General features: G+C 71.0%; 55 protein-coding genes (1 of these 55 only partly in view). 35 read left to right on the top strand and 20 right to left on the bottom strand.

What is annotated here, in order from left to right; genetic code table 11:
- Both FB157_RS40420 and FB157_RS40415 read left to right on the top strand, forming a co-directional pair.
- A protein-coding gene (locus FB157_RS40420) for an SRPBCC domain-containing protein (protein ID WP_145885826.1) crosses the window boundary here: on the top strand, nt 1-415 show its 3' portion. 56 nt of this gene lie to the left of the window's left edge; only the last 415 of its 471 coding nucleotides appear in the window; its start codon lies beyond the left edge, outside the window; its stop codon occupies nt 413-415.
- A 197-nt stretch (nt 416-612) separates the two neighbouring features.
- Nucleotides 613-846, top strand: a complete 234-nt coding sequence (locus tag FB157_RS40415; RefSeq protein WP_145885903.1) for a DUF397 domain-containing protein — start codon at nt 613-615, stop codon at nt 844-846.
- A 110-nt stretch (nt 847-956) separates the two neighbouring features.
- Here the strand turns inward: FB157_RS40415 and FB157_RS40410 are convergent, their stop codons facing one another.
- A complete protein-coding gene (locus tag FB157_RS40410; RefSeq protein ID WP_186581899.1) occupies nt 957-1,502 on the bottom strand; it encodes an ATP-binding protein in 546 nt (181 codons plus the stop codon).
- A 333-nt stretch (nt 1,503-1,835) separates the two neighbouring features.
- On the opposite strand from FB157_RS40410, the gene FB157_RS40405 reads away from it, so the two are divergent.
- The 6 genes from FB157_RS40405 to FB157_RS40380 all read left to right on the top strand — a co-directional run bounded on the left by FB157_RS40405 (nt 1,836) and on the right by FB157_RS40380 (nt 7,341).
- Nucleotides 1,836-2,660 (top strand): helix-turn-helix transcriptional regulator, encoded by an 825-nt coding sequence (locus FB157_RS40405; RefSeq protein WP_145885899.1) that lies wholly within the window; start codon nt 1,836-1,838, stop codon nt 2,658-2,660.
- A gap of 92 nt (nt 2,661-2,752) precedes the next feature.
- Nucleotides 2,753-4,213: an aldehyde dehydrogenase family protein gene (locus tag FB157_RS40400; RefSeq protein ID WP_145885825.1), complete on the top strand. Its 1,461-nt coding sequence runs from the start codon at nt 2,753-2,755 to the stop codon at nt 4,211-4,213.
- A 130-nt stretch (nt 4,214-4,343) separates the two neighbouring features.
- Entirely contained in the window at nt 4,344-4,883 is a 540-nt protein-coding gene (locus FB157_RS40395; RefSeq protein WP_145885824.1) for a DinB family protein, read from the top strand.
- A 23-nt stretch (nt 4,884-4,906) separates the two neighbouring features.
- The gene (locus FB157_RS40390) at nt 4,907-5,548 is read left to right on the top strand and encodes a PadR family transcriptional regulator (RefSeq protein WP_145885823.1); all 642 of its coding nucleotides are present in this window, start codon (nt 4,907-4,909) and stop codon (nt 5,546-5,548) included.
- Nucleotides 5,549-5,623: 75 nt separating this feature from the next.
- Nucleotides 5,624-6,574 (top strand): ATP-binding cassette domain-containing protein, encoded by a 951-nt coding sequence (locus tag FB157_RS40385; RefSeq protein WP_145885822.1) that lies wholly within the window; start codon nt 5,624-5,626, stop codon nt 6,572-6,574.
- Between the two features lie 5 nt (nt 6,575-6,579).
- Complete coding sequence (locus tag FB157_RS40380) at nt 6,580-7,341, top strand: ABC transporter permease (RefSeq protein WP_186581906.1); 762 nt, start codon at nt 6,580-6,582, stop codon at nt 7,339-7,341.
- A 59-nt stretch (nt 7,342-7,400) separates the two neighbouring features.
- Here the strand turns inward: FB157_RS40380 and FB157_RS40375 are convergent, their stop codons facing one another.
- A complete protein-coding gene (locus FB157_RS40375; RefSeq protein WP_145885819.1) occupies nt 7,401-8,807 on the bottom strand; it encodes a glutamate decarboxylase in 1,407 nt (468 codons plus the stop codon).
- Nucleotides 8,808-8,834: 27 nt separating this feature from the next.
- Complete coding sequence (locus FB157_RS40370) at nt 8,835-10,121, bottom strand: ion channel protein (protein WP_145885818.1); 1,287 nt, start codon at nt 10,119-10,121, stop codon at nt 8,835-8,837.
- 113 nt (nt 10,122-10,234) lie between these two features.
- Here FB157_RS40370 and FB157_RS40365 point away from each other — a divergent pair, with 113 nt between their 5' ends.
- Entirely contained in the window at nt 10,235-10,996 is a 762-nt protein-coding gene (locus FB157_RS40365) for a MerR family transcriptional regulator (protein ID WP_145885816.1), read from the top strand.
- Between the two features lie 16 nt (nt 10,997-11,012).
- Here FB157_RS40365 and FB157_RS40360 read toward each other — a convergent pair whose 3' ends face one another.
- A complete protein-coding gene (locus FB157_RS40360) occupies nt 11,013-11,378 on the bottom strand; it encodes a YbjQ family protein (RefSeq protein WP_145885814.1) in 366 nt (121 codons plus the stop codon).
- A 153-nt stretch (nt 11,379-11,531) separates the two neighbouring features.
- Here FB157_RS40360 and FB157_RS40355 point away from each other — a divergent pair, with 153 nt between their 5' ends.
- Nucleotides 11,532-12,515: a DedA family protein gene (locus FB157_RS40355; RefSeq protein ID WP_398948047.1), complete on the top strand. Its 984-nt coding sequence runs from the start codon at nt 11,532-11,534 to the stop codon at nt 12,513-12,515.
- Between the two features lie 5 nt (nt 12,516-12,520).
- On the opposite strand, the gene FB157_RS40350 is transcribed toward FB157_RS40355, so the two are convergent.
- Together FB157_RS40350 and FB157_RS40345 are read right to left on the bottom strand one after the other, a co-directional pair.
- The gene (locus FB157_RS40350) at nt 12,521-14,176 is read right to left on the bottom strand and encodes a threonine/serine exporter ThrE family protein (protein ID WP_145885810.1); all 1,656 of its coding nucleotides are present in this window, start codon (nt 14,174-14,176) and stop codon (nt 12,521-12,523) included.
- A 106-nt stretch (nt 14,177-14,282) separates the two neighbouring features.
- Nucleotides 14,283-14,774, bottom strand: a complete 492-nt coding sequence (locus FB157_RS40345) for an inorganic diphosphatase (RefSeq protein ID WP_046730908.1) — start codon at nt 14,772-14,774, stop codon at nt 14,283-14,285.
- Nucleotides 14,775-14,898: 124 nt separating this feature from the next.
- Between FB157_RS40345 and dacB the strand changes: the two genes are divergently transcribed.
- The 6 genes from dacB (at nt 14,899) to folE (ending at nt 22,570) form a co-directional block, all read left to right on the top strand.
- Nucleotides 14,899-16,455, top strand: a complete 1,557-nt coding sequence (dacB, locus tag FB157_RS40340; RefSeq protein WP_145885897.1) for a D-alanyl-D-alanine carboxypeptidase/D-alanyl-D-alanine-endopeptidase — start codon at nt 14,899-14,901, stop codon at nt 16,453-16,455.
- Between the two features lie 88 nt (nt 16,456-16,543).
- Nucleotides 16,544-17,692: a zinc-dependent metalloprotease gene (locus FB157_RS40335; RefSeq protein ID WP_145885808.1), complete on the top strand. Its 1,149-nt coding sequence runs from the start codon at nt 16,544-16,546 to the stop codon at nt 17,690-17,692.
- A 192-nt stretch (nt 17,693-17,884) separates the two neighbouring features.
- On the top strand, nt 17,885-18,955 hold the full coding sequence (gene tilS, locus FB157_RS40330) for a tRNA lysidine(34) synthetase TilS (protein WP_145885806.1): 1,071 nt from the start codon (nt 17,885-17,887) through the stop codon (nt 18,953-18,955).
- An 84-nt stretch (nt 18,956-19,039) separates the two neighbouring features.
- A complete protein-coding gene (gene hpt, locus FB157_RS40325; RefSeq protein ID WP_145885803.1) occupies nt 19,040-19,600 on the top strand; it encodes a hypoxanthine phosphoribosyltransferase in 561 nt (186 codons plus the stop codon).
- Nucleotides 19,601-19,795: 195 nt separating this feature from the next.
- Complete coding sequence (gene ftsH, locus FB157_RS40320; protein WP_145885801.1) at nt 19,796-21,835, top strand: ATP-dependent zinc metalloprotease FtsH; 2,040 nt, start codon at nt 19,796-19,798, stop codon at nt 21,833-21,835.
- A gap of 129 nt (nt 21,836-21,964) precedes the next feature.
- On the top strand, nt 21,965-22,570 hold the full coding sequence (gene folE / locus FB157_RS40315) for a GTP cyclohydrolase I FolE (protein ID WP_145885799.1): 606 nt from the start codon (nt 21,965-21,967) through the stop codon (nt 22,568-22,570).
- 31 nt (nt 22,571-22,601) lie between these two features.
- Here the strand turns inward: folE and FB157_RS40310 are convergent, their stop codons facing one another.
- The 6 genes from FB157_RS40310 to FB157_RS40285 form a co-directional block, all read right to left on the bottom strand.
- Nucleotides 22,602-23,090 carry a DUF3180 domain-containing protein gene (locus tag FB157_RS40310; RefSeq protein WP_145885797.1) on the bottom strand — a complete coding sequence of 163 codons (489 nt, stop codon included), beginning with the start codon at nt 23,088-23,090 and terminating at the stop codon, nt 22,602-22,604.
- A 58-nt stretch (nt 23,091-23,148) separates the two neighbouring features.
- Nucleotides 23,149-23,760, bottom strand: coding sequence for a 2-amino-4-hydroxy-6-hydroxymethyldihydropteridine diphosphokinase (gene folK / locus FB157_RS40305; protein WP_145885795.1), 612 nt, complete (start codon nt 23,758-23,760; stop codon nt 23,149-23,151).
- Entirely contained in the window at nt 23,757-24,116 is a 360-nt protein-coding gene (folB, locus tag FB157_RS40300) for a dihydroneopterin aldolase (protein ID WP_094218326.1), read from the bottom strand. The genes folK and folB overlap by 4 nt, the downstream gene beginning before the upstream one ends.
- A 249-nt stretch (nt 24,117-24,365) precedes the next feature.
- Nucleotides 24,366-24,905, bottom strand: coding sequence for a nuclear transport factor 2 family protein (locus FB157_RS40295; RefSeq protein WP_145885793.1), 540 nt, complete (start codon nt 24,903-24,905; stop codon nt 24,366-24,368).
- Nucleotides 24,902-25,762, bottom strand: coding sequence for a dihydropteroate synthase (gene folP, locus FB157_RS40290; RefSeq protein WP_145885791.1), 861 nt, complete (start codon nt 25,760-25,762; stop codon nt 24,902-24,904). Before folP ends, FB157_RS40295 begins: the two co-directional genes overlap by 4 nt.
- 133 nt (nt 25,763-25,895) lie before the next feature.
- The gene (locus FB157_RS40285; protein ID WP_145885789.1) at nt 25,896-27,710 is read right to left on the bottom strand and encodes a phosphatidylglycerol lysyltransferase domain-containing protein; all 1,815 of its coding nucleotides are present in this window, start codon (nt 27,708-27,710) and stop codon (nt 25,896-25,898) included.
- A 226-nt stretch (nt 27,711-27,936) separates the two neighbouring features.
- Here FB157_RS40285 and FB157_RS40280 point away from each other — a divergent pair, with 226 nt between their 5' ends.
- Together FB157_RS40280 and FB157_RS40275 are read left to right on the top strand one after the other, a co-directional pair.
- Nucleotides 27,937-29,064: an esterase family protein gene (locus FB157_RS40280; protein ID WP_145885788.1), complete on the top strand. Its 1,128-nt coding sequence runs from the start codon at nt 27,937-27,939 to the stop codon at nt 29,062-29,064.
- A gap of 97 nt (nt 29,065-29,161) precedes the next feature.
- Nucleotides 29,162-30,472: a hypothetical protein gene (locus FB157_RS40275; protein WP_145885786.1), complete on the top strand. Its 1,311-nt coding sequence runs from the start codon at nt 29,162-29,164 to the stop codon at nt 30,470-30,472.
- 60 nt (nt 30,473-30,532) lie between these two features.
- Here FB157_RS40275 and FB157_RS40270 read toward each other — a convergent pair whose 3' ends face one another.
- Nucleotides 30,533-31,858 carry a PH domain-containing protein gene (locus tag FB157_RS40270; protein WP_145885784.1) on the bottom strand — a complete coding sequence of 442 codons (1,326 nt, stop codon included), beginning with the start codon at nt 31,856-31,858 and terminating at the stop codon, nt 30,533-30,535.
- The gene (locus tag FB157_RS40265; protein WP_145885782.1) at nt 31,855-32,358 is read right to left on the bottom strand and encodes a PH domain-containing protein; all 504 of its coding nucleotides are present in this window, start codon (nt 32,356-32,358) and stop codon (nt 31,855-31,857) included. The genes FB157_RS40270 and FB157_RS40265 overlap by 4 nt, the downstream gene beginning before the upstream one ends.
- Nucleotides 32,359-32,389: 31 nt before the next feature.
- Between FB157_RS40265 and FB157_RS40260 the strand changes: the two genes are divergently transcribed.
- Nucleotides 32,390-33,538 carry an NADH-quinone oxidoreductase subunit D gene (locus FB157_RS40260; protein WP_145885780.1) on the top strand — a complete coding sequence of 383 codons (1,149 nt, stop codon included), beginning with the start codon at nt 32,390-32,392 and terminating at the stop codon, nt 33,536-33,538.
- 15 nt (nt 33,539-33,553) lie between these two features.
- Here FB157_RS40260 and FB157_RS40255 read toward each other — a convergent pair whose 3' ends face one another.
- Nucleotides 33,554-34,651 (bottom strand): SAM-dependent methyltransferase, encoded by a 1,098-nt coding sequence (locus FB157_RS40255; RefSeq protein ID WP_186581898.1) that lies wholly within the window; start codon nt 34,649-34,651, stop codon nt 33,554-33,556.
- A gap of 118 nt (nt 34,652-34,769) precedes the next feature.
- On the opposite strand from FB157_RS40255, the gene FB157_RS40250 reads away from it, so the two are divergent.
- Together FB157_RS40250 and FB157_RS40245 are read left to right on the top strand one after the other, a co-directional pair.
- On the top strand, nt 34,770-35,975 hold the full coding sequence (locus tag FB157_RS40250; protein WP_145885778.1) for a sensor histidine kinase: 1,206 nt from the start codon (nt 34,770-34,772) through the stop codon (nt 35,973-35,975).
- 84 nt (nt 35,976-36,059) lie between these two features.
- Nucleotides 36,060-36,731 carry a response regulator transcription factor gene (locus FB157_RS40245; protein WP_145885776.1) on the top strand — a complete coding sequence of 224 codons (672 nt, stop codon included), beginning with the start codon at nt 36,060-36,062 and terminating at the stop codon, nt 36,729-36,731.
- 71 nt (nt 36,732-36,802) lie between these two features.
- Here the strand turns inward: FB157_RS40245 and FB157_RS40240 are convergent, their stop codons facing one another.
- Nucleotides 36,803-37,906, bottom strand: a complete 1,104-nt coding sequence (locus FB157_RS40240) for a DUF5937 family protein (RefSeq protein WP_145885774.1) — start codon at nt 37,904-37,906, stop codon at nt 36,803-36,805.
- Nucleotides 37,907-38,067: 161 nt separating this feature from the next.
- Here FB157_RS40240 and FB157_RS40235 point away from each other — a divergent pair, with 161 nt between their 5' ends.
- Nucleotides 38,068-38,274 carry a hypothetical protein gene (locus FB157_RS40235; RefSeq protein WP_145885772.1) on the top strand — a complete coding sequence of 69 codons (207 nt, stop codon included), beginning with the start codon at nt 38,068-38,070 and terminating at the stop codon, nt 38,272-38,274.
- A 71-nt stretch (nt 38,275-38,345) separates the two neighbouring features.
- Here FB157_RS40235 and FB157_RS40230 read toward each other — a convergent pair whose 3' ends face one another.
- On the bottom strand, nt 38,346-39,518 hold the full coding sequence (locus tag FB157_RS40230; RefSeq protein WP_145885771.1) for a low specificity L-threonine aldolase: 1,173 nt from the start codon (nt 39,516-39,518) through the stop codon (nt 38,346-38,348).
- Nucleotides 39,519-39,690: 172 nt separating this feature from the next.
- On the opposite strand from FB157_RS40230, the gene FB157_RS40225 reads away from it, so the two are divergent.
- The 10 genes from FB157_RS40225 (at nt 39,691) to FB157_RS40180 (ending at nt 47,884) form a co-directional block, all read left to right on the top strand.
- Nucleotides 39,691-40,635 (top strand): Rossmann-like and DUF2520 domain-containing protein, encoded by a 945-nt coding sequence (locus tag FB157_RS40225; RefSeq protein WP_145885769.1) that lies wholly within the window; start codon nt 39,691-39,693, stop codon nt 40,633-40,635.
- Nucleotides 40,635-41,633 carry a pantoate--beta-alanine ligase gene (gene panC, locus FB157_RS40220; protein WP_145885767.1) on the top strand — a complete coding sequence of 333 codons (999 nt, stop codon included), beginning with the start codon at nt 40,635-40,637 and terminating at the stop codon, nt 41,631-41,633. Before FB157_RS40225 ends, panC begins: the two co-directional genes overlap by 1 nt.
- Nucleotides 41,630-43,357 carry an L-aspartate oxidase gene (locus tag FB157_RS40215; protein ID WP_145885765.1) on the top strand — a complete coding sequence of 576 codons (1,728 nt, stop codon included), beginning with the start codon at nt 41,630-41,632 and terminating at the stop codon, nt 43,355-43,357. Before panC ends, FB157_RS40215 begins: the two co-directional genes overlap by 4 nt.
- Nucleotides 43,354-44,331 carry a carboxylating nicotinate-nucleotide diphosphorylase gene (gene nadC, locus FB157_RS40210; RefSeq protein WP_145885763.1) on the top strand — a complete coding sequence of 326 codons (978 nt, stop codon included), beginning with the start codon at nt 43,354-43,356 and terminating at the stop codon, nt 44,329-44,331. The genes FB157_RS40215 and nadC overlap by 4 nt, the downstream gene beginning before the upstream one ends.
- A gap of 5 nt (nt 44,332-44,336) precedes the next feature.
- Nucleotides 44,337-45,134 (top strand): type III pantothenate kinase, encoded by a 798-nt coding sequence (locus FB157_RS40205; RefSeq protein WP_145885761.1) that lies wholly within the window; start codon nt 44,337-44,339, stop codon nt 45,132-45,134.
- A gap of 194 nt (nt 45,135-45,328) precedes the next feature.
- Nucleotides 45,329-46,000 (top strand): hypothetical protein, encoded by a 672-nt coding sequence (locus FB157_RS40200; protein WP_145885893.1) that lies wholly within the window; start codon nt 45,329-45,331, stop codon nt 45,998-46,000.
- A 57-nt stretch (nt 46,001-46,057) separates the two neighbouring features.
- Entirely contained in the window at nt 46,058-46,237 is a 180-nt protein-coding gene (locus tag FB157_RS40195) for a hypothetical protein (protein WP_145885759.1), read from the top strand.
- Between the two features lie 169 nt (nt 46,238-46,406).
- Nucleotides 46,407-46,802 carry a BlaI/MecI/CopY family transcriptional regulator gene (locus FB157_RS40190; protein ID WP_385169868.1) on the top strand — a complete coding sequence of 132 codons (396 nt, stop codon included), beginning with the start codon at nt 46,407-46,409 and terminating at the stop codon, nt 46,800-46,802.
- Between the two features lie 9 nt (nt 46,803-46,811).
- Entirely contained in the window at nt 46,812-47,345 is a 534-nt protein-coding gene (locus FB157_RS40185; protein WP_145885755.1) for an amino-acid N-acetyltransferase, read from the top strand.
- Nucleotides 47,346-47,548: 203 nt separating this feature from the next.
- Entirely contained in the window at nt 47,549-47,884 is a 336-nt protein-coding gene (locus FB157_RS40180) for an Lsr2 family protein (RefSeq protein WP_145885753.1), read from the top strand.
- On the opposite strand, the gene FB157_RS40175 is transcribed toward FB157_RS40180, so the two are convergent.
- Nucleotides 47,863-48,513: an SCO3374 family protein gene (locus tag FB157_RS40175; protein WP_186581897.1), complete on the bottom strand. Its 651-nt coding sequence runs from the start codon at nt 48,511-48,513 to the stop codon at nt 47,863-47,865. The genes FB157_RS40180 and FB157_RS40175 overlap by 22 nt on opposite strands.
- Before the next feature lie 448 nt (nt 48,514-48,961).
- Here FB157_RS40175 and FB157_RS40165 point away from each other — a divergent pair, with 448 nt between their 5' ends.
- The gene (locus FB157_RS40165) at nt 48,962-51,487 is read left to right on the top strand and encodes an ATP-dependent Clp protease ATP-binding subunit (protein WP_145885749.1); all 2,526 of its coding nucleotides are present in this window, start codon (nt 48,962-48,964) and stop codon (nt 51,485-51,487) included.
- A gap of 110 nt (nt 51,488-51,597) precedes the next feature.
- Here FB157_RS40165 and FB157_RS40160 read toward each other — a convergent pair whose 3' ends face one another.
- On the bottom strand, nt 51,598-52,218 hold the full coding sequence (locus tag FB157_RS40160) for an HAD family acid phosphatase (RefSeq protein WP_145885747.1): 621 nt from the start codon (nt 52,216-52,218) through the stop codon (nt 51,598-51,600).
- 454 nt (nt 52,219-52,672) lie between these two features.
- Between FB157_RS40160 and FB157_RS40155 the strand changes: the two genes are divergently transcribed.
- The gene (locus tag FB157_RS40155) at nt 52,673-53,224 is read left to right on the top strand and encodes a M23 family metallopeptidase (protein ID WP_145885745.1); all 552 of its coding nucleotides are present in this window, start codon (nt 52,673-52,675) and stop codon (nt 53,222-53,224) included.
- Between the two features lie 185 nt (nt 53,225-53,409).
- On the opposite strand, the gene FB157_RS40150 is transcribed toward FB157_RS40155, so the two are convergent.
- Complete coding sequence (locus FB157_RS40150; protein ID WP_145885743.1) at nt 53,410-54,009, bottom strand: TetR/AcrR family transcriptional regulator; 600 nt, start codon at nt 54,007-54,009, stop codon at nt 53,410-53,412.
- Nucleotides 54,010-54,131: 122 nt separating this feature from the next.
- On the opposite strand from FB157_RS40150, the gene FB157_RS40145 reads away from it, so the two are divergent.
- Nucleotides 54,132-55,730 carry an MDR family MFS transporter gene (locus FB157_RS40145; RefSeq protein ID WP_186581896.1) on the top strand — a complete coding sequence of 533 codons (1,599 nt, stop codon included), beginning with the start codon at nt 54,132-54,134 and terminating at the stop codon, nt 55,728-55,730.
- Nucleotides 55,731-55,890 lie beyond the last annotated feature (160 nt).

Below are 55,890 nucleotides of genomic sequence, written 5' to 3'. Positions count from 1 at the left end.
CTTCCCGCACCCGCCCGCCAAGGTCTGGCGCGCCCTGACCGAGCCCGGTCTGCTGGCCCGCTGGCAGATGCCCGGCGCCGAGGGCTTCCGGCTCGAGGTCGGTCACCGGTACCGGATGACCTCGGTCCCGCGTCCCGGCACCCGCTTCTCCGGTGTCGTGGAAGTGCAGGTGCTGGCCTACGACACCGGGCGGATGCTGTCCCTCCGGTGGGCGGACGCCGATCCGGCCAATCCCGCGGACTGGACCATTACCTGGACCCTGGAACAGGAAGGGCGCGGAACGCGTCTGTTCCTAGTGCACGAGGGATTCGATCCGGACGACCCGGCGCAGATGATGGCTCGGAAGATCATGGACGGGGGCTGGCGGGGACATGTGCTGCCGTCTCTGGGGCAGACGCTGGAACGACTTGGGTAAAGCGGACGTCAAAGCTGTAATCACGGGAGCACCCCACGTGCACGTGCATCTGCTCATGCATCTGCACATGAACAGGGTTATGATCCGGGTCAGTTGACTACAGCATCCATGGCCACACCAGCCAGTGCACCACCGGGGAGCGACCTGTGGACCGCGACGTTGACGGCGTGTACGGGGGGTACGACGTGTACAACGGCATGGCTTACAACGGCATGGCTGCCACGCAGCTGGACGGCGTGGCCTGGCAGAAGAGCAGGCACAGCAACTCGCAGGGCTCCTGCGTGGAGTTCGCGAGGCTGCCCGGCGGCGAGGTGGCCGTGCGCAACTCGCGCTTCCCGGACGGGCCCGCGCTCGTCTACACGCGCGCGGAGATCGAGGCCATGCTCCTCGGTATCAAGGACGGCGAGTTCGACCATCTGATCGCCGGCTGAAACGACTCACCGGCCCGGTCGGCCGGAGTGGTCGGGACAGCCGGGCGGCGGCCGGGCGAAGTCCGGGTGTACGCGCGTAGAAACGTGGCGTCGGTCGACGCCACGTCGCGTCACTCGGCCGTTCGGAGCCGGAACAGCGCCCAGACGACCTTGCCGTCGAGGCTGCCCGCGAGCGGGTGCCAGCCCCAGCTGTCGGTGAATGAGTCGACCAGGAACAGTCCGCGCCCCGACTCGGCCGAGAAGTCGTCCGAGTCGCGCGGGACGGGCGTCTCGTGACTGGGGTCGCGCACCGCGCACACGAGCCGCTCGGTCCAGCGCATCAGATGCAGTCGTACCGACGGCGCGCGCTCGGAGCACGCCGCGTCGGCCGGCTCGGAGGATGCGGCCCGCAAGGCCTCGCCGGAAGGGTGGTGGGAAAGCGGCAGTCCGTGACGCAGGGCGTTGGTGACGAGTTCGGAGACGACGAGACATATGTCGTCGAAGCGGTCGCCCACGTCCCACTGGTCCAGAGTGGCCCGGGTGAAGCGGCGGGCCTCGCGCACCGCTTCGTAGCGGGCGGGCAGTGCGCAGGAAGCGGCATCGGACACGGCCGCGGGATCCAGCGGCGGAAGGCCCTGCCGTAACGGCTTGAGCATGGTCGATCCATTCGTTCCCATGCGAGGCACTCCCGGGAATTCGCGGTCGTTGCGATGCAGCGGTGGCGCTGCACCATGGTTTCGGATGGGAAGGGCAGATGCAAGGGCAGATGCACGTGCACGCGACCGAATTGAACCTGCCCGTACCGCTTCTTGGCCATTTTTTCCGCCAACTCGGATCGCAAGTCTGTCAGAGGTCCTGACCTCTTCCTGCTGAAAACGGCTGACCTCTTTCCGTTTCCGTAACCGGACGAGTACTGCTCGAAGTGTTTTAGTGGCAGACTTCGGCCCCAAAGACGGTTGGGGAGGCTGGCGAACGTGAGCGCGGGAGAGCCCGGATCGGTGGTGCGGCGCATGCTGCTCGGCTCGCAACTCAGGCGACTGCGTGAAGCACGGGGGATCACGCGCGAGGCGGCGGGGTACTCGATCCGTGCGTCCGAGTCGAAGATCAGCCGGATGGAGCTGGGCCGGGTGAGCTTCAAGACCAGGGACGTGGAAGACCTGTTGACGCTGTACGGCATCACCGACGAGGCGGAGCGCGAGTCCCTGCTCTCCCTCGCCCGGGAGGCCAACGTCGCGGGCTGGTGGCACAGTTACACCGACGTGCTGCCCAGCTGGTTCCCCACCTATGTGGGTCTGGAGGGCGCCGCCTCCCTGGTCCGGGTGTACGAGGTGCAGTTCGTGCACGGCCTGCTGCAGACCGAGGAGTACGCCCGCGCGGTGGTCCGGCGCGGGATGAAGGGCGCCAGCGCGGCCGACGTGGAGCGGCGGGTGGCGCTGCGCCTGGAGCGGCAGAAGCACCTGCTCGACGACAACGCCCCCGAGTTCCACATCGTCCTGGACGAAGCCGCCCTGCGCCGTCCCTACGGTGACCGCGACGTGATGCGCGGCCAGCTCCAGCACCTGATCGAGATCTCCCAGCGGCCCAATGTGCGGCTCCAGGTCATGCCGTTCGGCTTCGGCGGCCACTCCGGCGAGAGTGGCGCCTTCACCATCCTCAGCTTCCCCGAGTCGGACCTGTCCGACGTGGTGTACGTGGAGCAGCTGACCAGTGCCCTCTACCTGGACAAGCGCGAGGACGTCGCCCAGTACGAGCAGGCGCTGAAGGAGCTGCAGCAGGACAGCCCGGGCCCGGACGAGAGCCGGGACCTGTTGCGGGGTCTGCTTCAACTGTCTTGAGCGCTTACCTCCAACTCTCTTGAATTACAAGTACGATGACGGATGATCAGACCGTGACCAGGATCTGGCATCGCTAGTGATTGAGGGATCACATGTCGTCCTACTTCACCGAGCTGGCCCAGCAGTACATCGACGGGGAATGGCGCCCGGGCACCGGTTCCTGGGACGTCATCGACTTCAACCCCTACGACGACGAGAAGCTGGCCTCGATCACGGTGGCCACCGTCGAAGAGGTCGACCAGGCCTACCGGGCCGCGGCCCGTGCCCAGAAGCAGTGGGCCGCGACCAACCCGTACACCCGTCGCGCGGTCTTCGAGCGGGCCCTGAGGCTGATAGAGGACCGCGAGCAGGAGATAGCCGACCTGATCATCGCGGAGCTCGGCGGCACGCGCGTGAAGGCGGGCTTCGAGCTGCACCTCGCCAAGGAGTTCCTGCGCGAGTCGGTCCACCTGGCGCTGCGTCCCGAGGGGAAGATCCTGCCCTCGCCGGCGGACGGCAAGGAGAACCGCGTCTACCGGGTGCCGGTCGGCGTGGTGGGCGTGATCAGCCCGTTCAACTTCCCGTTCCTGCTGTCGATCAAGTCGGTGGCCCCGGCCCTCGCCCTCGGCAACGGCGTGGTGCTCAAGCCGCACCAGAACACCCCGATCGCCGGCGGCACCCTGGTCGCGAAGATCTTCGAGGAGGCCGGACTGCCCGGCGGCCTGCTCAACGTCGTCGTCACCGACATCGCCGAGATCGGCGACGCCTTCATCGAGCACCCGGTCCCCAAGGTCATCTCCTTCACCGGCTCCGACAAGGTCGGCCGGCACGTGGCCACCGTCTGCGCCTCGCACTTCAAGCGCTCGGTGCTCGAACTGGGCGGCAACAGCGCGCTGGTGGTCCTGGACGACGCCGACCTCGACTACGCGGTCGACGCGGCGGTCTTCAGCCGGTACGTCCACCAGGGCCAGGTCTGCATGGCCGCGAACCGGGTGCTCGTGGACCGCTCGATCGCCGACGAGTTCACCGAGAAGTTCGTCGCCAAGGTCAGGACGCTCAAGGTCGGCGACCCGCGCGACCCGCAGACCGTCATCGGCCCGGTGATCAACTCCGCGCAGGCCAACGCCATTTCGGGCGCCGTCGAGCAGGCGCTCGCCGAGGGCGCCACGGCCCTGGTGCACGGCACCACCACCGGCAACCTGGTCGAGCCCAGCGTGCTCACCGACGTCCCCGCCGACTCCGCGCTGCTCCAGCAGGAGGTCTTCGGGCCGGTCGTCTTCCTCGTCCCCTTCGACGGCGAGGAGGAGGCGGTCCGGATCGTCAACGACACCCCGTACGGCCTCAGCGGCGCTGTCCACACGGGCGACATCGAGCGCGGTGTGGCGTTCGCCAAGCAGATCGACACGGGCATGTTCCACGTGAACGACGGCACCGTGCACGACGAGCCGCTGGTGCCCTTCGGCGGCGAGAAGCACTCCGGCCTCGGCCGTCTGAACGGCGAGACGACCCTGGAGGCCTTCACCACGATCAAGTGGATCTCGGTGCAGCACGGTCGCAGCGGCTTCCCCTTCTAGGCCGGGTTTCCGGTTCTGGGCCGGGTTCCGGAACCTTCCGATCGGCGGGCTCTTGCGGACAGAACCTGACCGCAAGGGCCCGTAGCTTCGTCGGTGTCAGGGAAACGGACCCGATGGAAGGCGGTCGGTCATGGTCACTCACGTGGCGGCGGAGACGCAGGGCGACGAGCGGGGAGCGCTGCTGGCGTTCATCGAGGAACAGCGCGGCGGGATCCGCCGGGCGCTGCTGGGGCTGACCGAGGAGCAGGCCCGATCCCGCCCGAGCGCCAGCGAGCTGTCCCTGGGCGGACTGCTCAAGCATGTCGCCGAGGTCGAGCAGGGCTGGGTGGCCCGGGCCAAGCAGGAACCGCCGGCGATCCCGCGCGACGAGTCGAACTGGCACGAGAGCTTCCAGCTCGTGGGCGACGAGACGGTCGCCTCGCAGCTCGCGTTCTGGGCGGAGGTCGCCGCCGAGACGGAGAAGTTCATCCGCTCCGCGCCCAGCCTGGACGACAGCTTCCCGCTGCCGCCCGACCCGTGGTTCCCGCCGGAGGGCCGCGTCTCCCTGCGCTGGCTGTGCCTGCACCTGATCCGCGAGACGGCCCGGCACGCCGGACACGCCGACATCGTCCGCGAGTCCCTGGACGGGAAGACCGCGTTCGAGCTGGTGGCCCTGGAGCAGGCGGGCTAGCTCCGCGCAATAACCTGGACCGCATGTCAGCGATCCGTCTTCTCGTGCTGGGCGCGGTGCGCCAGCACGGGCGGGCCCATGGCTACCAGGTGCGCAACGACCTGGAGTACTGGGGCGCGCACGAGTGGTCCAACGCCAAGCCGGGCTCGATCTACCACGCCCTGAAGCAGATGGAGAAGCAGGGGCTGCTGCACGCGCACGAGATCGCGCCCTCCACGGCCGGCGGGCCGCCGCGCACCGAGTACGAGATCACGGACCGGGGCGAGGGGGAGTTCTTCCGGCTGCTGAGGGAGTCCCTGGTCTCCTACGACCAGAAGATGGACATCCAGTCGGCGGCCATCGGTTTCCTGGTCGAGCTGGCGCGGGCCGAGGCGCTGGATCTGCTCCGGGAGCGGATCCGGCGGATCGGGCAGTGGCGGGCCGCAGTCACCGGGCACTACATCCCCGAGGACGGTCCCGAACAGCTCGGCCACATCGGCGAGATCATGAACCTCTGGGTCCACACGGCCGACTCCGACGAGGCCTGGACCCAGGGGCTGATCGCCCGCCTGGAGGCGGGCGCCTACACGTTCGCCGGCGAGGGCGAGCGCTTCGTGGGCGTGCTCACCGAGGGGCAGGAGAACCCGTACGCGACGGGGGAGCGGCATCCGGAGGATGACCACTAATCAAGTTTGACCAACGGGTCGGCCCGCGTTACTTTCGAGGAAGTAGTCAAGTTTGACTAACAAGGGAGCTGGCACGTGGCCGACACGGCGATCACCGTCGAGGACGCACGAAAGACCTACGGCACCAGACACGCCCTGGACGGGCTCGACCTGCGCATCACCCGCGGCACCGTGCACGCGGTGCTCGGCCCCAACGGGGCGGGCAAGACCACCCTGGTGCGGATCCTGTCCACCCTGCTCAGGCCGGACGGCGGCCGCGTCGAGGTCGCCGGGCACGACGTCCTCACCGAGGCTCGCGCGCTGCGGCGGCGCATCGGTCTGCTGGGCCAGTACGCGGCCCTGGACGAGCAGCTGGACGGCCGGCAGAACCTGGAGATGTTCGCCCGCCTGCACCACCTCGGCGCCCGCCGCGCGCGCGTGCGCGCCGCCGAACTCCTGGACCGCTTCGGCCTCGGCGACACCGGCCGCACCCCGGTGGCCCGCTACAGCGGCGGCATGCGCCGCCGCCTCGATCTCGCGGCCTCTCTGATCACCGACCCCGAGGTGCTGTTCCTGGACGAGCCGACGACCGGCCTCGACCCGCGCGGCCGCGCGGAGGTCTGGTCCGCCGTCCGCTCCCTGGTCGGCGGCGGCACGACGGTCCTGCTCACCACCCAGTACCTGGAGGAGGCCGACCAGCTGGCCCATCGCATCGCCTTCGTGGACCACGGCCGGGTCGTCGCCGACGGCACCCCCGACGAGCTGAAGACCCTCACCGGCGGCGACCGCATCGACGTCGTCCTGCGCGACGCGGGCCGGCTCGGCGAGGCCGCCGCCCTGCTGCCCGTCACCGGCGTCTCGGTGGACACCGACCGCCGGCTGCTCAGCGCCGCGGTCACCGACCGCATGAGCGCGCTCTCCGGGGTCGTACGCGCCTTGGAGGCGGCCGGCATCGAGGCGGCGGACGTCGCCCTGCGCCGACCCACGCTGGACGAGGTGTTCCTGCACCTGACCGGTGACGGGAACCGAGTGAAGGAGGCCGTGTGATGGCGGTGGCCCCTTACGTCCTGACCGACTCCTGGACCATGACCCGGCGCGAACTCGCCCACTGGGCACGGCAGCCCGGGCAGGTGCTGGTGGCCCTGGTCTTCCCGGTGATGCTGCTGCTGATGTTCGGCTACCTGGTCGGCGGCGGCCGGGGCGTCACCGGCGACTACGTCGACTACCTGGTGCCCGGCATGCTCGCGCTCACCATGGCCTTCGGCCTGGAGGGCACGATGCTCAACGTCACCCAGGACCTCGACAAGGGCGTCATCGACCGCTTCCGCTCCCTGCCCATGACCAACGGGGCGGTCCTGGTGGGCCGTTCGGCGGCCGACATGCTCCAGTCGGCCGTCGCGCTCGCCCTGATGACGGCGGTGGCGTACGCGCTCGGCTGGCGGGCGCACGGCGGCCCGGGCGCCTTCCTGGGCGCCGTGGGTCTGCTCCTGCTGCTCCGCTTCGCGATGCTCTGGGTCGGCATCCACCTCGCCCTGGTCGCCGGCCGGCCCGAGATGGTCCAGGCCGTGCAGATCCTCGTCTGGCCGGTCGGCTTCTTCTCCAACGCTCTCGCCACGCCGGACGCCATGCCCCACTGGCTGGGCACGGCCGTCAGGTGGAACCCGCTGTCCCGGACGGCGACGGCGGTGCGCGACCTGCTCGGCGGCCAGGGCGTCGATCCGGGCCACGTGGGGGCGGCCGTGGTCTGGCCGCTCGGCCTGCTGGCCGTGTTCTTCCCGCTGGCGGTACGGAAGTTCGCGCGCCTGGGCCGCTAGGGGGTTTCGTTCGGATCAGGCCGGACGCCGCGGACCCGGGCTGATCCGAACGAAACCCCCTAGTGGTGGAAGCCGGTGGCCGCCTCCTTGTCCCGGGTCAGTGGATGCGGCTGCCGGCGCAGCTCCGGCACCAGGCGGTTCAGGTCGTCCACGAACAGGTCGGCGAGGTCGTGGGAGAAGCCGTTGCGGCACACGATCCGGATCACGGCGAGATCCTCCCGGTTGGGCGGGAAGGTGTACGCGGGCACCAGCCAGCCGCCCTCGCGCAGCCGCCGGGCGACGTCGAAGACGTCGTACGACGTCACGCCCTCGGCGGTGGTGAAGGCGAACACCGGCAGTTCGTCACCGTGTGTGAGCAACCGGAAGTCGTCCAGCGCCTCGATCCTGCCGGCGACGTAGCGCGCCACGTCCCGGGTCGACTGCTGCACCGCCCGGTAGCCCTCCCGGCCCAGCCGCAGGAACGTGTAGTACTGCGCGACCACCTGGGCGCCGGGCCGGGAGAAGTTGAGCGCGAAGGTCGGCATGTCGCCGCCCAGGTAGTTCACCCGGAAGACCAGTTCGTCGGGCAGAGCCTCCTTGTCCCGCCACAGGGCCCAGCCGACGCCCGGGTAGACCAGGCCGTACTTGTGGCCCGAGGTGTTGATCGAGGCCACGCGCGGGAGGCGGAAGTCCCACACCAGGTCCTCGTCGAGGAAGGGCGCCACCATGGCCCCGGACGCGCCGTCCACGTGCACCGGGATGTCGAGACCGGTGCGCTCCTGGAGGTCGTCCAGGGCCGTGCACAGGTCCGCGATCGGCTCGTAGGACCCGTCGAAGGTGGAGCCGAGGATGCCGACGACCCCGATGGTGTTCTCGTCGCACAGCTCGGCCGCCGCCTGCGGATCGAGGTGGTACCGCTCGCCCTCCATCGGGACCAGCCGGGGCTCCACCTCCCAGAAGTTGCAGAACTTGTCCCAGCAGACCTGGACGTTGACGCCCATGACCAGGTTCGGGCGCGCCCCCGGGTAGCGGTCGGCGTTGCGCTTCGCCCAGCGCCGCTTCAGCGCCATCCCGGCGAGCATGCACGCCTCGCTGGATCCCGTGGTCGAACAGCCCACGGCGGCCGACGGGTCCGGCGCGTTCCACAGGTCGGCGAGCATCGCCACACAGCGCCGCTCCAGCTCGGCCGTGCGCGGGTACTCGTCCTTGTCGATCATGTTCTTGTCCGTGCACTCCGCCATCAGCATCCCGGCCTGCGGCTCCATCCACGTGGTGACGAACGTGGCCAGGTTCAGGCGGGAGTTGCCGTCCAGCATCAGCTCGTCGTGCACGATCTGCGCCGCCGTGGTGGGAGGCAGGGGGGTGTCGGGCAGCCGGTGCTTGGGCGGGGCCTCGGCCATTTCGACAACCGGGTTCGCATCCCCGAAGAACGGGTTGACCGACATCGGCCGCTCGTCGTGCTTCTCGGGACCTCTGTGCAGGGCCATGTACGTGCCTCCAGTAACGGGAGTTGGTCAGCGGATCTGTGTGCCGTCCGCCCGCAGCTGCATCTGCGGCCGCCCCGTCACCAGCAGCCAGGCCGGCAGCGAGGCGATGCAGAGCAGGGCGAGGATGACGGGCGAGGCGACCAGGACCGCCGCGGTGAACAGGCTCACCCAGCCTTGCCGGGTGATGGCCAGGAGCATGCCCAGCACGCCCGCCGCCACCCCCACGGCGGGCGGGACGCCGGGCACCAGGGCGTGGGCGCTCAGACCGAGGGCGGTTCCGATGAACACGCCGGGGAAGATCCGCCCGCCGCGGAAGCCGCAGGTCGCGGCGACCGTCAGGGCGGCCAGTTTCACCACCGCCATGGTGGCGAACTGTCCGGCCGTCCAGCCCTCGGGGTCGGCCGCCAGCTCGGAGATCTGGTCCAGCCCCTTGAAGAGCGTCAGCGGGCCCCCCAGGGCTCCCAGCGCCCCCAGGACGAGTCCGCCCGCCGGAAGCATCAGCATCGGGTGCCGCAGCCGCTGGAAGGCGCGGTGGAGGTGCGGAAAGGCGTAGACCGCACACATGCCGAGCGCCGCGGCGACCGACGCGACGACGATCGCCGCCAGGATGTTGCCCGCGTCCGGCCGGCCGACCGGGGGCAGGTGGAGGTCGAAGCTCGGGTGGTGGAGGAGGTCGGTCGTCAGGGCGCCCGCCGCGGCGGCGGCCAGCGGGGCGAAGAGGTTGTCCCACAGCAGCCCTCTGATCCGCTGCCCGGCCAGTGCCTCCGAGATCACCAGGGCGGCGGCCACCGGGGTGCCGAACAGCGCGCCGAGCGTCCCCGCCTCCGCCAGTGCCATCCACAGCGGGTTCGGCAGCCTGGGCATGAACCGGTGGCCCAGCCACACCGCCAGCCCGACGTTCGTGGCGATGATCGGGTTCTCGGGGCCCAGGCTCGGGCCGCCCGCGAGCATCAGGGCCGCCGCCAGCAGCAGGCCGGGCAGTACGACGGGCGGTAGCGCGGGCGCGTTCAGCCCCATGGTCGCCGGGTCCGGACCCGCGTGTCCCGGCACCTTCCACACCACCAGACCGACCGCGATGCCGGTCGCGGTGAGCATGACGAAGATCCACAGCGTGGAGTAGCCGCCGATCCCCAGGGCGGCGGGCAGGTTCTGCCACAGCACGTCTTCGAACTGCTCGGCGGCGACGCTCACTCCGACGTAGAGCAGGCTGCACACCACGCCCACCAGCAGAGCGGGCAGGATCAGGGGCAACAGGGCGCGCGCGGGGGCCGCGGGAGCGGTGGTGGGCGCCTGCTGCGCGCTGTCCTGGGCCACGAGATCACCATAAGCGGACAAAAGATGTCGAACATCCCGAATGAAAGGGGGTTGCACCTCACGTGGCGTGAGGCCTCAGCGTGGAGGACGTACCGACGACAAGGAGCGGAAAAGTGAGCTACTCCGTGGGACAGGTCGCGGGGTTCGCCGGGGTCACGGTGCGCACCCTGCACCACTACGACGAGATCGGCCTGCTCGTGCCCAGCGAGCGCACCCACGCCGGCCACCGGCGTTACGGCGACGCCGACCTCGACCGGCTCCAGCAGATCCTGTTCCACCGGGAACTCGGCTTCCCGCTCGACGAGGTCGCGGCCCTTCTCGACGATCCGGAGGCGGACCCGCGCGTGCACCTGCGCCGCCAGCACGAGCTGCTGACCGCCCGGATCGAGAAGCTGCAGAAGATGGTCGCGGCCGTGGAGCACGCGATGGAGGCACGCACGATGGGCATCAACCTCACGCCCGAGGAGCGGTTCGAGGTCTTCGGGGACAAGGACCCCGAGCAGTACGCCGAGGAGGCGGAGCAGCGCTGGGGCGGCACCGAGGCGTACGCGGAGTCGCAGCGCCGCGCCGCCCGCTACACCAAGGAGGACTGGAAGCGCCTCCAGGCGGAGGTCGACGACTGGACCGAGCGCTACGTCGCCCTGATGACCGCCGGCGGGCAGCCGTCGGGGGAGGCGGCCATGGACCTGGCCGAGGAGCACCGCCGGCACATCGGCAAGTGGTTCTACGAGTGCCCGCACCCCATGCACCGCTGCCTGGGCGCGATGTACGTCGCCGACGAGCGCTTCAAGGCGTTCTACGACGCCATGCGGCCCGGGCTGGCCGATCACCTGAGCGAGGCGATCACCGCGAACGCCGACCGGCACACCGCGTGACCTCTGGCCCGGGGGCCTACTCCCGGGCCAGGACCACCGCGGTCCCGTACGCGCACACCTCCGTGCCCACGTCGGCGGCCTCCGTCACGTCGAAGCGGAACGCCAGCACCCCGTTGGCGCCGCGCGCGCGTGCCTGCTCGACCAGCCGCTCCATGGCCTGGTTGCGGGTCTGCACCAGCGTCTTGGTGAGGCCCTTCAGCTCGCCGCCGATCATCGACTTCAGTCCGGCGCCGATCTGGCTGCCCAGGTGCCGTGAGCGCACGGTGAGCCCGAAGACCTCGCCGAGCACCTGCTGCACCCGGTATCCGGGCACGTCGTTGGTCGTGACGACCAGCACGTCGGGCTGGGGCCCCTGGCCGCCGCCGTAGTCATCGAGTCCCATGGCTCACAGCTTTGCCCCAGTTGCGCCACAGTGCATCCTGGAGTCACCGGTGGAACCTGGGGCGGTCACATCGCGTTGGTAGCTTTGTGCGGCGGCCCACCGCCCTTCAGCCGCCGTAGCCGCCCTCATCCCCCTCAGGAGCCCGGACCCGTGATGACACTTGCCCTCGGCCCGAGCTGGCTCGATCCCGACTACCTGCTCAACACGTACAGCATCTGGGGCCTGCTGCTCATCGTCTTCGCCGAGTCCGGTCTGCTCATCGGGTTCTTCCTGCCGGGTGACTCGCTGCTGTTCACCTGCGGTCTGCTGATCACGTCCCACCAGCTGGACTTCCCGCTGTGGGGCGCGATAGCCCTGATCTGCCTCGCCGCGGTCCTCGGCGACCAGGCGGGCTACATGTTCGGCAAGAAGGTCGGCCCGTCCCTCTTCAACCGTCCGGACTCCCGCCTCTTCAAGCAGGAGAACGTCACCAAGGCGCACGAGTTCTTCGAGAAGTACGGCCCGAAGTCCCTGGTCCTGGCCCGCTTCGTGCCCATCGTGCGCACGTTCACGCCGATCATCGCCGGCGTCAGCGGCATGAAGTACCGCTCGTTCCTGGTCTTCAACGTCATCGGCGGTGTCCTGTGGGGCGCGGGCGTCACCCTGCTCGGCTCCTGGCTCGGCAACATCGACTTCGTCAACAAGAACATCGAGGCGATCCTCATCCTGATCGTCCTCGTCTCGGTGATCCCGATCGCGATCGAGTTCCTCCGCGCGCGCGGCAAGGCCAAGAAGGCCCCGCAGGAGACGCCTCGGCCTGCCCAGCAGCCCCAGTACCAGCAGCAGCCCTCCCCGGTCACGGACGCCGCCACCACCCAGCTCCGCCGCATCGAGCCGGAGGAGCCGTACCAGCCGCAGTACCAGCAGCAGCCGTACCAGCAGCAGCCCCAGCAGGACCAGCAGCCGCAGCAGCCGCAGCAGGACCAGCAGTACTGGAACCAGGGCTACGATCACCACGGCCAGCAGGGTTATGCCCACCAGGGCCACCAGGGCCACCAGGGCCACCAGGGCCACCAGGGGTACGACGACCAGTACTACGACCAGCAGCAGTACCCGCAGCAGCAGTACGACCAGAACGGGTACCCCCGGAACTACTAGGCGGCTCAGAAGCCCCTGGTCCGCTTGGCAGCCCTCCGCTTGCCGGCGGAGCCGACCCGCAGGGTCAGCCTGGAGATCTCCGATCCCAGGTTGACCCCGATGGCGATCGCCATGGCCAGCGAGGCGGCCTTCGCCAGGGACACCAGTCCCTTGTCGATCTCGTTCTGCGCCATGGACAGCAGCCCGAAGTACGTGGCCGAACCGGGCAGCAGCGGCCCGATCGCCGCCGTCGTGTAGGGCAGCGCGGACGCGAACCGGTACCGCGACAGCAGCTGCCCGAACAGCCCCACCAGCCCCGCAGCCACCGCTGTGGAGGCGACGGGGGAGATGCCGCCCACGTAGTGCATGGCGCCGTACACCGACCACGCCACACCGCCGTTGAGGGTCACCGCCAGCACGGTGGATCGTTCCTGCTGCAGCAGTACGGCGAACGTCAGCGACAGCAGCATGGACGCGGCGATCTGGATCAGCGGCCGGTCGGAGATGTTCATCGCCGCGTCCGGGTTGAGCTCGCCGCCCACCTTCACGCCGAAGTACAGGACGGTCAGCACGCCGATGACGATGCCGACGAAGAAGTACATGACCTCCAGCAGGCGGGCCGCCGCGGTGATGTAGAAGCCCGTCAGCCCGTCCTGCACGCCCGCCACCAGCGCCCGCCCGGGCAGCAGCGCGAACAGCCCACCGGTGACGACCGCGGACGCCGCCACGTCGACGTGCGCCAGCGAGAACGCCACCCCGATCGCCGCCGGGGGCATCGCGGCGATCGTGAACTGGTAGAACTCCGGCAGCCCCCGGCCCGCGCACAGCCACGCCAGCCGGTCGCCGAGCATCGCGCCGACCGCCGCCGCCACGAAGACGATCAGGTCACCGCCGACCAGCACGGAGGCCGCACCCGCGAGCAGCCCGCTCGCCAGGGTCAGGGCCCAGCCGGGGTAGGGGTGCCGGTTGCGGCGGATCTCCGCCAGCCGTCGGTAGGCCTCCTCCAGGGAGACATGGGTCTCCGGGTCGGTCAGGTCGTCCACCAGCTGGAACACGGCCGCGAGCCGTGTGTAGTCCGTGCCCCGCCGGCGTACGGTCCGGGACGCGGTGACCGGGTCCTCCACCAGGGACGGCTGATGGGAGATCGACAGCAGCGTGAAGGTGACGGTCGGCTCGCAGCGGTCCAGCCCGTAGGACCGGCACACCGCGAACATCGCGGCCTCCACGTCCTCCGCGCCCTCGCCGCCCGCCAGCAGCAGCTCACCGATACGCAGCGTCAGGTCGAGCACGCGCGGGACGGCGGGCCCGCCCTCATCGGCCTTCTGCGCCGGCTCCGGCGCCGGCCGCTCGGCCACCGGCATGCGCAGCATCGTGCGCATCCGGTCCTGCCAGGGCGCGTCCTTGATCAGGCTGACCGCCGGCATCCCGGTCGCCGGGGTGAACGCGGGCGGGGCGTCCTTGGCGCTGTAGGTGCGCGGCAGGCTGAACGCCGACCCCTCCGGCTCGGCACTCGGCGGTTGCGGCACCGCCAGCCCCTCCGGCAGGGCGAACTCGGAGGTGGTCTCCGGCTCGACCGCGCCCTCGGGCGCCTCGATGCCCTCGGGAACGGCGAACTCGGACGTGATCTCCGGGTCGTACCGCGCCTCGTCCGACCGGGGCTTGCGGTCCTCCGCCTCCGTCACCTGGCACTGCTCCCTGAACGCGACCTTCCGTAAGCCTCAGTATGCGCATGGGTACGCGAACGGGCCGCACGCGTGCGCGTACGGCCCGTTCGCGGGCGCGGGGTGGTCAGTGACCGCCCTGCTCCTTGAAGCGCTTGTACGACCGCTCGATCTCCACCTCGGCGTCCGTGCGGCCCACCCAGTTGGCACCCTCGACCGACTTGCCGGGCTCCAGGTCCTTGTACACCTCGAAGAAGTGCTGGATCTCCAGGCGGTCGAACTCCGACACGTGGTGGATGTCGCGCAGGTGCTCGACACGCGGGTCGGTGGCCGGAACGCACAGCAGCTTGTCGTCGCCGCCCGCCTCGTCCGTCATCCGGAACATGCCGATCGCACGGCACTTGATCAGGCAGCCCGGGAAGGTCGGCTCGTCCAGGATGACCAGCGCGTCCAGCGGGTCGCCGTCCTCGCCGAGGGTGTTCTCGACGAAGCCGTAGTCGGTCGGGTAGGCGGTCGAGGTGAAGAGGCGACGGTCCAGGCGGATCCGACCGGTCTCGTGGTCCACCTCGTACTTGTTCCGCGAACCCTTCGGGATCTCGATCGTGACGTCGAACTCCACCGGTGGCTCCTCCATGATCAGCACATAGTTCTGGTGGTTAAGTGTCCCTCACGCAGGTGTGTGATCGCGAAAGGGGCTGGTGGTCGTGCCAGAGCTGAGGCCTTGGCGAGCCGCGAGACCGCAGATGGTGCGGCTCGCGAACGCCGTACGACCGCGACTGGCGCGCGCCGTGACGGCCGCGAAACCAGGGGTCGCGCGGCTGACGAAGGCAGTGCGCCCCGGGCTTGCACACCTCCCCCGGCCGCGAGCCGTCAGGACCTGGCAGTACACCGCGGGCGCCGCCACCGCCGGGCTGGCGCTGGCCGCCGGTGTGGTGACCGTCGCCGGTCCCTGGGACGCCAACGGTCAGCGTACGGCCGAGCGGGACCGGGTCGCCGCCCTGGAGCGGTCAGGTGGCGCAGATCACGGCGACTCCGGCACCAGCGCGCGGGGACCCAGGCCCGCACCGAGCGCCCCGGCCGTCCTGACGGGCCTGGGCAGCTCCACGGGTGCCGTCAGCACCAAGAAGGCCCCGCCGGGCCGGCAGGCCCTCTCGGACGTCCTGGGGCCGCTCCTGGCCGCCCCCGAGCTCGGCGGCGGCCACGCGGCGGCCGTCGTCGACGTCGGCACCGGCAAGCAGCTGTACGGCACCGCCGCCGACCGGGCCTTCACCCCCGCCTCCACCACCAAGATCGCCACCGCCGTCGCCGCCCTCTCCGCGCTCGGCCCCGACCACCGCCTCACCACCCGCGCCGCACTCGAACCCGACACCAAGGAACTGATCCTGGTCGGCGGCGGCGACCCCACCCTCACCGCCCGCCCGAAGGCCGAGGGCTGGGCGAGCCTGCGCGCACTCGCCGCCGACGCGGCGGCCGCCCTCGAGAAGCGCGGCATCGACCGGATCACGCTCTCCTACGACACCACGCTCTTCTCCGGCCCCGCGCTGCATCCCGTCGGCGTCGACGAGAACCTCGCCCCCGTCAGCGCCCTGACCGCGGACGAGGGCCGCATCGGCAACTCCAGCAGCGGCCCGGCGACCCGTGTGAGCGACCCGGCGGCCGACGCGGCCCGCAAGTTCGCGGACTACCTGCGGCAGGCCGGCATCAAGTCCACGCCCCCCGGCCCCTCCAAGGCCACCAGCCGCGCCGAGACCCTCGCCACCGTCTCCTCGCCGCCGCTGTCCGCCCTGGTCGAGCGCATGCTGACGTACAGCGACAACGACATCGCCGAGGCCCTGGCCCGCCAGACCGCCCTGGCCAGTGGCCGGGCGGGCAGCTTCGACGGCGGCGCCAAGGCCGTCGCCACCCGGCTCACCAAGCTCGGCCTGCCCATGTCCGGCGCCGCATTCCACGACGGCAGCGGCCTCAACCGCGACGACCGGGTCACGGCGAACCTCCTCACCGCCCTGCTGGTCAAGGCCGCCGACCCCGCCCGCCCCGGCCTCCGCCCGGTCCTGACCGGCCTCCCCGTGGCCGGCTTCACCGGCACCCTGGCCGCCCGCTACACCGACGGCGCCGCAGGCGTCGTACGCGCGAAGACGGGCACCCTCACGGGCGTGAACACCCTGGCGGGCACGGTCGTGGACCAGGACGGCCACCTCCTGGCCTTCGCCTTCCTGGCCTCCGGCACGACCAACCGCGACGAGGCCCAGGCGGCTTTGGACAGGACGGCGACGGCGCTGGCGGGCTGCGGCTGCCGGTAACGCCAACACCCGTCACCGCACGGGAAACCGCACCTCACCCGACGCCCATGGCCTGCCCCAAGCGGGAGCGCTCACGTACCGTTGACGCATGACGAGCTTCGGTGGCACCGCATCTCCCGGGATGGTCGACTGGAACCTCGCGGTGGCGACCGCGACACGGCTCGTACGACCGGGACCCGAAGTCAGCCGCGACGAGGCCAGGGCCGTCGTGGCGGAGCTGCGCCGGCACGCGAAGGCCTCGGAGGGACACGTCCGGGGCTTCACCCGGCTGGGCACCGAGGAGACCCACGACACCCCCGTCCTGGTCGTCGACCGGCCGGGCTGGGTCCGGGCCAACGTCGCCGGCTTCCGGGAGATCCTCAAGCCCCTGCTGGACAAGATGCAGGAACGCCGTGGCAGCAGCCCCGGCAACGCGGTCCTCGGCGCGGTCGGCGGCAAGGTGACCGGCGTCGAACTCGGCATGCTGCTGTCGTTCCTCTCCTCCCGCGTCCTCGGCCAGTACGAGACCTTCGCCCCCGCCTCCCGCGACCTCCCGGCCGGCGGCCCCCCCGACGCACCGAGCGGCGGCGGCCGCCTCCTCCTCGTCGCCCCCAACATCGTCCACGTGGAGCGCGAACTCGACGTCGAGCCGCACGACTTCAGGCTCTGGGTGTGCCTGCACGAGGAGACCCACCGCACGCAGTTCACCGCCGTGCCCTGGCTGCGTGACCACCTCGAGGGTGAAATCCAGTCGTTCTTGGCGGAGACCGACGTCGATCCGATGACCGTCCTGGAGCGCATCCGGGAAGCCGCCCAGTCCCTCGCCGGCGGCCGCCCCGAGGGCGAGGAGGACGACGAGGGACGCTCCTTCGTGGAGCTGGTGCAGACCCCGGTCCAGCGCGAGATCCTCGGCCGCCTCACCGCGGTCATGTCCCTGCTGGAGGGGCACGCCGACTTCGTCATGGACGGGGTGGGCCCGAGCGTCGTGCCGACCGTCTCCGAGATCCGCGAGAAGTTCCAGCAGCGCCGTGCCAAGGGGGCCTCCCGCCTCGACCTCGCCCTGCGCAAACTGCTCGGCCTCGACGCCAAGCTCAGGCAGTACCGGGACGGCGAACGCTTCGTGCGCGCCGTCGTCGAACAGGTCGGCATGGACGGCTTCAACCGGGTGTGGACCTCCCCCAACACCCTGCCCACCAAGGCGGAGATCGCCAAACCGGCGGACTGGGTCGCACGGGTGCACCGCAAGGCCGAGTCGTGAAGCGCGTGGGGAAGTCGTGAACCGAATCCGGCCTACGGCAGGCGAACGCCCCTCCAATCACCCGTCCGAGGGACCGTGAGCGATGGGTAGGCGTGCAATGCTCGGGGAACGGCCCGCTTCTGTCACCATCTACACACTCTGAGTGACCGATCTCGGGCTCACCCCCCGAAAACTTCATGAAGGGAACCGGACATGGGTCCCCATCCTGCGGTCGCGGCGATACGCCTGGCGGTCCGCCGCGCCCTCCACGACCTCCTCATCGACCACAGCCGCATCACCGAAGCAGCGATGACAGCCGCGACGGCTGCCACCGTGGAAGCCCGCGGACCGAGCCGGAACGAGCGCACCCCCTCCCCGCTCGTGCTGGTCGCGTGCTCCGGCGGCGCCGACTCCATGGCGCTCGCCTCGGCCCTCGCCTTCGAGGCCCCCAAGCTCGGCATCCGCGCCGGCGGCATCACCGTGGACCACGGCCTCCAGCCCGGCTCCGACCTCAGGGCCGACGAGGTCGTCCTCAGGCTGCGTGAGCTCGGCCTCGACCCCGCCGAGTCCATCGCCGTGTCCGTCGGCCGCGAGGGCGGCCCCGAGGCCGCCGCCCGGGACGCCCGCTACGCCGCCCTCGACGCCGCGGCCGAACGGCACGGCGCCGCCGCGGTCCTGCTCGGCCACACCCGCGACGACCAGGCCGAAACCGTCCTGCTCGGCCTCGCCCGCGGCTCCGGCATCCGCTCCCTGTCCGGAATGGCCGCGGTCTCGGGGGCCGACGGCCGTTACCGGCGCCCCTTCCTGCACATCGACCGCCAGACCGCCCGCAAGGCCTGCATGGTGCAGTCCCTGCCCGTCTGGGACGACCCGCACAACGCCGACCCCGCCTACACCCGCTCCCGGCTCCGGCACGAAGGTCTGCCCGCCCTGGAGAAGGCCCTCGGCAAAGGCGTCGTGGAAGCCCTCGCCCGCACCGCCCAGCTCTCCCGCGACGACGCCGACGCCCTCGACTCCTGGGCCTCCCAGGCCGAGGCCTCCGTACGCGACGCCACGGGCCTCCTGGAGTGCGCCAAGCTCTACGCCCTCCCGCCCGCCGTACGCCGCCGCATCCTGCGCCGCGCCGCCATCCAGGCAGGCGCCCCGGCCGGCTCCCTCTTCGCCCGCCACATCGAGGAGGTCGACCGGCTGATCACCGGCTGGCGGGGCCAGGGAGCCATCAATCTCCCCGGCAAAGTCGTCGCCCAGCGTCAGGGTGGCAGACTGGTGATTCGGCAAGGCTGAATCGGGACCCCCGGAGCGACCCTCCGACGGGCCGGACAGCCGGTGGCCGTAAGAGCGGCCGTAAGTGCGGGACGACCGAAAGTGATGCGGGTGGACGCGAAAGACATGGGTGCCGACCTCAAGCAGGTACTCATCACCAAGGAAGAGATCGACGCGAAGCTGGCCGAGCTGGCCGCGAAGATCGACGCGGAGTACGCGGGCAAGGACCTGCTCATCGTCGGCGTGCTCAAGGGCGCCGTCATGGTCATGGCCGACCTGGCCCGGGCGCTGTCCACCCCCGTCACCATGGACTGGATGGCCGTGTCGTCCTACGGCGCGGGCACCCAGTCCTCCGGTGTCGTGCGGATCCTCAAGGACCTGGACACCGACATCAAGGGCAAGCACGTCCTGATCGTCGAGGACATCATCGACTCCGGACTGACCCTGTCCTGGCTGCTGTCCAACCTCGGCTCCCGCGAGCCGGAGTCCCTCAAGGTGTGCACGCTGCTGCGCAAGCCGGACGCCGCCAAGGTCGCCATCGACGTGGAATGGGCCGGCTTCGACATCCCGAACGAGTTCGTCGTCGGCTACGGCCTCGACTACGCCGAGAAGTACCGCAACCTGCCGTTCGTCGGTACGCTCGCGCCTCACGTCTACGGCGGCTGAGCCAATCGGGCCAGCCCCTGTAAGACGATCGGGAACCCCAGCGGGTTTCGCGCCGTTGGAGCATGCAGAGACGGGAATGCCAGCCGTCCGTGCCACTCCGTGCGGCTTCGGACAACAATGCTGGGGTACCGTCAGAAGAACTGTCTTATCAAACTCACTATGGCAGGAGGGACGGGGCGACACCGCTCCGTATGGATGGACGTGAAGCGATACTTCCGTGGGCCGGTCATGTGGATCGTGCTGGCCGTCCTTGCCGTGGTCGTGTTGATGCAGGTCGTCGGCTCGTCCGGCGGCTACAAGACGGTGGACACCGGCCAGGTCGTGGCGGCGATCAACGAGAACAAGGTCGAGTCGGCCAAGCTCACCACCGGTGACGAGCAGACCATCAAGGTCACCCTCAAGGACGGCCAGAAGGTCGAGGGCAGCTCGAAGATCCAGGCGAGCTACATCGGCGACCAGGGCGTGACCATTGCCGCCACACTGCAGACCAAGTACCAGGACAAGCAGATTCCGGACGGCTACACGGTCTCGCCGTCCAAGCAGAACCCGTTCGTCGGCGTCCTGCTCTCCCTGCTGCCCTTCGTCCTGATCGTGGTCGTCTTCCTGTTCCTGATGAATCAGATGCAGGGCGGCGGCTCCCGGGTCATGAACTTCGGCAAGTCCAAGGCCAAGCTCATCACCAAGGACACCCCGAAGACGACCTTCGCCGACGTCGCGGGCTGCGACGAGGCCGTCGAGGAGCTCCACGAGATCAAGGAGTTCCTCCAGGAGCCGGCCAAGTTCCAGGCCGTCGGCGCCAAGATCCCCAAGGGCGTGCTCCTCTACGGCCGTCCCGGTACCGGCAAGACGCTCCTCGCGCGCGCCGTGGCCGGCGAGGCCGGAGTGCCCTTCTACTCGATCTCCGGTTCCGACTTCGTCGAGATGTTCGTCGGTGTCGGTGCCTCCCGAGTCCGTGACCTCTTCGAGCAGGCCAAGGCGAACGCCCCGGCGATCGTCTTCGTCGACGAGATCGACGCGGTCGGCCGCCACCGCGGCGCCGGCCTCGGCGGTGGTCACGACGAGCGCGAGCAGACCCTGAACCAGCTGCTCGTCGAGATGGACGGCTTCGACGTCAAGGGCGGCGTGATCCTCATCGCCGCGACGAACCGGCCCGACATCCTCGACCCGGCTCTGCTCCGCCCCGGCCGCTTCGACCGCCAGATCGCGGTCGACCCGCCGGACCTGCAGGGCCGCATGGAGATCCTCAAGGTTCACCAGAAGGGCAAGCCGGTCGCGCCCGACGTCGACCTGGCCGCCGTCGCCCGCCGCACCCCCGGCATGACCGGCGCCGACCTCGCCAACGTGCTGAACGAGGCCGCGCTGCTCACCGCCCGCAGCGATCAGAAGCTGATCGACAACAAGGCGCTGGACGAGGCGATCGACCGTGTGGTCGCGGGCCCGCAGAAGCGGACCCGGATCATGTCGGACAAGGAGAAGAAGATCACCGCGTACCACGAGGGCGGTCATGCCCTGGTCGCGGCGGCCTCGCCGAACTCCGACCCGGTCCACAAGATCACGATCCTCTCCCGCGGCCGCGCCCTCGGCTACACGATGGTGCTCCCGGACGAGGACAAGTACTCGACCACCCGCAACGAGATGCTCGACCAGCTCGCCTACATGCTGGGCGGACGCGCGGCCGAGGAACTGGTCTTCCACGACCCGACCACCGGCGCCGCCAACGACATCGAGAAGGCCACCAACCTGGCCCGCGCGATGGTCACGCAGTACGGCATGACCGAGCGGCTCGGCGCGATCAAGTTCGGCGGCGACAACAGCGAGCCGTTCCTGGGGCGTGAGATGGCCCACCAGCGCGACTACTCGGAAGAGGTCGCCGCGCTGGTCGACGAAGAGGTCAAGAAGCTCATCGAGACCGCGCACAACGAGGCCTGGGAGATCCTGGTCGAGAACCGCGACGTGCTCGACCAGCTCGTCCTTCACCTGCTGGAGAAGGAGACCCTGGGCAAGGAGGAGATCGCCGAGATCTTCGCCCCGATCCACAAGCGCCCGCCGCGGCCCGCGTGGACCGGCTCGTCCCGTCGCACCCCGTCCACCCGCCCGCCGGTGCTCTCCCCGAAGGAGCTGGCACTGACCAACGGGGCGAACGGCGCGACAGCGGCGATCAGCACGGTCAAGTCGACGGCGTCGGAGTCCGCCCCCGTGACGGACAAGACTCCGGAAGACCGCCCCGAGAGCTGAACAGTTTCAGCCACCAGGCCGGAATGAATGCCGCGGCCCCCAGGTTCTAGCCTGGGGGGCGCGGCATTTCGTATGTCCGCAGACAGAGCGCGTGGACGCACGCGTGACAGCACAGGAACGAGGAACCAGATGACCGACCCCGTGACCCTGGACGGTGAGGGCACCATCGGCGAGTTCGACGAGAAGCGCGCCGAGAACGCCGTACGGGAACTGCTGATCGCGGTCGGTGAGGATCCGGATCGTGAGGGCCTCAGGGAGACGCCGACGCGCGTGGCCCGGGCGTACAAGGAGATCTTCGCGGGCCTGTGGCAGAAGCCCGAGGACGTCCTGACCACGACGTTCGACCTGGGGCACGACGAGATGGTGCTCGTGAAGGACATCGAGGTCTACAGCACCTGCGAGCACCATCTGGTGCCGTTCCGGGGCGTCGCCCACGTCGGCTACATCCCGTCCGTGACCGGGAAGATCACCGGTCTGTCCAAGCTGGCCCGGCTCGTGGACGTCTACGCCCGGCGCCCGCAGGTGCAGGAACGGCTCACCACGCAGATAGCGGACTCCCTGATGGAGATCCTGGAGCCGCGGGGCGTGATCGTGGTCGTCGAGTGCGAGCACATGTGCATGTCGATGCGGGGCATCCGCAAGCCCGGCGCGAAGACGATCACCTCGGCGGTGCGTGGTCAGCTGCGGGACGCGGCGACGCGGAACGAGGCGATGAGCCTCATCATGGCGCGCTGAGCGGCCTTCGGCGAACGGCCGGAGCCGGTGGTCAGGCCGCCGGCTCCGCGCCCGCGTGATTGTGGTCCTCGTCCTCGGGGAGCTTGCAGACCCGCTCCAGGAACACGGCCGCCGCTATCACGCCGATGCCGGCCAGCACCGAGAGGCCGGCATAGATGGCCTGGTCGCGGCGGGCGGGGATGTCGAGGAGCTCCAGGAGGAAGACACCCGTGCCGCCGTACATGCCGGCGACCAGGGCGGCCACCAGGGCGCTTGCCTGGCCGAAGACCACCGCTCGGGCGGCCATCAGGGGGTCGACGCCCTTGGCGCCGGGGCGGCGCTCGCGCTGGGCCTTGAGGCGGGCGCGCAGCGAGAGCGCCGTGGCGAGCAGGACCACCGCGATCAGCGCGAGGACGATGGGGGCGGCCAGGGGGACGCTGGGGAGTGTCCCGACCGAGTTCCAGAGGCGGGCACCCGCCCAGGACAGGACGCCGGCCACGACGAACACGCCGGCCAGCACCCTGATGCGCAGCTCTCTCACGGTGTCCCTTCAGCTCCCCCGGACCGATCCCGGACTGTGGTCGTCTTGACCTTAACGACTACTCGGGCAGTCGGAGTTCCAGGTCGGTGCGCGCCTCGACGCCGTCGCGGGTGACGGCCGTCAGGAGTTCGGCCACCGTGCCCCGGCCGGGCAGCAGCGCCTGGGGGTCGATGTCGTGCCAGGGGGCGAGCACGAAGGCGCGTTCGTGGGCGCGCGGGTGCGGGAGGGTGAGCTGCGGGTCGTCGGAGGTGACGTTCGCGTAGGCGACGATGTCGACGTCCAGGGTGCGCGGTCCCCAGTGCTCGTCGCGGACCCGGTTGAAGGCCTCCTCGACGGCGTGCGCCCGCTCCAGCAGGGAGGACGGCGGCAGGGTGGTCTTCAGGACGACGACGGCGTTGTAGTAGGTGGGCTGGCTGCCGGGCTCGACGCCCCAGGGCTCCGTCTCGTAGACCGGCGACACGGCCTTCACGCGGACGCCGGGGGTGTCCTCCAGGGCGTCGACGGCTCCCTGGAGGGTCTCCAGACGGTTGCCGAGGTTGGAGCCGATGGAGATCACGGCCCATTTCGGGTTGCTCAGTGTCGTGTCGGCGGCGTCCACCTGCTCGACGACCGAGGCGGGCACCGGCTGGACGGTCGGGTCGCTGTGACCCTGGGCGAAAGGTCGGGTCATACTCGGCTCCGGGTGATGGTGACGGTCACGTCGTCGAAGGGGACGGTGATCGGGGCGTCCGGCTTGTGGACGCGGACCTCGACCTCCTGGACCCCTTCGTGCTTCAGGCAGGTCTGGGCGATCCGCTCGGCGAGGGTCTCGATGAGGTTCACCGGTTCGCCCTCGACCACGGCCACGACCTCCTCGGCCACGATGCCGTAGTGGACGGTCTTCGCCAGGTCGTCGTCGGCGGCGGCCGGCCGCGTGTCCAGGCCGAGGACGAGGTCCACGATGAAGGTCTGGCCCTCCTCGCGCTCCTTGGGGAACACACCGTGGTGCCCGCGGGCCTTCAGGCCGCGCAGCGCGACACGATCCACGCGAATCACTCCTGCAATCGTCGGGAACGGCCGGGCGGTGTCGCATGCGGGCGGCACACCGGCCTCTGACGAATCTACCTGCGGGCGCCGACACATCCGGGTGACGGGGGCGCGTGCCCCGGCGGGGACCCGGAGGCTTCACCGTGTGTTTCCCTTGGGGAACCCGGACGCGTCATGGGCTGGTAGCCGCACATACCCCCGGGTAGGTGATTCCAACCACTTCTTGGTCCTTGTGGGGCTCGTACCCGGTTATGCGAGGGGGTCGTCACCCGAATTCTCGCCGTTCGCTCCGTTCTGGCCGTTCTCCTCTTCCTCGTCGGATTCGGCCAGGACGGGGGAGGCGTGGTGCGACCAGAGCTTCCAGCCGGTGGGGGTGCGCCGGAACACGTTCGTGGCGACGACGAGCTGGCCGACCAGGGGGCCGAGCTCCGCGCCGTCCTCGGGGGCGGGACCGCCGCTGAGGATGTTCTCGGTGCAGGTAACGAGGGCGGTGTTGCCGGTGACGGAGACGTGCACGTCGGTCAGGAAGAACTGGATGTAGTCGGTGTTCGCCATGATCAGCGCGTACGACCTGAGGACCTCGGAGCGGCCGGTGAGCACCGGCCAGCCGGGGTGGACGCAGGAGATCACACCGGTGTCCGCCGGGTCGTGGTACTCCTCGTCGACGCCCAGGTCGGAGGGCGTGAGCCAGAGCGAGGACACTTCCTCGAAGTCACCGCGCTCCATCGCCTCGTAGAAGGCGGTGTTGGCGGCCTCCACCTGTTCGACGTCGGTGTGGGGGGCGCTCACCGGGCTCCTTCAACGGCGCGCGCGACCCGCACCGCGTCCGCGGTGGCGCGCACCTCGTGCACGCGCACCGCCCATGCGCCGGCGTGCGCCGCGAGCGCCGAGACGGCGGCCGTGGCGGCGTCCCGCTCGCGGGCCGGCGGGGGTGCGCCCTCCGGTCCGGCGAGGACGCGGCCGAGGAACCGCTTGCGGGAGGCGGCGACGAGCAGGGGGTGACCCAGGGCGTGCAGGCGGTCGAGGTGGGCGAGCAGGCTGAGGTCGTGCTCGGCCTGCTTGGAGAAGCCGAGACCGGGGTCGACGACGATGCGGTCGGGGGCGATGCCGCCCTCCAGAACGGCCTCCACGCGCGCCCGCAGCTCGTCCACGACTTCGGCGACGACGTCCTCGTACGCGCCCCGCACGTTGCCGCCCTGCAGGAAGCCGCGCCAGTGCATGACGACGAAGGGGGCGCCCGTGGCGGCGACCACGGGGATCATCGCGGGGTCGGCGAGGCCGCCGCTGACGTCGTTGACGAGGGCGGCGCCGGCGGCGAGGGCCTGTTCGGCGACGGAGGCGCGCATGGTGTCGACGGAGACGGCCACGCCTTCGGAGGCGAGGCCGCGGACGACGGGGATGACGCGCCTGAGTTCCTCGGCCTCGTCGACGCGGGTGGCGCCGGGGCGGGTGGACTCGCCGCCGACGTCGACCAGGTCCGCACCCTCGGCCACCAGGTCCAGGCCGTGCTTGACGGCGACGGTCGTGTCGAACCAGCGGCCGCCGTCGGAGAAGGAATCGGGGGTCACGTTCACGACCCCCATGACCGCGCACCGGTCCCATGCCGGAAGACCTGCCACTCGGCCGCGCCCGCTGAGGTTGTTCATACGTTCAGCGTAGGCCCAGGGCGGTGCCGCCCACGCGCCGCGGCCCGGGCGGAAGCCCCCGTGCTGGAGGGGGTGGGGCTTCCGCCCGGGCCGGTCAGGGGCCGGGCCGGGCTCTGCGCGCGGCAGGGCGGGGTCAGGCGGCTCGGACGTCGCGTTCCGCCACGGTGTGCGCGCAGGGGCGCGCGGCGGCCGCCCGGCGCCGGCGCAGGAAGCGCGGGAGCGGCAGGGCGAGGTTGACGAAGCCCTCCGCCTGCATGGCGGCGAAGCCGATGCGGGGCAGGTCGGCGGAGGCGCGGTAGACGACGAAGCGCGGCTCCCAGCGCGGCTGGAACTTGGCGTTGAACTTGTACAGCGACTCGATCTGGAACCAGCGGGAGAGGAACACCAGCAGTCCGCGCCAGGCGCGCAGCACCGGGCCCGCGCCGATCTTCTCGCCGCGCGCGAGGGCGGAGCGGAACATCGCGAAGTTCAACGAGACCCGGGTGATGCCGAACTTGGGGGCGGCCTGCAGGGCGGCGACGATCAGCAGCTCGTTCATGCCGGGGTCGGCGGTGCGGTCGCGGCGCATCAGGTCCAGGGACACGCCGTCGGTTCCCCAGGGCACGAAGTGCAGGATCGCCTTCAGGTCGCCGTACTCGCCGGGCTCGTCGTCGGCCTTGTGGGCCGTGGCGATCAGACAGTCGCCGTCGGTGGGGTCGCCGATGCGGCCGAGCGCCATGGAGAACCCGCGCTCGGTGTCGGTGCCGCGCCAGTCCTCCGCCGCCAGGCGGATGCGCTCCAGCTCTGCCTGGCCGAGGTCACGGATACGCCGTACCCGGGTTTCGTAGCCGGCCCGCTCGATGCGCTTGACCATCTGGCGCACGTTGCGCATCGCGCGACCGGCGAGCGAGAAATCCGCCACGTCGACCACCGCCTCGTCGCCCAGCTCCAAGGCGTCCAGGCCGGTCTCGCGGGTCCACACCTCGCCGCCCGTCTCCGAACAGCCCATGACGGCCGGGGTCCAGGAGTGCGCCTTGGCCTCGTCCATGAAGCGTTCGATGGCGCCGGGCCAGGCCTCGACGTCGCCGATCGGGTCGCCGCTGGCGAGCATCACGCCGGAGACGACGCGGTAGGTGACCGCCGCCTTGCCGCTGGGCGAGAAGACGACCGCCTTGTCGCGGCGCAGCGCGAAGTGGCCGAGGGAGTCGCGGCCGCCGTGCTTGTCCAGCAGCGCGCGCAGCCGGGCCTCGTCCTCCTCGGTGAGGCGGGCGGCCGGGTGTTCGGGGCGGAAGGCGAAGTAGATGGTGGTGACCGCGGTCAGCCAGCCGAGGGCGCCGAGGGAGAAGGCCACCGTCCAGGAGGTGCTGCCGTCGTAGTCCAGCGGGCCCTCGAAGCCGAACAGGCCGTAGACGACGTGGGTGAGGCGGTCGGCGAGGCTCGGGTCGCCGACCATCCGGTTCGGATGGACGCTGACGATGACCAGGCCGAGGGCGAGGGAACCGGCGGCCATCAGGACGAAGTTGGCGAGTGCGCGCCAGCGGCTGCGCGGGTCGGGCAGGGCGGCGAACTCGTCGCGGTGGCGCAGCAGCGGAATCAGGATCGCCATCGAGATGAGCATGCCGATGACCGAGTGCCGGTACACGAACTCGGCTGCCGCACCGGCGGGCAGGAGCGCGACCGCGGCGCGCCACGCACGGCGCTTGCGTCGCTTGAGTCCGTGCGCGAGCAGGAGCAACAGCACGCCCGCGCTGAGCGAGAGTGCCGCCGCGAAGGGCCCGAAGGAGCCGGGCAGCACCTCGGCCAGGGCGTGCATACGGCTGTGACGGAAGCGCGGGAACACGCCCGCGGCGATGTCCACCACGCCCACGAGGGCACACGCCCTGGAGACCAGAGCGGGAACGGCCTCGGGGCGCGGGCCGCGCAGTATGCGCCGCGCCCGGCTTGATCGGCTCGGAACCCCGCCCGACATTTCCCCATCTATCCTGACAGACATCGCATCCCGTAGTTCTGCGAGAGACCTTGAACCCGGTGCCGATCGGGGCATCCGGCGACATTGCGCCCTCTAGGACGGTGTCTCGGGGAGAGAGGTTCACTCCCCTCCGGAAAGTCGGGTCAAAGGCCAAGGAAAGCCCCGGGCAAGCCCTTGCAACGAAGCTGGGTGGGCCACGGGCGGAAAGCGCAGGCAGGAAGAGCCCATGGGTCTCACGAGCAACAAGGTGCTGGCGCTTGCGGTCATGCTCGCCGCGGTGCTGTTCATCGCCACGGTGTGGTTGTGGCCGCGGCTCGCCCGGCAGAACTGGCGGGCCGTCACCGGGCGCGTCGGCCTGCTCCTGGCCACACAACTGGTCCTCGTCGGCTCCCTCGGGATCGCCGCCAACCAGGCCTTCGGGTTCTACGCCAGCTGGGCGGACCTGTTCGGCCAGGAGACCGACCAGGGCATAGTCATCGACCACTCGGCCAACACGGGTACCGGCGGTCCGCTGCAGGTGGTCTCCACGTCCCTGGTCAAAGGGGTCAACGGATCACGGCCGCAGGCGACCGGGCAGATCCAGAAGGTGGACATCGTGGGGCGCAAGACCCACATCGCCACACCGGCGTACGTCTACCTGCCGCCCGAGTACTTCCAACCGCAGTACCGCACGCGTACGTTCCCTGCGGCTGTCGTACTGACCGGCTACCCCGGTACGGCGCAGGCGCTGGTGGACAAACTCCACTACCCGCGTACGGCGCAGGAGCTGGCCAAGGACGGGCGGATGCAGCCGATGATCCTGGTGATGCTGCGGCCGACCGTGGCGCCGCCGCGCGACACCGAGTGCGTGGACATCCCGGGCGGCCCGCAGAGCGAGACCTTCTTCGCCAAGGACCTGCCCGAGGCCGTACTCGCGCACTACCGGGTGGGCAAGCGGCCGGGCAGCTGGGGCGTCGTCGGCGACTCCACCGGCGGCTACTGCGCGCTGAAGCTCGCCATGCACCACCCGGGCGTCTACGCGGCCGCCGCCGGCCTCTCGCCCTACTACAAGGCGCCGATCGACCCCACGACCGGTGACCTCTTCCACGGCGACACGAACCTGCAGAATCGTGCCGACCTGTGGTGGCTCCTCAAGCACCAGCCCGCGCCCGACACCTCGCTGCTCGTCACCAGCAGCAAAATCGGTGAACACAACTACAAGGACACCCTCAAGTTCATAGGGGATGTGCAGGCCACGAACCTGACCCGGATCTCCTCGATCATCCTGGACAGCGGCGGGCACAACTTCAACACCTGGCGCCGGGAGATCCCGCCGACGCTGCAGTGGCTCAGCGGGCGGTTGAGCGACCGCTGAGCCGCCGGGCGCCCGATGTCCGGGAAAGCTCTTGGTGCGGCGGTGTTTTTACGGGGCGGGGGTCCACGAATCGCCTACGCGCGGTAAGTTTCTGGCCATGCCACGTGGACGCCACCGCCATTCACCGCCTCTGCACCGGCTGTTGCCTCCGTCGGCGATGGCCGGCGTGTCCGTCGTCTGCGCGCTGGGTCCCTGGGTGTTCTCCGAGGTCACCGTGTTGCGCACGCTGGCCGCGGCCGCCGCGGCGACCGCTGTCGTGGGCGCCGTCGTGATGCGCCGCTGGGACTCCCACGCGGGCAAGCAGGTCGCCGACCTCACGCGCGCGCGTGTCAGCGACGAGTGGCGCTTCGACGAACGGGTCGCCGAACTGGAGACCGACCTGGAGGAGTCGCGCGAGCTGCGCACCAAGCTCGAGCAGCGGCTGCGCGCCAAGCGCGCGGAGCTGGCCGGGCTGCGCAACGAGCACGCGGCCCTGCTGCGCCGCTACGCCACGGCGGAGACCGAGCGCGCGACCGCCCTGGAGGGGCGCCGACTGCTGGAGATCGAGGCGGCCGAGCCGTCCGGCCCGCCCGCGCTGCCGCCCGCGCGCAGCGCCGAGCCCGAGGCCGCCGAGCCCGAGCCCGAGGCCGCGACGGTCGAGGCCGCCGAGGAGAAGCTGAAGGCCGGCCCGGTGTTCTCCGCCGAGGGTGCTCAGCTGTTCCTGAAGGCCGCGGTGGCGCTGTCCCGGCTGGACCGTGACGGGGAGTCGGCCAAGGCTGAGGCCGAGCCCGCTGCGGCCGACTCCGCTGAGGTCGAGTCCCCTGAGGCCGAGTCCGCCGAGGTCGAGTCCGCCGAGGTCGTGGTCGCCCGGGCCGAGTCCGTGGCGCCCGAGTCCGCCGGACCCGAGCCGGTCAGGCCCGAGCCCGTCACCGCCGAGCCGAAGTCGGCCGGGTCCGCCGAGGCCTCCGGTGACGGTGTGCGCAAGGAGCCCGCGCAGGAGGCCGTCACGGAGGGCGAGGCGCAGGGGAAGCCCGAGGCGGCCGACGGACACGAGCCGGCGGCCGCCCTCCCGACCGCACCGGACCAGCCCGCCAAGCCCGCGGGGCGGCAGCCCGCCGGTCACTTCACGGTGCCGACCGCGGTGGCCGTCGTACCGGCCGCGCCCGTGCGGCGCCCGGCGGTCGAGGGCGGGTTCGACTTCTTCGGCACCCAGAAGGAGTCGGCGTCCGCCGCGCTGGAGTCGGTGCAGAACGAGGACCTCGCCGACGTCGTCGGCCAGGAGGCTCTCGCGCTGCACAAGGCCGAGGCGGAGGCCGAGTTCAAGCCCGCCGACGCGGAGTCGCGCGGCGTGGGCCAGGTCATCGACCTGACCGCGCACGACGAGACGGAGCAGATCGACCTCCAGGGGCTGCGCACCGCCGCTTCCTGAGACTCCGCCAGGTACCCACCAGGCACCGAGCCCGGTCCGCCCGCGAGGGGTGGGCCGGGCTCACGCCATCCAGCGGTCGGGGCGGGCGTCCCTGCGGCCGGTGCGGGATCGCTCCGCCTGGGCCCGCAGCAGCAGCGCGGCCTCCTCGGCGTCCCGCAGACGGGCCGTGACGGTCTGGTCGGCGCCGGTGTCCACGTGGACACCGGCGAGCCGCCACAGCCGCTCCCAGGGCCCCTGGGTGAGTCGTACGCTCTGCACCTTGGCGTGCGGGACCAGTGACAGACGGCGGCGCAGCAGGCCGTGCCGGGCGGCGAACACCGCTTCGGTGACCGCGAGGCCGTGCCCGCGCCACCACACCGGCACGCACCGGCCGGCCCGCCGGGGCGGGCGGGACAGGGACTCCGGCACGGTCACGCCGGGCAGTATGCGCGCTATGACCGACTCGGCCACCGCGCGCGGGGCGACCGGCACCAGCACGGAGTTGTCGGACCCGGCCACGTCCAGCTCCACCCGCACCCAGCCCCGCCGTCGCCACAGCAGCGGTTCCACGATCCGCACGGTCTGCACCCGTCCCGGCGGCACGGTCTCGTGCGCGCGGTCGAGCAGCCCGCGGTCGATGCGCAGCCCGTCCGGGGACTCGCCCACCGTCCAGTCGTACTCGGCGACGAACCGCCCCGCGCTGCTCGCGCCCGCCGTGCCGAGCAGCGGCAGGGCGGCGGCGAGGACCGTCCACACGCTGTGGGTGGCGAGCCACAACACGGGCGGTACGACGAGGGCGGCGGTCAGCGAGCCCCAGGCGGCCCCCGTCAGCAGGAGGGAGAGCGCCAGCTCGCGCGGAGGCACCCGCAGCAGCTCGTGCGCCGGTGCCTCGCCCACTTCGCGCGCCGTCTCGGGCGCGAAACCGGCGGCGCGCGCGAGCAGCTCCGCGCGCAGGGCGCGCGCCTCCTGCTCGCCCAGGAAGGCGAGTTCGTCCTTCTTGTCGGCCCCGACGACGTCGATGCGCAGCTTGGCCACACCCGCCACGCGCGCGAGGAGCGGGCGCGTGACGTCGATCGCCTGGATGCGCTCCAGCCGGATGTGCGCGGTGCGCCGGAACAGCAGCCCGGTACGGATGCGCAGTTCGCCGTCGGTGACCGCGAAGTGCGTGAACCACCAGGACAGGAAGCCGTAGAGGCCCGCCGCCGGGACCAGCACGGCGAGCCCGATGAGCAGCATCGTGGAGGTCAGCCGCTGCAGCTGCTCCTGTGCGCCGCTCGGGTCGTGCCCGGCCCAGCCCGCGAGTACGGCGACCGGCGCCCAGGCCCGCCTGAAGGGCGTGACGGGGTGCAGCCGCCGCTCGGCCAGGGGCGGGTGCGCCGCCACGTCGTCGAGGCCGGGCGCGGTCACAGGCCCGCCGATCGGGCCTCACCGAGTTCGGTGAGCCGGTCGCGCAGCCTCTCCGCCTCGGCCGGGTCCAGACCCGGGATGGTCGCGTCGGTCGCCGCGGCGGCGGTGTGCAGCTGCACGCTGGCCAGCCCGAAGGACCGCTCCACGGGCCCCGAGGTGACCTCCACCAGCTGCATCCGCCCGTACGGCACCACGGTCTCCTCGCGCCACAGGACACCGCGGCTGATCAGCAGGTCGTCGGCGCGCTCGGCGTACCGCCAGGAGCGCCAGTTGCGGCCCAGCAGCAGCCAGCCCCACGCGCCCAGGGCCAGCGGGAGCAGCGCGAGGGCGGCCCACGTCCAGCCGGCGAGCAGGCCGGGCAGCAGCCCCGCCACGAGGGCGAGCACGCCCGTCCACACCGCCAGCAGCAGCCGGCGCATGCGCAGCAGGCCGGGCGGCAGCCCCCGCCACACCGGCTCCTGCCCCGACACCCCGGTCTCCTCGGGGATCCCCGTTTCCATGGAGCCAGCGTACGTAGGGGAAACTGGGTCCATGACTGCGACGGAGACCACGGTCGGCATCGGCGGTGCCGCCGAGAGCACCGACATGGTGCTCAACATCGGCCCCCAGCACCCGTCCACGCACGGCGTGCTGCGGCTCAGGCTGGTGCTGGACGGGGAGCGCATCCTGCACGCGGAGCCGGTGATCGGCTACATGCACCGGGGCGCCGAGAAGCTCTTCGAGGCGCGCGACTACCGGCAGATCATCATGCTCGCCAACCGCCACGACTGGCTGTCGGCGTTCTCGAACGAGCTGGGCGTGGTCCTCGCCGTGGAGCGGATGCTCGGCATGGAGGTCCCCGAGCGCGCGGTGTGGACGCGCACGCTGCTCGCCGAGCTGAACCGGGTGCTGAACCACCTGATGTTCCTCGGGTCGTACCCGCTGGAGCTGGGCGGGATCACGCCGGTCTTCTACGCGTTCCGCGAGCGCGAGGTGCTCCAGAACGTCATGGAGGAGGTCTCCGGCGGGCGCATGCACTACATGTTCAACCGCGTCGGCGGCCTCAAGGAGGACCTGCCGGCCGGGTGGACGGCACGCGCGCGTGCCGCCGTCGCCGCCGTGCGCTCGCGGATGGACGTCTTCGACGACCTGGTGCTCGGCAACGAGATCTTCCGGGGGCGTACGCGGGGGGTGGGGGCGCTGGCGCCGGAGACCGTGCACGCCTACGGCGTGAGCGGGCCCATCGCGCGCGCCTCGGGCGTCGACTTCGACCTGCGCCGCGACGAGCCGTATCTGGCCTACGGCGACCTCCAGGACACGCTGAAGGTCGTCACCCGGAGCGAGGGCGACTGCCTCGCCCGTTTCGAGGTGCTCCTGGAGCAGACCCACAACGCCCTGGACCTCGCCGACGCCTGTCTGGACCGGTTCGCCGAGCTGGCGCCCGGGCCGATCAACCAGCGGCTGCCCAAGGTGCTGAAGGCGCCGGAGGGGCACACGTACGCGTGGACCGAGAACCCGCTCGGAATCAACGGCTACTACCTGGTCAGCAAGGGCGAGAAGACCCCGTACCGGCTGAAGCTGCGCTCCGCGTCCTACAACAACATCCAGGCGCTGACCGAGCTGCTGCCGGGGACGCTGGTGGCGGACATGGTGGCGATCCTGGGGTCGTTGTTCTTCGTGGTCGGCGACATCGACAAGTGAGCCGCCGGCCGGGCGCTAGAGGCCCTGGACGAGTGGGTCCGGGATACCGACCGGCTGGAGCAGCCAGCCGAAGTCGCCGAGGCCACCAGGGGCGGTGAGCTCGGCGGCCTCGCCCGCGCCCGCCAGGGCGCGGACGTAGGCGGCGGGATCCGTCGAGGCCAGCGCGAGCGGGGGGCGTGCGCCGGTGAGGTCCAAGGCGCGCAGGGCGGCGCGTTGCGTGAGCAGGCGTGCGGCGGGACGTGCGTGCGCTGTGCCGGATGATGTGTGCGCCGTTTCGTGAGGCGTGTGCGCCGTGCGAGCCGTCGCACGTGCTGACGCGCTCGCCGCCGCGCACGCGTCCAGCGCGACATGCGCCGTGATGTCGCACGAGCCGTCCGGCACGGGCGCCGTCTCGCGTCCCTCCCGGAAGCCGGCGAGCGTCCCGAACGGGGGCCGCGAGTCCGCGGTGTGCGCATAGTCCACGGCCACCGCGAGTCCCCGCGCCACCCGGTCCACCACCGCCGCCCACGCCAGGTCCCTGGGCAGCCCGATCTCCGCGCGCAGCCCCTCCTCGCCCGGCAGCGGCCACCACCGCGCCAGCCAGTCCGCGTCCGCGCCCGACACCGGCTCCCCGAGCCGTTCGGTGCCGTCAGCCGCGACGAGCACCAACCGGGGCACGCCCGCCGGGTCCGCCTCGGCGACGTCCACGGGCACGTTGTCCAGCCATTCGTTGGCGAACAGCAGCCCGGTGATCGTCGCCGGGGGTTCGCTCAGCCAGACGATCCGGTCGTCCAGGCCCGCCGGACGGTCCGCGATCTCGACGGCGTACCCGCGCGCGCGGGCCGCCACGTCGGCCGGCAGGGCGGCGAGCACGCCGGTCACCAGCTCCCCGCGCCCGGCGCCCATGTCGACGAAGTCCAGCGTCCGCGGCCGCCCGAGCGCTGCGTCGACCCGGCACAGCAGCCGCGCCACGGCGCCCGCGAACAACGCGGACGCGTGCACGGACGTACGGAAGTGACCGGCCGGGCCCTCGGGCCGCCGGTAGAAGCCGCCCGGCCCGTAGAGCGCCTCCTGGGTCGCCTCCCGCCAGCCGCGTCCCGCGGGGACGCTCTGCGCCGTCGCCTCATCCGTCACCGGGACAGACTAGGCGCACAGGTGATCACGGCATCCACCTTGCGGAGTACGCGTCGCTCCTGCGGATCGGCCCTCCGGTTGACCCCTGCACGCATCCGGCTTCCCTACTCTGGGTTACGTGCAGCGCCTTTATGACTTCCTCCGCAGGCACCCGACATGGGTCGACAGCTTCTGGGCCGTCGTCCTGTTCGGGCTTTCCGGCGTGAGCGTGGTGAGTCAGAACGGCGTGCCGGACCGCCACATGTCGGTCGGCGGCGGGCTGGCGGTGTCCGCCGTCCTGTGCGTCGTCGTGGCGCTGCGCCGCCGCTTCCCGGAGGCGATGCTGCTGCTGGCCCTCGCGACCGGGCTGGCCCAGCTGGTCCTGGACATCGAGATGACCGCCGCCGACTTCGCGATGCTGGTGATCACCTACACGGTCGCGGCGGTCGGTGCGCGCTGGGCCTCCCGGCTGGCGCTCTTCACCAGCCTGTTCGCAGCCACCTTGGCGCAGATCCGCTGGCCCGACCAGCACTCCGGCGGGCTGGGCCAGCTGGCGATCGCGGTGTTCCAGACGGTGCCGTTCGCCCTGGCCTGGGTGCTCGGTGACTCCATGCGCACCCGCCGGGCCTACTTCGCCCAGCTGGAGGAGCGCGCAGCCCGGCTGGAGAAGGAACGCGAGGCACAGGCGAAGGTGGCGGTCGCGGCCGAGCGCGCCCGGATCGCGCGCGAGCTGCACGACGTCGTCGCGCACAACGTGTCGGTGATGGTGGTCCAGGCCGACGGCGCCGCCTACGTCCTCGACGCCGCGCCCGACCAGGCGAAGAAGGCTCTGGAGACGATCTCCTCCACCGGCCGCCAGGCCCTCGCCGAGATGCGCCGCCTGCTGGGCGTGCTGCGCACCGGCGAGCACCAGGAGACCGGGGAGTACGTCCCGCAGCCGGACGTCGAGCAGATCGACGACCTCATCGAGCAGTGCCGCAGTTCCGGTCTGCCCGTCGACTTCAAGGTCGAGGGAACCCCGCGCCCGCTGCCCAGCGGCGTGGAGCTGACCGCGTACCGCATCGTGCAGGAGGCGCTCACCAACACCCGCAAGCACGGCGGGCCCAACGCGGGCGCGAGCGTGCGGCTGGTCTACTTCGACGACGGGCTCGGCCTGCTCGTCGAGGACGACGGCAAGGGTGCCCCGCATGAGCTGTACGAGGAGGGCGGCGCCGACGGCCAGGGGCACGGCCTGATCGGCATGCGCGAGCGGGTCGGCATGGTCGGCGGCACCCTGGACGCCGGCCCGCGCCCGGGCGGAGGATTCCGCATCAGCGTGCTGCTCCCGCTCAAACCGGCGCACTGACGCCGCCGCACGCCCCCTGTTGACACCTGTCACGCCCCCCGAGCACCCCAGAACAACCCCCAGAGCAAACGGAAGAGGACCCCGATGACGATCCGCGTGATGCTCGTCGACGACCAGGTGCTGCTGCGCACCGGGTTCCGGATGGTGCTCGCCGCCCAGCCGGACATGGAGGTCGTCGCGGAGGCGGGTGACGGCGTCGAGGCCCTTCAGGTGGTGCGTTCCACCGCCGTCGACGTCGTCCTGATGGACGTCCGCATGCCGAAGCTGGACGGCGTCGAGGCCACGCGCCGCATCTGCCAGGAGCCGAACCCGCCGAAGGTGCTCATCCTGACCACCTTCGACCTGGACGAGTACGCCTTCTCCGGGCTGAAGGCGGGCGCCTCCGGCTTCATGCTCAAGGACGTGCCGCCCGGCGAGCTGCTCGCGGCCATCCGCTCCGTGCACAGCGGCGACGCGGTGGTGGCCCCGTCCACCACCCGGCGCCTGCTTGACCGGTTCGCGCCGATGCTGCCCTCCGCCGGCCGGGAGCCCCAGCACAAGGAGCTGGAGCGGCTCACCGACCGGGAGCGCGAGGTCATGGTGCTGGTCGCGCAGGGCCTGTCCAACGGCGAGATCGCGGCCCGGCTGGTGCTGTCCGAGGCGACGGTGAAGACCCATGTGGGCCGCATCCTGACCAAGCTCGGCCTGCGCGACCGGGTGCAGGTGGTCGTGCTGGCGTACGAGACCGGACTGGTGCGGGCGGGCGGGCAGGGCTGACGCCCCCTCGGCGCAGCCACGACGGTGCGGCAGGCGATCGACGGCACAGGACGGCATGTCCGGCGGAGCGCCTAGCGCAGGACGCCCTCGATGAAGTCGCTGCCCAGGCGGGCCACCGCGGAGAGGTCCAGCTGGTGCTGGACGTAGCGGCCGCGGCGGCCGCTCGTGATCAGGCCGGCCTTCTTCAGCACGGCCAGGTGGCGGGATATCTCGGGGGCGGACATGCCGTGCGCGTCCGCCAGTTCGCTCGTGGTGTGCTGGGCGCGGGCCAGGTGGCGGCACAGCCGCATCCGCACCGGGTGGGCCAGCGCCTCCAGACGGAGCGTGAGCTGCTCGACGGACGGCGCCTGCGGGTGGCAGCCGCTGACGGGATAGGTGATCGTGGGCTGCCAGCCGTACCGGTGCAGAACCATCACATGGGGCCAGCCGAGGCTGGTCGGCACCAGGACGAGGCCGCCGTCGCCGATGGCCGTCCGACCCACCAGGAGCTTGTCGACCGTGATGAGCCCGGCCTCCTCGTCCAGTGAGACGGCACCGGAGAGCGAGGCGAGGGCCTCGCCCAGACCCTTGTGGCGCAGCAGTTCGGTCTTGTGCCGGGCGTCCGCCGCGAGCTGGGGCTGGAGCCGGGCCCAGGTGTCGGCGAAGAAGGCCTCGTCGCAGTCGAGCACGAGCTGCCGGAACCAGGCACGGACGGCCGGCGGGTCCTCCAGCAGCCGACGGGTGACCCGCTCCTGGACGGCACCGCGCGCGGCGGCCAGTTCCAGGGAGCGCCGGCGCAGCCCGGGATCGTCGAGCGGGCCGGGCTCGGCGATGTCGTAGCGCAGCTGGCAGGTGAACTCCAGGGCCGCGTGCACGAACTGTTCGTCCGTCAGCTGGTCCAGCTGGTCCAGCTCCTCGGCGAGTGTGGCGCCCGGTTGCGCACGCCCGCCGGGTATCCCCGCGAACGGGGCGAAGACGTCGGAGAACGTCGTGCGCCACAGGAAGTCCGCCTCGCACAGCCGGTCGGCCAGACCCGGGTCCAGCCGGGTCGACACGGCGGTCACCCAGCCCTGCAGTTGCGGGTGGTGGCCCGGCTCGCTGAGCGCGTGCAGCGCCATCCCCAGCTCCGCCAGCGGGGAGGGCACGACGGAGATGCGCTCCGGCGGCAGTCCGGCGATGTCGATGGTCACGCTCATGCCCCCATGGTGCACCCGGCCACCGACCGTGGCCCCGTGGATTGACGGCTGCCGTCAATCCACGGGACATCCGCTCTGAGCAGGAGCAATCTGAGGACACCGGGGCAACCGCGGAGCCCGATCAGTCATCGATCAGCCACGTCCCGAGAAGGCGATCCGCCATGAGCATCACGCAGCAGTACCTCCTCGACACCTACCGAGCCCGCCTGCACGGAGAGTCCGCACCGCCCGCGCCGGGCCGCCACGACCGCGACCTGATGCGCGAGCTGCGCGACTACCGGCGCTTCCGCGCGGTCCTCGCCGAGCGCCCGGCGCACGGACGGCTCCGCCAGGCCCTGACCCGCTGGCTGCGCCCGCGCGCCCTGTAGGGCCGGTGCCCTGCAGGGCCCCCGTCCTCCGGGGCCCGTGCCCTGCAGGGCCGCCACGGCCTCCGAGCCCGCTACGCCTTCCCGGGCAGCCGGCTCACGAACTCCCGGACGGCCGCACGGACGTCGGCGGCCGTCCACTCCAGGCCCGCCGAGCGCACGGTGACCTCCGTGTACGCCAGGCCGGGCGCGGCGCCGTACCAGCCGTTCGCGAAGAGCATCACCGAGGTCTCCTCGGCCTGCCGGACCGCCGCCTCCGCCAGCACCTCGGGCTCGTACGGCAGCCAGACCTGGAACTCCTGGGTGTGCGGCACCCCGGGGTGCACGCGCGCCCACGGCAGGCCCGCCTCCGCGAATCCCTCGCGCAGGGCCGCGGCCACCACGCGCGCGTGCCGCACGTAGTCGGGCAGCCGGGGCAGCTCCCGCTCCAGGCCGACGAGCGCCGACAGCACGGTCGGGAACTGCTGGAAGACCATGCCGCCGTACCGGTGCCGCCAGGTCCTCGCCTCCTCGGCCAGGGTCCGCGGACCGGCCAGCACGGCACCGCCGAAGCCGTCGAGGGACTTGTAGAACGACACGTAGACGCTGTCCGCGAGGCCCGCGATCTCGTCCAGGGGACGCTCGAAGTGGACGGTGCACTCCCACAGGCGCGCGCCGTCGAAGTGCACCACCGCGTCGCGCTCCCGCGCGGCCTCGACGACCTCGGTCAGCTCCTCCCAGGTGGGCAGCACGAAACCGGCGTCCCTCAGGGGCAGTTCCAGCATCAGCGCCCCGAAGTGCTCCGGGAAGTCGCGTATCTCGTCGGCCGTGGGCAGCCGGGGCTCGTCGGTCACGCGCACCGGGCGCAGACCGCTGACCTGGCTGAGCGCATGCCGTTCGTGCACCTCGGGGTGGGCCAGGGCGTGCAGGGCCACGGCGGGGTTGCCGGTGCGGGCCGCCCAGCAGCGCAGGGCGACCTGCTGGGCCATCGTGCCCGTCGGGAAGAACACGGCGGCCTCCGTGCCGAGCAGGGCCGCGACCCGCTCCTCCAGGGCCGCCACGATCCGGTTGCCGTAGACGTCCGCCGGCTCGTCCAGGTCGTACACCTCGGGCGCCGCCTCCTGGAGCAGCGCGAGCCGCTCCCGGATCGTGCCCCGCCAGCCCGCGCGTGACAGGACGCGCCGGGCCCCGCGCTGGGCCGCCGCGCGCCGTTCCCCCGACCGCTCCCGCGCGGTCCGCTCCTCGCCCTGCTCAGCCGTATCAGTCATGCCCGGGATCATGCCCTGCGCGCCCTTGCGGGGCAGCGGGGTTTTCCGGCGGCGCGGGCGTGGGGTAACCCACAGCCTGTGGACAACCGGCCGTGAGCCGACCCGATAGCGTTAACATGACGAGAAATCGTCCGGTACCCAGAGCGGACTGGAACGGGAAGGCCTCCGTCGCGTGAGTACAGTCCACCAGCCAGACCTCAAGGACCGCCCCGCGCGGCTCACCGTCGGCGTCGTCGGCGCCGGCCGGGTGGGCCCCGCCCTGGCCGCGTCCCTCCAGCTCGCCGGGCATCGCCCGGTGGCCGTGTCCGGAGTCTCCGACGTCTCCCGCAGGCGCGCCGAGACGATGCTCCCCGACGTGCCGCTGGTGCCGCCCGCCGAGGTTCTCCGGCGCGCCGACCTCGTCCTGCTCACCGTCCCCGACGACGCCCTGCCCGGCCTGGTCGCCGGCCTCGCCGAGACCGGCGCCGTACGGCCGGGACAGCTGCTCGTGCACACCTCCGGGCGGTACGGCGCGAAGGTCCTCGACCCCGCCCTGCGCGCGGGCGCGCTGCCCCTGGCGCTGCACCCGGCGATGACCTTCACCGGCACCCCGGTGGACGTCCAGCGCCTGGCGGGCTGCTCCTTCGGCGTCACCGCGCCCGAGGAACTGCGCCTGGCCGCCGAGGCCCTGGTCATCGAGATGGGCGGTGAGCCCGAGTGGATCAGCGAGGAGAACCGCCCGCTCTACCACGCGGCCCTCGCCCTCGGCGCCAACCACCTGGTGACCCTGGTCGCCCAGTCCATGGAGCTGCTGCGCACGGCCGGTGTCGAGGCTCCCGACCGGATGCTCGGCCCGCTCCTCGGCGCCGCCCTGGACAACGCGCTGCGCTCCGGCGACGCGGCGCTCACCGGACCGGTCGCGCGCGGGGACGCCGGCACGGTCGCCGCGCACGTCACCGAGTTGCGCAGACACGCCCCGCAGACCGTCGCGGGCTATCTGGCGATGGCCCGCGCGACCGCCGACCGTGCCCTCGCCCACGGCCTGCTGAAGCCGGAACTCGCCGAGGACCTGCTCGGCGTGCTGGCCGACGGCGGGAACGGCGCCGACGGCACGAACAGCACCGAGGGGAACGCCTGATGACCGCCGCCCTGTTGAGCACCGCCGAAGAGCTGCACGCGCGTGTGCGCCGCGGCCGCCGTGCCGTCGTGATGACCATGGGCGCCCTGCACGAGGGCCACGCCACGCTGATCCGCGCCGCGCGCGAGATGGCAGGCCCGGGCGGTGAGGTCGTCGTCACCGTCTTCGTCAACCCGCTGCAGTTCGGCGCCGGCGAGGACCTGGACCGCTACCCGCGCACCCTCGAGGCCGACCTGAAGCTCGCCGAGCAGGCGGGCGCCGATGCCGTGTTCGCACCCTCCGCCGACGAGGTGTACCCGGGCGGCGAACCCCAGGTCCGGGTCTCCGCGGGTCCGATGGGTGAGCGTCTGGAGGGCGCCTCGCGGCCCGGGCACTTCGACGGCGTGCTCACCGTCGTCGCCAAGCTGCTGCACCTCAGCCGTCCCGACGTGGCCCTGTTCGGGCAGAAGGACGCCCAGCAACTGGCCCTGATCCGGCGCATGGTGCGGGACCTGAACTTCGGCATCGAGATCGTCGGCGTACCGACCGTGCGCGAGGAGGACGGGCTCGCCCTGTCCAGCCGCAACCGCTACCTCTCGCCCGACGAGCGCCTTACGGCCCTCACCCTGTCCCGCGCGCTGTTCGCCGGCCGCGACCGGCACGCCGCGCAGGAGGCGCTGCGCGCGCGGGCCCGCGAAGTGCCCTCCACGCACGCGCGTGCCGAGGCGCTGAGCGCCATAGGGGAGTCCCGCGCGGCGGCCGACGCGCACGCCGTGGCCACCGCCGCGTCCGGCCCGGCGGCCGTCCGCGCGGCCGCCCGCCAGGTCCTGGACGAGGGCGTCCGCCTCGACCCGCCGCTCCAGCTGGACTACCTCGCCCTCGTGGACCCGTCCGACTTCACCGAGATCGGTGACGGCTTCACCGGCGAGGCCGTCCTCGCGGTGGCCGCCCGGGTGGGCACCACCCGGCTGATCGACAACCTCCCTCTCACCTTCGGATCCCTCGGAGCCGCCTCGTGACCAGCACAGGCATACGACTGCACGCACCCGCACCCGGGTGGTCCATCCCCGCGGACGTGGTCGTCGTCGGCTCGGGAGTGGCCGGCCTGACCGCCGCCCTGCGCTGCGAGGCCGCCGGCCTGACGACGGTCGTCGTCACCAAGGCCAGCCTGGACGACGGCTCCACGCGCTGGGCGCAGGGCGGCATCGCCGCCGCCCTGGGCGAGGGCGACACCCCGGAGCAGCACCTCGAGGACACCCTGGTGGCCGGCGCCGGCCTGTGCGACGAGGACGCCGTACGGATCCTCGTCACCGAAGGGCCCGACGCGGTACGCCGGCTGATCTCCACCGGTGCCCACTTCGACACCGACGACGAGGGTGACATCGAGCTCACCCGCGAGGGCGGACACCACCGCCGCCGTATCGTGCACGCCGGTGGGGACGCGACCGGTGCGGAGGTCTCCCGGGCGCTCGTGGAGGCCGCACGCGCGCGCGGGGTGCGCATGATCGAGAACGCGCTGGTCCTGGACCTGCTGACGGACACCGACGGCCGCACGGCGGGCGTCACCCTGCACGTGATGGGCGAGGGCCAGCACGACGGCGTGGGCGCCGTGCACGCGCCCGCGGTCGTCCTCGCGACCGGCGGCATGGGGCAGGTGTTCTCCGCGACCACCAACCCGTCCGTGTCGACCGGCGACGGCGTCGCGCTGGCGCTGCGCGCGGGCGCGGAGGTCAGCGACCTGGAGTTCGTCCAGTTCCACCCGACCGTGCTCTTCCTCGGCCCCGACGCCGAGGGCCAGCAGCCGCTCGTCTCCGAGGCGGTGCGCGGCGAGGGCGCCCACCTGGTCGACGGGGACGGGGTGCGCTTCATGGTCGGACAGCACGAGCTGGCCGAGCTGGCGCCCCGGGACATCGTCGCCAAGGGCATCATGCGGCGGATGCAGGAGCAGGATGCCGAGCACATGTTCCTCGACGCCCGGCACTTCGGCGCCGACATGTGGGAGCACCGCTTCCCGACGATCCTGGCCGCGTGCCGTGCCAACGGCATCGACCCGGTCACCGAGCCCATCCCGATCGCCCCGGCCGCCCACTACGCCTCCGGCGGGGTCCGCACCGACGCGCGGGGGCGTACGACCGTCCCGGGCCTGTACGCGTGCGGCGAGGTCGCCTGCACCGGCGTGCACGGCGCCAACCGGCTCGCCTCCAACTCCCTCCTCGAAGGCCTCGTCTACGCCGAGCGCATCGCCGCAGACATCACGGCGGCCCACGCCGCGGACGGCCTCCACGCACGCGTGCCCGAACCGGTCCCGCACCCGGAGAAGCCGGCGTACCCGCTGCTCGCCTCCGAGGCCCGTTTCGCCATCCAGCGGATCATGACCGAAGGCGCGGCCGTGCTCCGCTCCGCGGAATCGCTGGACAAGGCCGCGGACCAGCTCCAGCGGCTGCACACCGAGGCCCGCGACGCCCTGGCGGAGAACGGCAAGACCGCCGAGCCGGGCGTCGACACCTGGGAGGCGACCAACCTCCTGTGCGTGGCCCGCGTCCTGGTCGCCGCCGCGCGGCTGCGCGAGGAGACCCGCGGCTGCCACTGGCGCGAGGACCGCGCCGAGCGCGACGACACGGGCTGGCGACGCCACATCGTCGTACGGCTCAATCCCGACCGGTCGCTGGCCGTACGCACCACGGACACCGCAGACTTCCCCCCGACCCGGCAACACCAGCGCCCTCAGGAGCAGAACAAGTGAGCACCGACGACCTTCCCCTCGCCCCGACCGGCGGCTGCGGTGACGGCTGCGCCTGCGGCGCGGAGGGCGACGAGGAGTACCTGGAGTGCGGGCTCGACCCCGCGCTCGCCGAGCTGCTGGCCGCTGCCGGGCTCGACCCCGTCGAGGTCGAGGACATCGCGAACGTCGCCATCCAGGAGGACCTGGCCGGCGGCGTGGACGTGACGACCGTCGCGACGATCCCCGAGGACGCCGTGGCCACCGGCGACTTCACCGCGCGTGAGGCCGGCGTGGCGGCGGGCCTGCGGGTCGCCGAGGCCGTGCTCTCGGTGGTCTGCACGGACGAGTTCGAGGTCGAGCGGCACGTCGAGGACGGCGACCGCGTCGAGGCCGGGCAGAAGCTGCTGTCGGTCACCACGCGCACGCGTGACCTGCTCACCGCCGAGCGCAGCGCCCTCAACCTCATGTGCAGCCTCTCCGGCATCGCGACCGCCACGCGCGCGTGGGCGGACCTGCTGGAAGGCACCGGGGCGCGCGTGCGTGACACCCGCAAGACCACGCCGGGGCTGCGCTCGCTGGAGAAGTTCGCGGTGCGCTGCGGCGGGGGCGTCAACCACCGCATGTCGCTCTCCGACGCCGCCCTGGTGAAGGACAACCACGTGGTGGCCGCCGGGGGCGTCGCACAGGCCTTCAAGGCCGTGCGGGAGGCCTTCCCGGAGGTGCCGATCGAGGTCGAGGTCGACACCCTGCACCAGCTGCGCGAGGTCGTGGAGGCTGGCGCCGACCTGATCCTGCTGGACAACTTCACGCCCGACGAGTGCGCGGAGGCCGTCGGGATCGTGGGCGGGCGGGCCCTGCTGGAGGCCTCCGGGCGGCTCACCCTCGACACCGCGCGCATGTACGCCGACACCGGCGTGGACTTCCTGGCCGTCGGCGCCCTCACCCACTCCTCGCCGATCCTCGACATCGGCCTGGACCTGCGCGAGGCGGAGTAACGGCCATGCTGCTCACGATCGACGTCGGTAACACGCACACCGTGCTCGGCCTGTTCGACGGCGAGGACATCGTCGAGCACTGGCGCATCTCCACGGACGCGCGCCGCACGGCGGACGAGCTGGCGGTGCTGCTGCAGGGCCTGATGGGCATGCACCCGCTGCTCGGTGAGGAGCTGGGCGACGGCATCGACGGCATCGCGATCTGCGCGACCGTGCCGTCGGTGCTGCACGAGCTGCGCGAGGTCACCCGGCGCTACTACGGCGACGTGCCCGCGGTGCTGGTCGAGCCGGGTGTGAAGACGGGCGTGCCGATCCAGTTCGACAACCCCAAGGAGGTCGGCGCCGACCGCATCATCAACGCGGTCGCGGCGAACGAGTTGTACGGCGGCCCGGCGATCGTCGTCGACTTCGGCACGGCGACCACCTTCGACGCGATCTCCGCGCGCGGGGAGTACGTCGGCGGGGTCATCGCCCCCGGCATCGAGATCTCGGTGGAGGCCCTCGGGATCAGGGCCGCGCAGCTGCGGAAGATCGAGGTGGCCCGGCCCAGGAACGTGATCGGCAAGAACACCGTCGAGGCCATGCAGTCGGGCGTCGTGTACGGCTTCGCCGGGCAGGTCGACGGCGTGGTGGGCCGGATGGCCCGGGAGCTGGCCGACGACCCCGACGACGTCACGGTGATCGCCACGGGCGGCCTCGCGCCGGTGGTGCTGGGCGAGTCCTCGGTGATCGACGAGCACCAGCCGTGGCTGACCCTGATCGGCCTGCGCCTGGTGTACGAACGGAACGTGTCGCGGATGTGAGGCGCCGGCGCCCGTGGCGGCCGCCGGTCTTCGCGGGCACCGCGCGCCCGGTCTCCGTGCCGTACGCGCGCGGGTGGCCCCGGCCGGGGGAAACCTGCCGGCGACACGCGACGACACAGCATTCCGATTCGTCACTTTTGTCCGATTAGCGGTAGCGTCGCCGCATGCCCACGCCATACGGATCCCGCGGCGGCATGGCGTTCGGCGCGGAGGAGCTGCGTGTGCTCCGCCGTGCTCTCGCCCTCGCCCTTCACTCCGGCCGAGCGTCCGCCGAGGACGTCAAGGACTGCTTCCGCCTCGCCGAGTCCCTCGACGAGGCGGTGTCCGAGGGGGCCAGGCTGCGCGCCTTCCTGGTGGCCGACCTGGGCCGGTACCGCGCCGCCCTGCCGGGCACCGCCCCCGGCTACCTCACCCTGCTCGAGGAGGCGCTGGGCGCCGGACACCGGCCGACGCCGGACGATCTCGCCGCGCTCCGGGCGCTGCGCGGCAACCCCGCGGCGGCCACCCTGCTGGACCGCTGCCAGGCGCTCGCCGAGCAGGACGTACGGGCACGCTTCGCCCAGGGGGCCCGCAAGGTCCCGGCCCCCGCCGTACCGCCCTCCAGGACGCGCCTGACGGCCCTTCCCGGCGGCTCGGGCGAGAGCTTGGCCGCAGAGGCCGACGACCCGGAGAAGCCCGCCCAGAAGCCCGCTCCGAAGCCCGGCAAGACCCCTCCCGCACGTCCCGCCGAGCGCCCGGCCTCCGAACCGGCCGCCCCGAAGCGCCCCATCCCCACGCCGGGCGAGGTCTTCCCCCGCCGCAAGCCGCCGACGCCGCCCGCCGGCGCGGCCGAGACCGCCGGGTCGCCGCAGCTCGCCGCCGGCTGAGCATCCCTTCGCCCACCCCGCCCCTTTCGCCCCTGCCCGCGTGGCTACCCTGGAGCCATGGACTACGTCTCCGCGCTCGTGCCCCCGGTCGTCATGGCCGTGTTCTTCATCGGTGTGGTCAGGGTGATCGTGAAGACCCAGGGCGGGGCCGCCAAGGCCAAGGAGGACGCGGCCGTGGACGCCGCCCTCGCGCGCGCGGAAGGCACCCGTCAGGCCTCCGCCGCCGGCGACGCCTGAACCGCAAGGCTCTGGGCGCACGACTCCCCGCACCCCGGTGCTCTCCGAGTCATGCGCCCTTTTTGTTCGCGTTTGTAGCCTAAGTGCACGTCCGGCACGCCATTGCCGGGATCTCCCACTATTGTTCTGAGCTGTGCCTCGCCCATTGGGAGAACTCGAAGACGCGGTCATGACGCGGGTGTGGAAGTGGAACCGCCCGGTGACCGTTCGAGAAGTCCTGGAAGACCTGCAGCAGGAACGGTCCATCGCGTACACCACCGTGATGACGGTTTTGGACAATCTTCATCAGAAGGGCTGGGTGCGCCGTGAGGCGGAAGGGCGCGCCTATCGATATGAGGCCGTCTCCACCCGGGCCGCCTACGCCGCCGCTCTGATGAACGACGCCTGGTCGCAGAGCGACAACCCCGCCGCCGCTCTCGTCGCCTTCTTCGGGATGATGAGCGAGGAACAGCGCCAGGCTCTCAGGGACGCCGTACGCATCGTCCAGGGGCCGGAAACCCAGGAAGCCCCCCGAGCCCCCCAAGCGGAGAACCCCGGCGCGGCGGGGGAGGCCGCCGGGCGATAGCGTCCGCTCATGTCAGCAGAGCGTCCCGAAGTCACCGCAAAAGCCATCACCGTCCGGCGGGCCCGGACCAGCGATGTCCCGGCCGTGCGCCGCCTCCTCGACGCCTACGTCCGCGACCGCATCCTGCTCGACAAAGCCACGGTGACGCTTTACGAGGACATCCAGGAGTTCTGGGTGGCGGAACGCGACGACAACGCCGAGGTGGTCGGCTGCGGGGCGCTGCACGTCATGTGGGAAGACCTGGCGGAAGTCCGCACTCTCGCGGTGAAGCCCGGCCTCAAGGGCGCCGGTGTCGGTCATCGGTTGCTGGGGAAGTTGGTGGAGACGGCGCGCTGGCTCGGCGTTCGGCGCGTTTTCTGTCTCACCTTCGAAGTGGACTTCTTCGGGAAGCACGGCTTCGTGGAGATCGGGGAGACGCCGGTCGACACCGATGTGTACGCGGAGCTGTTGCGTTCCTATGACGAGGGCGTCGCCGAGTTCCTCGGTCTCGAACGAGTGAAACCGAACACCTTGGGCAACAGCCGGATGCTTCTGCATCTGTGATCGTCTTTGCCCCGGTGCCCTATGTCCGAAACGCGCATGTTTCCGGGCCGGAGCGGGCCCCCGGGCCTCTCCCAGGGGTTTGTGTTTTTCCGGCAAAAGCGGTTTGCTTTCCGACGTACTGCAGTACTGCATATAACAGGGGCGGCGAAACGGCGGGCGCCACACACCCCCTGGCCCTCACGTTATCGATGAAAGGAAATCCGGTGGCACAGAAGGTTCAGGTCCTTCTTGTCGACGACCTCGACGGCGGCGAGGCGGACGAGACCGTGACGTTCGCGCTGGACGGCAAGACGTACGAGATCGATCTCACGACCGCCAATGCGGACAAGCTGCGTGGCCTTCTCGACCCCTATGTGAAGGGTGGTCGGCGTACCGGTGGCCGTGCTTCGGGCGGGCGTGGAAAGACGCGTGCCGCTTCCGGCGGCAGCCAGGACACCGCGCAGATCCGCGCCTGGGCGAAGGACAACGGTTTCGAGGTCAACGACCGCGGCCGTGTTCCCGCGTCCATTCGTGAGGCCTACGAGAAGGCCAACGGCTGATTCCGCCGGCAGGCGGGCGGCCGGGCGCTCGGGCGCCCCAGCCGGATCCGGTGGCACTGCGCTGCCACCGTGTCCACCAGTCGTACGAGATCGGGGGCGCCTTTCGGGCTCCCCATGGCCGGCAACGCCGGCAGCGAGGCCTCGGCCTCGCCCCCCGGCCCGGGGGGCCGCAGCCATACGGCGGCCCCCTGCAGGCAGCCGTCGGCACGGGGCCCGTCGAGAAGCGGCTGAGCCCCGCTCCGGGCCCGCTCGGGCGGTAGCGGCGCCTCCATCAGGCCGCCCGCGCCCAGGACCCGAAGGTCCAGTGCCAGCGCCCCCCATTGCAGCCACTCCAGCAGTCCGGGCAGTTCCTCCGCGCTGCCGACGGCCAGCAGCAGCCGCATCCGGTCGCCCCACAGAGCCACCGCAGAGCCCGGCGCGAGATGCCTGAGCGCCGCCGCTCCCGCCCCGGCCGGCACGTCCAGGACGTCGAACCGCAGCCCCGTGACCAACCGCAGCGGCCGCCCGGGCACGGTCGGCCAGCCCAGGTCGTTCTCGTACCAGTGCCGGGCCCGTACTTCCGGGCTCTCCGGAAGATCGGAGAGCTTCCGGTCGAGCGGTCGGCGAGGAAGGGGGACAGTGGAGGTCATGGAGACCGAGCCAGCCATGCCAAGTGCAACAGCCGAAGCGGGCCACAGGTTACGCTGGGTGCCCTGATCGTTGCGCAGAGTGCTCAACAGGGCAGCGTGTGGGGGTCCGCGGAGGCGCAAGGTTGTTCGCCCATAGCGGAGGGAACCGGTGCGCGCGGCATGGAGTGTCTGTCCCTGCGGGTAAGACATGCCTAGTGGGAGGGGGCGACGCGCAGAACGGGCCGTCTCACGTTCGCCATCGGCGTAGTGGCGAGTGGGGTAACTGCCTGGCCTGCGGGAACATCGTCTCGCACCATCGGGTTGGAGCATATGTCGGCGTTCGGGGTCAGGAGGCCAAGGACGGTGTCGGCAGTTGGAATGAGCGGTCCCCGCTTGCGGGACTAAGCTGCGGAAGGACAGGGAGGGGAAGTTCCCCCCACTGCCTGACCGCTCTGAGGAGCGATTAACGATGTTCGAGAGGTTCACCGACCGCGCGCGGCGGGTTGTCGTCCTGGCTCAGGAAGAAGCCCGGATGCTCAACCACAACTACATCGGCACCGAGCACATCCTCCTGGGTCTCATCCACGAGGGCGAAGGTGTCGCCGCTAAGGCCCTGGAGAGCCTCGGCATTTCGCTTGAGGCGGTCCGCCAGCAGGTGGAGGAGATCATCGGCCAGGGCCAGCAGGCCCCGTCCGGCCACATCCCCTTCACTCCCCGTGCCAAGAAGGTCCTGGAGCTGTCGCTCCGCGAGGCCCTTCAGCTGGGCCACAACTACATCGGCACGGAGCACATCCTGCTCGGCCTGATCCGTGAGGGCGAGGGCGTCGCAGCCCAGGTCCTGGTCAAGCTGGGCGCAGACCTCAACCGGGTCCGGCAGCAGGTCATCCAGCTGCTCTCCGGTTACCAGGGCAAGGAGACCGCCACCGCCGGCGGCCCGGCCGAGGGCACGCCCTCGACCTCCCTCGTCCTGGACCAGTTCGGCCGGAACCTCACCCAGGCCGCTCGTGAGTCCAAGCTCGACCCGGTCATCGGGCGCGAGAAGGAGATCGAGCGGGTCATGCAGGTGCTGTCCCGCCGTACGAAGAACAACCCGGTCCTGATCGGTGAGCCCGGTGTCGGCAAGACCGCCGTCGTCGAAGGCCTCGCCCAGGCCATCGTCAAGGGCGAGGTGCCCGAGACGCTCAAGGACAAGCACCTCTACACGCTGGACCTCGGCGCCCTGGTCGCCGGCTCCCGCTACCGCGGTGACTTCGAGGAGCGCCTGAAGAAGGTGCTCAAGGAGATCCGCACCCGCGGCGACATCATCCTGTTCATCGACGAGCTGCACACGCTGGTCGGTGCGGGGGCCGCCGAGGGCGCCATCGACGCCGCCTCGATCCTGAAGCCGATGCTGGCCCGCGGTGAGCTGCAGACCATCGGTGCGACCACGCTGGACGAGTACCGCAAGCACCTGGAGAAGGACGCGGCCCTCGAGCGCCGCTTCCAGCCCATCCAGGTCGCCGAGCCGTCCCTGCCGCACACGATCGAGATCCTCAAGGGTCTGCGCGACCGGTACGAGGCCCACCACCGCGTCTCCATCACCGACGAGGCACTGGTCCAGGCCGCCACCCTGGCCGACCGCTACATCTCGGACCGCTTCCTGCCGGACAAGGCGATCGACCTGATCGACGAGGCCGGTTCCCGGATGCGCATCCGCCGGATGACCGCGCCGCCGGACCTGCGCGAGTTCGACGAGAAGATCGCCGCCGTCCGCCGGGACAAGGAGTCCGCGATCGACTCGCAGGACTTCGAGAAGGCCGCCTCCCTGCGTGACAAGGAGAAGCAGCTCCTGGCCGCCAAGGCCAAGCGGGAGAAGGAGTGGAAGGCCGGCGACATGGACGTCGTCGCCGAGGTCGACGGCGAGCTGATCGCCGAGGTCCTCGCCACGGCCACCGGCATCCCGGTCTTCAAGCTGACCGAGGAGGAGTCCAGCCGCCTGCTCCGCATGGAGGAGGAGCTGCACAAGCGGGTCATCGGCCAGAACGACGCCGTCAAGGCGCTGTCGAAGGCGATCCGTCGTACGCGTGCGGGCCTGAAGGACCCGAAGCGTCCGGGTGGTTCGTTCATCTTCGCCGGCCCGTCCGGTGTCGGTAAGACCGAACTCTCCAAGGCGCTCGCCGAGTTCCTCTTCGGTGACGAGGACGCGCTGATCTCCCTCGACATGTCGGAGTTCAGCGAGAAGCACACGGTCTCGCGTCTCTTCGGTTCGCCCCCCGGCTACGTGGGCTACGAAGAGGGCGGCCAGCTGACCGAGAAGGTCCGCCGCAAGCCGTTCTCCGTCGTCCTCTTCGACGAGGTCGAGAAGGCCCACCCGGACATCTTCAACTCGCTGCTGCAGATCCTGGAGGACGGTCGCCTGACCGACTCCCAGGGCCGGGTCGTGGACTTCAAGAACACGGTCATCATCATGACGACCAACCTCGGCACCCGGGACATCTCGAAGGGCTTCAACCTGGGCTTCGCGGCCACGGGTGACACGAAGTCGAACTACGAGCGCATGAAGAACAAGGTCTCGGACGAGCTCAAGCAGCACTTCCGCCCCGAGTTCCTCAACCGCGTCGACGACGTCGTCGTCTTCCCGCAGCTGACGCAGGAGGACATCCTGCGGATCGTCGACCTGATGATCGGCAAGGTGGACGAGCGCCTGAAGGACCGGGACATGGGCATCGAGCTCTCCCAGTCCGCCAAGGAGCTGCTGTCCAAGAAGGGTTACGACCCCGTGCTGGGCGCCCGGCCGCTGCGCCGCACCATCCAGCGCGAGATCGAGGACTCGCTCTCGGAGAAGATCCTCTTCGGCGAGCTGCGCCCCGGTCACATCGTGGTCGTGGACACCGAGGGCGAGGGCGAAGCCGCCACCTTCACCTTCCGGGGTGAGGAGAAGTCGGCTCTGCCCGACGTCCCGCCGATCGAGCAGGCGGCCGGCGGTGCCGGGCCGAACCTGAGCAAGGACGCGTAAGCGTCACGGTCGACGAAAAGGGGCCGGTGCTTTCGAGCACCGGCCCCTTTTCGCATGCAAGGACTCCCGTGGGGGAGGGCCGAATTCCGGAAGGGCGAATTCCGGAGGGGTTACGACAACTGTCCGTTGTAGTCGGGCAGTTTGAACGTCTTCTCGGCGTGGCCGCCCGACAGGTCGGTGGCGCTGTTGCCGACGTTCGCGATGATCGTGTAGCCCTGGTTCTCGATGTCGACGCGCTGGGCGGTCTTGTAGGCCGCGACGTCCTTGAAGAGGTCGAACAGGCCGCGGACGTAGAGACCGGAGACGTCGTAGCCGTCGTGCTCCAGGTTGTACTCGGTGGGCCAGTAGATGATGCCCGGGCGAGCCGTGACGAAGAACAGCGAGACGCCGTGCTCCTGTGCGTACTTGGCGACGTTCAGCACCGGCTTGTTGGCCGGCTGCGGGTAGCTGAAGCCGAAGTCGGTCTCCAGCGTGGTGTTGTCGATGTCGAAGACGACCGCCTGCTTCTCGCCGGGCTTGGCGGCGGCGATCCGGTCCTTCAGGTACGGCAGGGCCTGGTCCATGACCGACTGGCAGTCCTTCTGCCAGGTGGCGTAGTCGACCTTGGCGGTCGCGGCGGAGGCGCTGCTCGTGGTCGCGTCCGCAGCCTCGGCCGGGGCGGCCAGCGCGGTGAGCGCGGCCACGGAGACGGCGGTGGCGGAAATCCGGCGCGCCCAGGGGCGATTGGTCATCGGTGGGGGTCCTCTCACGTCCGTACGCTGCACGGCCTGAACGGTTGTCTGTCAGGGGCATGATCTGTGGTGAGGGTGGCGCGAGGGGAACCGTAGGGTTACCGGCTGGTAGGTGACTAGAGGTGTGCGTCACATTTCTCGGGTCGGCGGTTTGCGGTGCCGGTGATAAGCGGCACAGGCGAAATGTCCGTTACTAAACCCCATAGTGGGAATTTTAGTACGGACAAAAAGGTGCTTTACCCCCGGAATCGCTCAAGAGATACCGACGTCGTCGGGCTGGCCTCGGGGGTGGGTGACCTGTCAAGAAGTGGGCCTTTTTTGGCTCTTCTACTAGCTTGCGCCGTAGATAGGGGGCTTTGAGCTGGGATGGGGTGACGGGTTACCAATGTGTGGTCCGCCCGGCGAACACCTGAGCGCCGGGTGCCGGTCATGTCCCCGAACTCACGAGGTATCGATGATCCAGCGCTTCACGTCCCGTTCCTCCCGTACGTCCTCGCTCCGCAGCCGTGTGACCGTCCTGGCCGCCGCAGTAGGCGCCACGGCCGTGCTGGGGACCGGGATCGCGAGCGCCGCCGCACCGTCGGCGACCGCCTGGGTCGACCCGGTGCAGAAGTACACGCTCTCCGCCGGCTTCGACCAGGCCGGCAGCCACTGGGTCGCCAAGCACAGCGGCCAGGACTTCGCCGTCCCGACCGGCACCGAGGTCGTCGCCGCGCACGGCGGCACCGTCGTCAAGGCCGGCCCCAACGGTGCCGGTGACGGCCCCGCGTACGGCAACGCCGTCGTCATCAAGCACGGCAACGGCACGTACTCGCAGTACGCCCACCTGTCCCGGATCGACATCAAGGTCGGTCAGATCGTCAAGACCGGCCAGCACATAGCCCTCTCGGGCAGCACCGGCAACTCCACCGGCCCGCACCTGCACTTCGAGATCCGTACGACCCCGAACTACGGCTCCGCGGTCGACCCGGTCGCCTTCCTGCACGCCAAGGGCGTGACCGTCTGAGCCGGCCCTTCGGGCCGCTGGACCAGGGGGTTTCGTTTGGATCAGCCCGGGTCCGCGACGCCCGGCACGGCACCTCGCCGCGTTGTCGGACCACCCGGGTACGCCCAGTACGCGGGTGATCCTCCGCCTTGCGATGCACCGCACCGGACGCCGCGGCCTGATCCGACCTGATCCGAACGAAACCCCTAGATCTCCTTGTGGGCGCCCCGGTGTGCCTGAGTGACGAGATCCATGGCGACTTCGAGAACGGCTTCGTGCTTCTTCTCGGAGTCGCCTTCCATGTCCTGCATCACGAACATCCCCGCGTGCAGCGTGAACATCGCGCTGACGCAGCGGACCTGCTCCACCAGGGGTGCCTCGGGGTCGATGAAGATCCCCCTGAGGTCGCGCATCCGGTCCTTGAAGGTGTCGCCGATGCGCAGTTCCCGTACCGTCGCCTGGTTCTCCTGCATGAACCGGAAGAGCGGTTCCGCGCCGACCAGCGCCTGGCTGTAGCGCCGCAGGATCTCGTGCTTGGTCTCCAGTGTGTGCGGCTGGTCGCGACCCCACGCGATGAGGTCCTGGATCGGTTGCGTCAGGTCCTCGAAGAGGCTGACGATGATCTCTTCCTTCGTCTTGAAGTGGTAGTACAGGGCCGCCTTCGTGACGTCGAGATGCTCGGCGATCTCGCGCAGCGAGGTCTTCTCATAGCCCTGCTCGGCGAAGAGTTCGAGCGCGACGTCCTGGATGCGCTGGCGGGTGTTGCCGCGGCGCTGCTGCTTGGTGCCGTCCATGGTGACGCCCATCCTCGTACTCCTCGCCCCCCGGCGAAAACTTACTTGACGACCGGCTAGTGACAGGTCTACCTTCCCCAGTGTAGTGAACTAGCCGGGCGGCAAGTAAGTAGTCGTCAGGGGGAGTAGGGGAGATGGCGGACACACAGGCGGCCGTGACGGCCCAGGGGATACCCGATCCGCAGGAGAAAAAGCCGAAGAGCGTGCGCGTGGTCCTGCTCGCGCTCATGATCGCGATGATGCTCGCGATGCTGGACAACATGATCGTGGGCACGGCGATGCCGACCATCGTCGGCGAGCTGGGCGGGCTGGAACACCTCTCGTGGGTCGTGACCGGCTACACCCTCGCGACCGCGGCGGCCACCCCGATCTGGGGCAAGCTCGGCGACATGTACGGCCGCAAGGCCACCTTCCTGAGCTCGATCGTGATCTTCCTGATTGGCTCCGCGCTCAGCGGCATGGCCCAGAACATGGGGCAGCTCATCGGCTTCCGCGCCATCCAGGGCCTCGGCGCCGGCGGCCTGATGGTCGGCGTGATGGCCATCATCGGCGACCTGATCCCGCCGCGGGAGCGCGGCAAGTACCAGGGCATGATGGCCGGCGTCATGGCGCTCGCGATGATCGGCGGCCCGCTGGTCGGCGGCACCATCACCGACAACTGGGGCTGGCGCTGGTCCTTCTACATCAACCTGCCCCTCGGCGTGGTCGCGCTGGCGCTGGTCAGCGCCGTGCTGCACCTGCCGAAGAAGCGGTCCAAGGCCGGCATCGACTACCTCGGCGTCGTCCTGCTGACCGTCGGCATCACCTCGATCGTGCTGGTCACCACCTGGGGCGGCACCGAGTACTCCTGGACGTCCGCGCGGATCATGGAGCTGATCGGCATCGGCGTCGCCGCGCTGATCGGGTTCGTGTTCTGGCAGACCAAGGCCGCCGAGCCGGTCGTGCCGCTGCACATCTTCCGCAGCCGCAACTTCACCCTGATGTCCCTCATCGGCTTCATCACCGGCTTCGTGATGTTCGGCGCCACGCTCTTCCTGCCGCTGTACCAGCAGTCGGTGCAGGGCGCCTCCGCGACCAACTCGGGTCTGCTGCTCCTGCCGATGCTCGGCGCGATGCTGGTGACCTCGATGGTGGCCGGCCGGGTCACCACCGGCAGCGGCCGCTACAAGATCTTCCCGATCGTCGGCGGCGCACTGATGATCGTCGGTCTGTACCTGCTGTCGCTGATGGACACGGACACGACCCGGCTGACCTCCGGCCTCTACATGGCCGTGCTCGGTCTCGGCATGGGCTGCCTGATGCAGGTCACCATGCTGGTCGCGCAGAACAGCGTGGAGATGAAGGACATGGGCGTGGCGTCCTCGTCCACCACCCTGTTCCGTACGCTCGGCTCCTCCTTCGGCGTCGCCATCATGGGCGCCCTGTTCAACCACCGGGTCCAGGACGTCATGGCCGAGCGGGCCGGCGCGCTGGGCTCGAAGATCACCGAGCAGTCGGCCCAGCTGGACGCGGCGAGCCTCGCGAAGCTGCCGGCGGCGGCGCGGGAGGCGTACCAGCACGCGGTGTCCGCCGGTACGCACTCGGCGTTCCTGCTGGGCGCGGTGATCGCCGTGGTCGTGCTGATCGCCTCCCTGTTCGTGAAGGAGGTGCCGCTCCGCGGCGGTCCGCAGAAGCCGGCTCCTGCGGAGGGCGGCGAGGACGCGGTGCCTGCGCCCGTGATCGAAGCGGTGTGAGCAGTCCCTGAGCCGAAGGCCCCCGGTTGGTGTCCGCCCCGGGGGCCTTCGCCGTGCCCGGCCGTTGAAGCTCCTATTGCCGTCAAGCGGTCTGGATCCAGTCACGGTAGGCACGGGCGAGGTCGTCGTCTCGGCTGAGGCCTCGTTCGAGTCTGGAGAT

This window comes from Streptomyces sp. BK340 (assembly GCF_007827595.1).
Taxonomy (GTDB): Bacteria; Actinomycetota; Actinomycetes; order Streptomycetales; family Streptomycetaceae; genus Streptomyces.
This window is presented reverse-complemented; position numbering and strand designations above follow the sequence as displayed.

Bases quoted from the DNA above. Each gene is read 5' to 3' on its own strand.
- FB157_RS40405 (WP_145885899.1), top strand. From the start codon at position 1,836: ATGCTGCTCGGCTCGCAACTCAGGCGACTGCGTGAAGCACGGGGGATC.
- FB157_RS40200 (WP_145885893.1), top strand. From the start codon at position 45,329: ATGGCGTTCGGCGCGGAGGAGCTGCGTGTGCTCCGCCGTGCTCTCGCC.
- FB157_RS40235 (WP_145885772.1), top strand. From the start codon at position 38,068: ATGAGCATCACGCAGCAGTACCTCCTCGACACCTACCGAGCCCGCCTG.
- FB157_RS40285 (WP_145885789.1), bottom strand. From the start codon at position 27,710: ATGTCGGGCGGGGTTCCGAGCCGATCAAGCCGGGCGCGGCGCATACTG.
- FB157_RS40400 (WP_145885825.1), top strand. From the start codon at position 2,753: ATGTCGTCCTACTTCACCGAGCTGGCCCAGCAGTACATCGACGGGGAA.
- folK (WP_145885795.1), bottom strand. From the start codon at position 23,760: ATGACCCGACCTTTCGCCCAGGGTCACAGCGACCCGACCGTCCAGCCG.
- FB157_RS40160 (WP_145885747.1), bottom strand. From the start codon at position 52,218: ATGACCAATCGCCCCTGGGCGCGCCGGATTTCCGCCACCGCCGTCTCC.
- hpt (WP_145885803.1), top strand. From the start codon at position 19,040: ATGCGGGTGGACGCGAAAGACATGGGTGCCGACCTCAAGCAGGTACTC.
- FB157_RS40185 (WP_145885755.1), top strand. From the start codon at position 46,812: ATGTCAGCAGAGCGTCCCGAAGTCACCGCAAAAGCCATCACCGTCCGG.
- FB157_RS40175 (WP_186581897.1), bottom strand. From the start codon at position 48,513: ATGACCTCCACTGTCCCCCTTCCTCGCCGACCGCTCGACCGGAAGCTC.
- folE (WP_145885799.1), top strand. From the start codon at position 21,965: ATGACCGACCCCGTGACCCTGGACGGTGAGGGCACCATCGGCGAGTTC.
- FB157_RS40245 (WP_145885776.1), top strand. From the start codon at position 36,060: ATGACGATCCGCGTGATGCTCGTCGACGACCAGGTGCTGCTGCGCACC.
- FB157_RS40165 (WP_145885749.1), top strand. From the start codon at position 48,962: ATGTTCGAGAGGTTCACCGACCGCGCGCGGCGGGTTGTCGTCCTGGCT.
- FB157_RS40390 (WP_145885823.1), top strand. From the start codon at position 4,907: ATGTCAGCGATCCGTCTTCTCGTGCTGGGCGCGGTGCGCCAGCACGGG.
- FB157_RS40155 (WP_145885745.1), top strand. From the start codon at position 52,673: ATGATCCAGCGCTTCACGTCCCGTTCCTCCCGTACGTCCTCGCTCCGC.
- FB157_RS40230 (WP_145885771.1), bottom strand. From the start codon at position 39,518: ATGACTGATACGGCTGAGCAGGGCGAGGAGCGGACCGCGCGGGAGCGG.
- FB157_RS40240 (WP_145885774.1), bottom strand. From the start codon at position 37,906: ATGAGCGTGACCATCGACATCGCCGGACTGCCGCCGGAGCGCATCTCC.
- tilS (WP_145885806.1), top strand. From the start codon at position 17,885: ATGGGTCCCCATCCTGCGGTCGCGGCGATACGCCTGGCGGTCCGCCGC.
- FB157_RS40395 (WP_145885824.1), top strand. From the start codon at position 4,344: ATGGTCACTCACGTGGCGGCGGAGACGCAGGGCGACGAGCGGGGAGCG.
- panC (WP_145885767.1), top strand. From the start codon at position 40,635: ATGACCGCCGCCCTGTTGAGCACCGCCGAAGAGCTGCACGCGCGTGTG.
- FB157_RS40145 (WP_186581896.1), top strand. From the start codon at position 54,132: ATGGCGGACACACAGGCGGCCGTGACGGCCCAGGGGATACCCGATCCG.
- FB157_RS40190 (WP_385169868.1), top strand. From the start codon at position 46,407: ATGACGCGGGTGTGGAAGTGGAACCGCCCGGTGACCGTTCGAGAAGTC.
- FB157_RS40260 (WP_145885780.1), top strand. From the start codon at position 32,390: ATGACTGCGACGGAGACCACGGTCGGCATCGGCGGTGCCGCCGAGAGC.
- FB157_RS40355 (WP_398948047.1), top strand. From the start codon at position 11,532: ATGACACTTGCCCTCGGCCCGAGCTGGCTCGATCCCGACTACCTGCTC.
- FB157_RS40195 (WP_145885759.1), top strand. From the start codon at position 46,058: ATGGACTACGTCTCCGCGCTCGTGCCCCCGGTCGTCATGGCCGTGTTC.
- ftsH (WP_145885801.1), top strand. From the start codon at position 19,796: ATGGACGTGAAGCGATACTTCCGTGGGCCGGTCATGTGGATCGTGCTG.
- FB157_RS40280 (WP_145885788.1), top strand. From the start codon at position 27,937: ATGGGTCTCACGAGCAACAAGGTGCTGGCGCTTGCGGTCATGCTCGCC.
- dacB (WP_145885897.1), top strand. From the start codon at position 14,899: ATGGTGCGGCTCGCGAACGCCGTACGACCGCGACTGGCGCGCGCCGTG.
- FB157_RS40150 (WP_145885743.1), bottom strand. From the start codon at position 54,009: ATGGGCGTCACCATGGACGGCACCAAGCAGCAGCGCCGCGGCAACACC.
- FB157_RS40335 (WP_145885808.1), top strand. From the start codon at position 16,544: ATGACGAGCTTCGGTGGCACCGCATCTCCCGGGATGGTCGACTGGAAC.
- FB157_RS40275 (WP_145885786.1), top strand. From the start codon at position 29,162: ATGCCACGTGGACGCCACCGCCATTCACCGCCTCTGCACCGGCTGTTG.
- FB157_RS40410 (WP_186581899.1), bottom strand. From the start codon at position 1,502: ATGGGAACGAATGGATCGACCATGCTCAAGCCGTTACGGCAGGGCCTT.
- FB157_RS40205 (WP_145885761.1), top strand. From the start codon at position 44,337: ATGCTGCTCACGATCGACGTCGGTAACACGCACACCGTGCTCGGCCTG.
- FB157_RS40375 (WP_145885819.1), bottom strand. From the start codon at position 8,807: ATGGCCCTGCACAGAGGTCCCGAGAAGCACGACGAGCGGCCGATGTCG.
- folP (WP_145885791.1), bottom strand. From the start codon at position 25,762: ATGAACAACCTCAGCGGGCGCGGCCGAGTGGCAGGTCTTCCGGCATGG.
- FB157_RS40265 (WP_145885782.1), bottom strand. From the start codon at position 32,358: ATGGAAACGGGGATCCCCGAGGAGACCGGGGTGTCGGGGCAGGAGCCG.
- FB157_RS40415 (WP_145885903.1), top strand. From the start codon at position 613: ATGGCTTACAACGGCATGGCTGCCACGCAGCTGGACGGCGTGGCCTGG.
- FB157_RS40360 (WP_145885814.1), bottom strand. From the start codon at position 11,378: ATGGGACTCGATGACTACGGCGGCGGCCAGGGGCCCCAGCCCGACGTG.